At 70.9% G+C, this 55,660-nt stretch carries 54 protein-coding genes and 15 tRNA genes; 23 read left to right on the top strand and 46 right to left on the bottom strand.

Annotated features, from left to right (window positions below):
• Positions 1-59: 59 nt before the first annotated feature.
• The 8 genes from CLV67_RS11420 to CLV67_RS11385 form a co-directional block, all read right to left on the bottom strand.
• Entirely contained in the window at positions 60-623 is a 564-nt protein-coding gene (locus CLV67_RS11420; protein ID WP_106317287.1) for a hypothetical protein, read from the bottom strand.
• Between the two features lie 117 nt (positions 624-740).
• A complete protein-coding gene (locus CLV67_RS11415; protein ID WP_106317285.1) occupies positions 741-1,349 on the bottom strand; it encodes a response regulator transcription factor in 609 nt (202 codons plus the stop codon).
• Positions 1,350-1,465: 116 nt separating this feature from the next.
• Positions 1,466-2,476: a hypothetical protein gene (locus CLV67_RS11410; RefSeq protein ID WP_106317283.1), complete on the bottom strand. Its 1,011-nt coding sequence runs from the start codon at positions 2,474-2,476 to the stop codon at positions 1,466-1,468.
• 39 nt (positions 2,477-2,515) lie between these two features.
• Entirely contained in the window at positions 2,516-3,484 is a 969-nt protein-coding gene (locus tag CLV67_RS11405; protein WP_106317281.1) for a serine hydrolase domain-containing protein, read from the bottom strand.
• A gap of 14 nt (positions 3,485-3,498) precedes the next feature.
• Positions 3,499-4,323: an LLM class F420-dependent oxidoreductase gene (locus CLV67_RS11400; protein WP_106317279.1), complete on the bottom strand. Its 825-nt coding sequence runs from the start codon at positions 4,321-4,323 to the stop codon at positions 3,499-3,501.
• Between the two features lie 124 nt (positions 4,324-4,447).
• Entirely contained in the window at positions 4,448-5,803 is a 1,356-nt protein-coding gene (locus CLV67_RS11395) for a HEAT repeat domain-containing protein (RefSeq protein WP_170153809.1), read from the bottom strand.
• 47 nt (positions 5,804-5,850) lie between these two features.
• On the bottom strand, positions 5,851-7,707 hold the full coding sequence (locus CLV67_RS54560; RefSeq protein WP_106317275.1) for a DUF6596 domain-containing protein: 1,857 nt from the start codon (positions 7,705-7,707) through the stop codon (positions 5,851-5,853).
• On the bottom strand, positions 7,704-8,027 hold the full coding sequence (locus CLV67_RS11385) for a YciI family protein (RefSeq protein WP_106317273.1): 324 nt from the start codon (positions 8,025-8,027) through the stop codon (positions 7,704-7,706). The genes CLV67_RS54560 and CLV67_RS11385 overlap by 4 nt, the downstream gene beginning before the upstream one ends.
• A 107-nt stretch (positions 8,028-8,134) precedes the next feature.
• On the opposite strand from CLV67_RS11385, the gene CLV67_RS11380 reads away from it, so the two are divergent.
• From CLV67_RS11380 to CLV67_RS11370, 4 genes are all read left to right on the top strand, one after another.
• Positions 8,135-8,749, top strand: coding sequence for a DUF998 domain-containing protein (locus tag CLV67_RS11380; protein WP_106317271.1), 615 nt, complete (start codon positions 8,135-8,137; stop codon positions 8,747-8,749).
• 73 nt (positions 8,750-8,822) lie between these two features.
• Positions 8,823-8,960, top strand: coding sequence for a hypothetical protein (locus CLV67_RS51820; RefSeq protein ID WP_170153808.1), 138 nt, complete (start codon positions 8,823-8,825; stop codon positions 8,958-8,960).
• Between the two features lie 617 nt (positions 8,961-9,577).
• On the top strand, positions 9,578-9,796 hold the full coding sequence (locus CLV67_RS11375) for a hypothetical protein (RefSeq protein ID WP_203736883.1): 219 nt from the start codon (positions 9,578-9,580) through the stop codon (positions 9,794-9,796).
• 43 nt (positions 9,797-9,839) lie between these two features.
• Positions 9,840-10,742, top strand: a complete 903-nt coding sequence (locus tag CLV67_RS11370; protein WP_106317269.1) for a pyridoxamine 5'-phosphate oxidase family protein — start codon at positions 9,840-9,842, stop codon at positions 10,740-10,742.
• A 458-nt stretch (positions 10,743-11,200) separates the two neighbouring features.
• On the opposite strand, the gene CLV67_RS11365 is transcribed toward CLV67_RS11370, so the two are convergent.
• The 3 genes from CLV67_RS11365 to CLV67_RS11355 form a co-directional block, all read right to left on the bottom strand.
• Positions 11,201-11,767 carry a TetR/AcrR family transcriptional regulator gene (locus CLV67_RS11365; RefSeq protein WP_106317267.1) on the bottom strand — a complete coding sequence of 189 codons (567 nt, stop codon included), beginning with the start codon at positions 11,765-11,767 and terminating at the stop codon, positions 11,201-11,203.
• Positions 11,768-11,874: 107 nt separating this feature from the next.
• On the bottom strand, positions 11,875-12,267 hold the full coding sequence (locus CLV67_RS11360; RefSeq protein ID WP_146169054.1) for a hypothetical protein: 393 nt from the start codon (positions 12,265-12,267) through the stop codon (positions 11,875-11,877).
• Positions 12,268-12,406: 139 nt separating this feature from the next.
• The gene (locus CLV67_RS11355) at positions 12,407-12,856 is read right to left on the bottom strand and encodes a MarR family winged helix-turn-helix transcriptional regulator (RefSeq protein ID WP_146169053.1); all 450 of its coding nucleotides are present in this window, start codon (positions 12,854-12,856) and stop codon (positions 12,407-12,409) included.
• 69 nt (positions 12,857-12,925) lie between these two features.
• Here CLV67_RS11355 and CLV67_RS11350 point away from each other — a divergent pair, with 69 nt between their 5' ends.
• The 3 genes from CLV67_RS11350 to CLV67_RS11340 all read left to right on the top strand — a co-directional run bounded on the left by CLV67_RS11350 (position 12,926) and on the right by CLV67_RS11340 (position 15,066).
• The gene (locus tag CLV67_RS11350) at positions 12,926-13,669 is read left to right on the top strand and encodes a hypothetical protein (protein ID WP_106317261.1); all 744 of its coding nucleotides are present in this window, start codon (positions 12,926-12,928) and stop codon (positions 13,667-13,669) included.
• Between the two features lie 350 nt (positions 13,670-14,019).
• Positions 14,020-14,460 carry a hypothetical protein gene (locus CLV67_RS11345; protein WP_146169052.1) on the top strand — a complete coding sequence of 147 codons (441 nt, stop codon included), beginning with the start codon at positions 14,020-14,022 and terminating at the stop codon, positions 14,458-14,460.
• Between the two features lie 27 nt (positions 14,461-14,487).
• Positions 14,488-15,066, top strand: a complete 579-nt coding sequence (locus tag CLV67_RS11340) for a hypothetical protein (protein WP_106317258.1) — start codon at positions 14,488-14,490, stop codon at positions 15,064-15,066.
• A 584-nt stretch (positions 15,067-15,650) separates the two neighbouring features.
• On the opposite strand, the gene trxA is transcribed toward CLV67_RS11340, so the two are convergent.
• Genes trxA through CLV67_RS11325 form a run of 3 tightly spaced genes read right to left on the bottom strand, consistent with a single transcriptional unit; the run spans position 15,651 to position 17,831 of the window.
• Positions 15,651-16,079, bottom strand: coding sequence for a thioredoxin (trxA, locus tag CLV67_RS11335; RefSeq protein WP_106317257.1), 429 nt, complete (start codon positions 16,077-16,079; stop codon positions 15,651-15,653).
• Between the two features lie 34 nt (positions 16,080-16,113).
• The gene (locus CLV67_RS11330) at positions 16,114-17,253 is read right to left on the bottom strand and encodes a GDSL-type esterase/lipase family protein (protein ID WP_106317256.1); all 1,140 of its coding nucleotides are present in this window, start codon (positions 17,251-17,253) and stop codon (positions 16,114-16,116) included.
• Complete coding sequence (locus CLV67_RS11325) at positions 17,253-17,831, bottom strand: TetR/AcrR family transcriptional regulator (RefSeq protein WP_106317254.1); 579 nt, start codon at positions 17,829-17,831, stop codon at positions 17,253-17,255. Before CLV67_RS11325 ends, CLV67_RS11330 begins: the two co-directional genes overlap by 1 nt.
• Positions 17,832-18,176: 345 nt before the next feature.
• Between CLV67_RS11325 and CLV67_RS11320 the strand changes: the two genes are divergently transcribed.
• Both CLV67_RS11320 and CLV67_RS11315 read left to right on the top strand, forming a co-directional pair.
• Positions 18,177-18,500 (top strand): hypothetical protein, encoded by a 324-nt coding sequence (locus tag CLV67_RS11320; RefSeq protein ID WP_203737900.1) that lies wholly within the window; start codon positions 18,177-18,179, stop codon positions 18,498-18,500.
• A 67-nt stretch (positions 18,501-18,567) separates the two neighbouring features.
• Complete coding sequence (locus CLV67_RS11315; protein ID WP_106317252.1) at positions 18,568-19,059, top strand: hypothetical protein; 492 nt, start codon at positions 18,568-18,570, stop codon at positions 19,057-19,059.
• 348 nt (positions 19,060-19,407) lie between these two features.
• On the opposite strand, the gene CLV67_RS11310 is transcribed toward CLV67_RS11315, so the two are convergent.
• Genes CLV67_RS11310 through CLV67_RS11280 form a run of 6 tightly spaced genes read right to left on the bottom strand, consistent with a single transcriptional unit; the run spans position 19,408 to position 26,675 of the window.
• Positions 19,408-19,935, bottom strand: a complete 528-nt coding sequence (locus tag CLV67_RS11310) for an RNA polymerase sigma factor (protein ID WP_106317250.1) — start codon at positions 19,933-19,935, stop codon at positions 19,408-19,410.
• Positions 19,932-21,353 (bottom strand): dynamin family protein, encoded by a 1,422-nt coding sequence (locus CLV67_RS51815; protein WP_170153807.1) that lies wholly within the window; start codon positions 21,351-21,353, stop codon positions 19,932-19,934. Before CLV67_RS51815 ends, CLV67_RS11310 begins: the two co-directional genes overlap by 4 nt.
• The gene (locus CLV67_RS11295; RefSeq protein WP_106317246.1) at positions 21,350-23,617 is read right to left on the bottom strand and encodes an Hsp70 family protein; all 2,268 of its coding nucleotides are present in this window, start codon (positions 23,615-23,617) and stop codon (positions 21,350-21,352) included. The genes CLV67_RS51815 and CLV67_RS11295 overlap by 4 nt, the downstream gene beginning before the upstream one ends.
• Positions 23,618-23,911, bottom strand: coding sequence for a hypothetical protein (locus CLV67_RS11290; protein ID WP_106317244.1), 294 nt, complete (start codon positions 23,909-23,911; stop codon positions 23,618-23,620).
• Complete coding sequence (locus CLV67_RS11285; protein WP_106317242.1) at positions 23,908-24,813, bottom strand: C39 family peptidase; 906 nt, start codon at positions 24,811-24,813, stop codon at positions 23,908-23,910. Before CLV67_RS11285 ends, CLV67_RS11290 begins: the two co-directional genes overlap by 4 nt.
• A gap of 14 nt (positions 24,814-24,827) precedes the next feature.
• Entirely contained in the window at positions 24,828-26,675 is a 1,848-nt protein-coding gene (locus CLV67_RS11280) for a dynamin family protein (RefSeq protein ID WP_106317240.1), read from the bottom strand.
• Between the two features lie 110 nt (positions 26,676-26,785).
• Between CLV67_RS11280 and CLV67_RS11275 the strand changes: the two genes are divergently transcribed.
• Positions 26,786-28,633, top strand: coding sequence for a DUF362 domain-containing protein (locus tag CLV67_RS11275; protein WP_106317238.1), 1,848 nt, complete (start codon positions 26,786-26,788; stop codon positions 28,631-28,633).
• Positions 28,634-28,801: 168 nt separating this feature from the next.
• A complete protein-coding gene (locus CLV67_RS11270) occupies positions 28,802-32,155 on the top strand; it encodes a 3-keto-alpha-glucoside-1,2-lyase-like domain-containing protein (protein WP_106317236.1) in 3,354 nt (1,117 codons plus the stop codon).
• Positions 32,156-32,184: 29 nt separating this feature from the next.
• Here CLV67_RS11270 and CLV67_RS11265 read toward each other — a convergent pair whose 3' ends face one another.
• Positions 32,185-32,832 carry a DUF4232 domain-containing protein gene (locus CLV67_RS11265; RefSeq protein WP_106317234.1) on the bottom strand — a complete coding sequence of 216 codons (648 nt, stop codon included), beginning with the start codon at positions 32,830-32,832 and terminating at the stop codon, positions 32,185-32,187.
• A gap of 224 nt (positions 32,833-33,056) precedes the next feature.
• Here CLV67_RS11265 and CLV67_RS11260 point away from each other — a divergent pair, with 224 nt between their 5' ends.
• Both CLV67_RS11260 and CLV67_RS11255 read left to right on the top strand, forming a co-directional pair.
• Entirely contained in the window at positions 33,057-36,017 is a 2,961-nt protein-coding gene (locus CLV67_RS11260; RefSeq protein ID WP_106317232.1) for a 3-keto-alpha-glucoside-1,2-lyase-like domain-containing protein, read from the top strand.
• Between the two features lie 155 nt (positions 36,018-36,172).
• Entirely contained in the window at positions 36,173-36,511 is a 339-nt protein-coding gene (locus tag CLV67_RS11255; RefSeq protein ID WP_106317230.1) for a DUF6223 family protein, read from the top strand.
• Between the two features lie 64 nt (positions 36,512-36,575).
• Here the strand turns inward: CLV67_RS11255 and CLV67_RS11250 are convergent, their stop codons facing one another.
• On the bottom strand, positions 36,576-37,010 hold the full coding sequence (locus tag CLV67_RS11250; RefSeq protein ID WP_239166982.1) for an anthrone oxygenase family protein: 435 nt from the start codon (positions 37,008-37,010) through the stop codon (positions 36,576-36,578).
• 100 nt (positions 37,011-37,110) lie between these two features.
• On the opposite strand from CLV67_RS11250, the gene CLV67_RS11245 reads away from it, so the two are divergent.
• Both CLV67_RS11245 and CLV67_RS51810 read left to right on the top strand, forming a co-directional pair.
• A complete protein-coding gene (locus CLV67_RS11245) occupies positions 37,111-37,689 on the top strand; it encodes a TetR/AcrR family transcriptional regulator (protein WP_106317226.1) in 579 nt (192 codons plus the stop codon).
• Between the two features lie 60 nt (positions 37,690-37,749).
• Positions 37,750-37,920, top strand: a complete 171-nt coding sequence (locus CLV67_RS51810) for a hypothetical protein (RefSeq protein WP_170153806.1) — start codon at positions 37,750-37,752, stop codon at positions 37,918-37,920.
• A gap of 39 nt (positions 37,921-37,959) precedes the next feature.
• On the opposite strand, the gene CLV67_RS51805 is transcribed toward CLV67_RS51810, so the two are convergent.
• From CLV67_RS51805 to CLV67_RS11180, 16 genes are all read right to left on the bottom strand, one after another.
• Positions 37,960-38,036, bottom strand: a tRNA-Cys gene (locus CLV67_RS51805).
• A gap of 12 nt (positions 38,037-38,048) precedes the next feature.
• Positions 38,049-38,129 (bottom strand) — tRNA-Tyr (locus tag CLV67_RS11240).
• Positions 38,130-38,134: 5 nt separating this feature from the next.
• A tRNA-His gene (locus CLV67_RS11235) sits at positions 38,135-38,208 on the bottom strand.
• A gap of 51 nt (positions 38,209-38,259) precedes the next feature.
• Positions 38,260-38,332: transfer RNA gene (locus tag CLV67_RS11230), tRNA-Val, on the bottom strand.
• Between the two features lie 33 nt (positions 38,333-38,365).
• Positions 38,366-38,438: transfer RNA gene (locus CLV67_RS11225), tRNA-Asn, on the bottom strand.
• A gap of 10 nt (positions 38,439-38,448) precedes the next feature.
• Positions 38,449-38,522, bottom strand: a tRNA-Glu gene (locus CLV67_RS11220).
• A gap of 20 nt (positions 38,523-38,542) precedes the next feature.
• A tRNA-Lys gene (locus CLV67_RS11215) sits at positions 38,543-38,615 on the bottom strand.
• A gap of 6 nt (positions 38,616-38,621) precedes the next feature.
• Positions 38,622-38,695 (bottom strand) — tRNA-Arg (locus CLV67_RS11210).
• A 5-nt stretch (positions 38,696-38,700) separates the two neighbouring features.
• Positions 38,701-38,788 (bottom strand) — tRNA-Ser (locus CLV67_RS51800).
• A gap of 4 nt (positions 38,789-38,792) precedes the next feature.
• Positions 38,793-38,866: transfer RNA gene (locus CLV67_RS11205), tRNA-Ile, on the bottom strand.
• Between the two features lie 5 nt (positions 38,867-38,871).
• Positions 38,872-38,944 (bottom strand) — tRNA-Asp (locus tag CLV67_RS11200).
• A 5-nt stretch (positions 38,945-38,949) separates the two neighbouring features.
• Positions 38,950-39,024 (bottom strand) — tRNA-Ala (locus CLV67_RS11195).
• A 14-nt stretch (positions 39,025-39,038) separates the two neighbouring features.
• Positions 39,039-39,111, bottom strand: a tRNA-Thr gene (locus CLV67_RS51795).
• Between the two features lie 6 nt (positions 39,112-39,117).
• Positions 39,118-39,189 (bottom strand) — tRNA-Gln (locus tag CLV67_RS11190).
• A gap of 72 nt (positions 39,190-39,261) precedes the next feature.
• Positions 39,262-39,335: transfer RNA gene (locus tag CLV67_RS11185), tRNA-Trp, on the bottom strand.
• 418 nt (positions 39,336-39,753) lie between these two features.
• Positions 39,754-40,521 carry an NAD(P)H-binding protein gene (locus tag CLV67_RS11180; RefSeq protein ID WP_170153805.1) on the bottom strand — a complete coding sequence of 256 codons (768 nt, stop codon included), beginning with the start codon at positions 40,519-40,521 and terminating at the stop codon, positions 39,754-39,756.
• Positions 40,522-40,597: 76 nt separating this feature from the next.
• On the opposite strand from CLV67_RS11180, the gene CLV67_RS11175 reads away from it, so the two are divergent.
• Complete coding sequence (locus tag CLV67_RS11175; RefSeq protein WP_239166981.1) at positions 40,598-40,987, top strand: winged helix-turn-helix transcriptional regulator; 390 nt, start codon at positions 40,598-40,600, stop codon at positions 40,985-40,987.
• Positions 40,988-41,227: 240 nt separating this feature from the next.
• Here CLV67_RS11175 and CLV67_RS11170 read toward each other — a convergent pair whose 3' ends face one another.
• Positions 41,228-42,013, bottom strand: coding sequence for a class I SAM-dependent methyltransferase (locus tag CLV67_RS11170; protein WP_106317220.1), 786 nt, complete (start codon positions 42,011-42,013; stop codon positions 41,228-41,230).
• A 138-nt stretch (positions 42,014-42,151) separates the two neighbouring features.
• Between CLV67_RS11170 and CLV67_RS11165 the strand changes: the two genes are divergently transcribed.
• Positions 42,152-42,832: a lytic polysaccharide monooxygenase auxiliary activity family 9 protein gene (locus CLV67_RS11165; protein WP_203737897.1), complete on the top strand. Its 681-nt coding sequence runs from the start codon at positions 42,152-42,154 to the stop codon at positions 42,830-42,832.
• A 58-nt stretch (positions 42,833-42,890) separates the two neighbouring features.
• Entirely contained in the window at positions 42,891-43,448 is a 558-nt protein-coding gene (locus CLV67_RS11160) for a hypothetical protein (protein ID WP_106318138.1), read from the top strand.
• Positions 43,449-43,464: 16 nt separating this feature from the next.
• Here the strand turns inward: CLV67_RS11160 and CLV67_RS11155 are convergent, their stop codons facing one another.
• The 4 genes from CLV67_RS11155 to CLV67_RS11140 all read right to left on the bottom strand — a co-directional run bounded on the left by CLV67_RS11155 (position 43,465) and on the right by CLV67_RS11140 (position 47,370).
• Positions 43,465-44,097: a response regulator gene (locus CLV67_RS11155; RefSeq protein ID WP_106317216.1), complete on the bottom strand. Its 633-nt coding sequence runs from the start codon at positions 44,095-44,097 to the stop codon at positions 43,465-43,467.
• Positions 44,098-44,275: 178 nt separating this feature from the next.
• A complete protein-coding gene (locus tag CLV67_RS11150; protein ID WP_106317214.1) occupies positions 44,276-45,433 on the bottom strand; it encodes a sensor histidine kinase in 1,158 nt (385 codons plus the stop codon).
• Positions 45,430-46,617 carry a DUF418 domain-containing protein gene (locus CLV67_RS11145; RefSeq protein WP_106317212.1) on the bottom strand — a complete coding sequence of 396 codons (1,188 nt, stop codon included), beginning with the start codon at positions 46,615-46,617 and terminating at the stop codon, positions 45,430-45,432. The genes CLV67_RS11150 and CLV67_RS11145 overlap by 4 nt, the downstream gene beginning before the upstream one ends.
• 114 nt (positions 46,618-46,731) lie before the next feature.
• Positions 46,732-47,370, bottom strand: coding sequence for a GOLPH3/VPS74 family protein (locus CLV67_RS11140; RefSeq protein WP_106317210.1), 639 nt, complete (start codon positions 47,368-47,370; stop codon positions 46,732-46,734).
• A 201-nt stretch (positions 47,371-47,571) separates the two neighbouring features.
• Here CLV67_RS11140 and CLV67_RS11135 point away from each other — a divergent pair, with 201 nt between their 5' ends.
• A complete protein-coding gene (locus CLV67_RS11135) occupies positions 47,572-48,108 on the top strand; it encodes a hypothetical protein (protein WP_106317208.1) in 537 nt (178 codons plus the stop codon).
• 6 nt (positions 48,109-48,114) lie between these two features.
• On the opposite strand, the gene CLV67_RS11130 is transcribed toward CLV67_RS11135, so the two are convergent.
• The gene (locus CLV67_RS11130; protein WP_239166980.1) at positions 48,115-49,290 is read right to left on the bottom strand and encodes a sensor histidine kinase; all 1,176 of its coding nucleotides are present in this window, start codon (positions 49,288-49,290) and stop codon (positions 48,115-48,117) included.
• Between the two features lie 113 nt (positions 49,291-49,403).
• On the opposite strand from CLV67_RS11130, the gene CLV67_RS11125 reads away from it, so the two are divergent.
• Complete coding sequence (locus CLV67_RS11125; protein ID WP_106317206.1) at positions 49,404-50,054, top strand: TetR/AcrR family transcriptional regulator; 651 nt, start codon at positions 49,404-49,406, stop codon at positions 50,052-50,054.
• A 195-nt stretch (positions 50,055-50,249) separates the two neighbouring features.
• Positions 50,250-52,052 (top strand): flavin-containing monooxygenase, encoded by a 1,803-nt coding sequence (locus CLV67_RS11120; RefSeq protein ID WP_106317204.1) that lies wholly within the window; start codon positions 50,250-50,252, stop codon positions 52,050-52,052.
• A gap of 39 nt (positions 52,053-52,091) precedes the next feature.
• On the opposite strand, the gene CLV67_RS11115 is transcribed toward CLV67_RS11120, so the two are convergent.
• Positions 52,092-52,721, bottom strand: a complete 630-nt coding sequence (locus CLV67_RS11115) for a lipoprotein (RefSeq protein WP_146169049.1) — start codon at positions 52,719-52,721, stop codon at positions 52,092-52,094.
• Between the two features lie 71 nt (positions 52,722-52,792).
• Here CLV67_RS11115 and CLV67_RS11110 point away from each other — a divergent pair, with 71 nt between their 5' ends.
• Entirely contained in the window at positions 52,793-53,701 is a 909-nt protein-coding gene (locus CLV67_RS11110) for a helix-turn-helix domain-containing protein (protein WP_106317200.1), read from the top strand.
• On the opposite strand, the gene CLV67_RS11105 is transcribed toward CLV67_RS11110, so the two are convergent.
• Entirely contained in the window at positions 53,673-54,089 is a 417-nt protein-coding gene (locus CLV67_RS11105) for an SRPBCC family protein (RefSeq protein WP_106317198.1), read from the bottom strand. The two genes, CLV67_RS11110 and CLV67_RS11105, sit on opposite strands and share 29 nt — an antisense overlap.
• Before the next feature lie 91 nt (positions 54,090-54,180).
• Here CLV67_RS11105 and CLV67_RS11100 point away from each other — a divergent pair, with 91 nt between their 5' ends.
• Complete coding sequence (locus tag CLV67_RS11100) at positions 54,181-54,975, top strand: endonuclease/exonuclease/phosphatase family protein (RefSeq protein ID WP_106317196.1); 795 nt, start codon at positions 54,181-54,183, stop codon at positions 54,973-54,975.
• Positions 54,976-55,660 lie beyond the last annotated feature (685 nt).

The following is a 55,660-nucleotide window of genomic DNA, read 5'->3' as shown; positions in this document are numbered from 1 at the left end:
TGGACACGACCGCCGGGCAGGGGCGGCCGTGTCCACGGTCGATCAGGTGCGGGCGCGGATCAGGCGCGTCCGAGCAGCGCCAGCAGCAGGTTGAGAAGTGCGGCCAGTGCGTCGGCGCTGGGGAACGGGTCGAGCAGGCCGGCGATCGCGCACAGCAGGTTGCCGACCAGGTTGCCGGCCCCGGACACCGCGTTGATCACGAGGTGGACCTGGTTCAGGTCGACCACGAGCCCGAGCAGGTCCAGGTGCAGCGGGCCGAGGGTGAGGTCCAGGATCCGGCAGGTCGCCTGAGCGACGGCCGCGGGCGTGGTGACGGTCTCCTCGACGGTGCCGACCGTGGCGCCGGTCGAGTCGGTGAGCGTTCCGGTCAGTGTTCCGGTGGCCACCACGTCACCGTCGCGGGCCGCGAAGGCGGTCGGCGTGAAGCTGCCCGCGAACGAGCCGGTGCCGCCCGCCGCATCGGTGAAGGTGCCGGTGATCGGCGCGCTCGGCACGGCGGCCGCGGCGGGCGGCGCGACCGTGCGGGTCTGTGGGGCGGCGGCGGCGCCGGTGCCGGTGGCGGCCAGCCCCAGCGCCGCGAGCAGCATGACGACGATCATCGAGAGCCGTTGGCGGTGTGTCACGGTTCCTCCCTGGTTCACATCCGGTTCCGGGTTACACCGACAAGCCTCGATGTGTTCCGGCGCCCGCCACAGTGAGTTCTGTCATCGGTCCGGGGTGCCCCCTGTCATGTCGGCCGGTCATGCGAGCCAGCCCGCGTCCTCGGCGACCCGGACCGCTTCGAGGCGGTTGCGGGTTCCGGTCTTGCGCAGGATCACCGACAGGTAGTTGCGGACGGTTCCGGCCGTCAGGTGCAGCGTGGCGGCGACCTCCGCGGAGGGCATCCCGGAGCCGGCGACCCGCAGCACGTCGGCCTCGCGCGCCGACAGCGGGCTGCGGCCCGCGGCGACCATGGCCACGGCCAGGCGGGCGTCGATGACCCGTTCGCCCCGCGACAGCCGGCGGATGGCCCGGATCAACTCCCGGGGCGCGGCCTGGGTGCCGATCACGCCGCGGACGTGGCCGTCCAGCGCGCGGGTGACCCGTCCCGGAGCGTCCGGGCCGGCCAGCACCAGCGTCGCGCAGCCGGGATGCTCCGCGCCGAGGCGGGCGAGCAGTTGCAGGCCGTCACCGGCCAGCAGTGCGATGTCGACGACCGCCACGTCCGGCGGGACGGCGCGGGCCATGCCGAGCGCCTCGTGAAGGCGGCCCAGTTCGGCGACGACGGTCAGGTCCTCTTCCAGTGACAGGGTCGCGGCGAGGGCGCCGCGCAGCAGATTCATCGGTTCGACGAGCAGAATGCGGATCACGAAGGCCTCCCAGCCAGGGTTTCCGTGCGGGGGACGCCGGCATCCGAGCAGGAGGCCGGCGGGAGGAGGCGCCACCGGGTCGAGTCACCGGCGCCGCCCGATTCCGGGCCGCGTGATCAGCTGGGAGGACCGCAATACCGGACGGATCGCCCGGTGACGTGCACATTCGTGGAAGGCGGGACAGTGGCGGCCGACAGTCCGGGCCACCACGACGAGGGGCCGGCACTCATCGGCGACGCGCCGCCGGAGCTCTGCGACGGGCCCGCGGCGGCACACTGACCGTCCGAGGGCGGTGGCGAGGCGGGACCGGGCCCGTCCTCGTTCGCGCGAGGTTCGACCGCCGCGTCGACCGCCGCCGGCCTCTTCACTGCCGGTGACCCGCCGGGAGTCGCCTGCGGCTTCACGACCGGTGACCCGGCGGGAGCCGCCCGCGGCTTCACGACAGGTGAGCCGACGGGAGCCGCCGGGGGCGAGGCTTGGGCGGCGCCCACGACAACCGAAGCCCGAGCCGGCAGAACGGCAAGATCAGAACCACCCGCCGGTACGCCGGAAGCAGTCACGGGCAACGTGGCCACCATCGCCGGCGCCGTCCGGCCGGCCGCGTGCCGTACCGCCGCGGTGGTCTCTCGCAGGGCCTCCCGCGACCGGACCGCAAGCGTCTCCACCGCCGTGGTGGCCTCTCGCAGCACGACCCGCGGCCGGACCGCACGCGTCTCCACCACCGGCAGGGCGACACGCGGCTTCACGATCTTCAGCGGCGCCGCCGTCCGTATCTCCGGCTTCGCCACCCGCACCGGAACGGCCTTCCGAATCGCCGCCTTCTCGATCCGCACCGGCGGCTTCCTGACGGCCGGATTGCCGATCCGCACCGGCTTCCTGACGGCCGGCGTCTCCGCCGGCACCGGAATGGACCTCCGGCCGGTGGTCGAGGCCTTCGCGGCTCGCGGGACGGCGGCGATCTCTCCGGTGCCGACGGACGGCTTCGGGATCGCGGCCGGATTCCCCTCGTCGGCGCGGGCGGCGTGGTCGAACATGCTCAGGGCCAGGTAGGCGCCGGCGAACAGTCCGATCATCAGCAGAAGCTGGACGATGCGCCGTCCCGCCGTCGCCGACGTGGTCCCGCGCACGCTCCACCTCCCACCGAACTTCAGGCCATCGAAGGGTTTCTACCCACTATCCGAGGTCCGACACCGGCGGCCGGCCAGTTCGAAGAGGACGCGCAGCGTGTCGCCGCAGTCCTCGGCGTTCGTCATCACGGCCACGGCCGTGCCCGACCCGGGCCAGGCGAACGAGAGGCAGTTGTAGCCGGTGTTCTGCCCGGTGTGCCCGAAACACCCCTCGCCGAGCTCGGTGCCGAGCCCGAACCCACCGGGGACCTGCGGCGTCAGCATCTGCACGGCCAGCTCCGGTGCGAGCAGGGCGGATTCACCCGCGGCCGCACGGAGGATCTCGCACTCCAGCCGGACCAGGTCGGCCGGCGTGCTCCACAGACCGGCACCGGCCAGCTCCGGCTGCGTGTGCCAGCCGCCCGGTATCGGGACACCACCGGACTGGCCGCGGGCGGCGCGTTCGCGATGGACGTACGGGAAACCCTGGTCGAAGCTGCTGTCCACCATGCCCACCGGTTCCAGCACGAGCGCCGCCATCAGCTCCTCGAACGGGGTCCCGGTCACGTCTCTGAGAAGCTGCTCGAGGACGGCGTAGTGGCTGCCGGAGTACCGGAACTCGGTGCCCGGAGGCAGCTCCCGCCGGACCGGTGGCGTGTTGGCCGGCGGCTCACCCCGGAGGATCTGAGCCATCGAGGGTACGGGTGCGCCCGCCGCGTATCCGGGGAACCAGTTGCTGGTCAGGCCCGCGGTGTGGGCGAGCAGCTGCCGCACGGTCACCGTGCCGTCTCCCGGAAGCCGCCAGGAGCCGAGGTACGTGTTGACGTCCGCGTCGAGGTCGAGTACCCGGTCGGCGACCAGCCGCAGCGTCCCGAACGCGGTGACGTGCTTGCTGATCGAGCACGCCGGAAAGAGCAGGTCGTCGCCGTCGGTCCAGACGTCGCCGCCGGGCCGGCCGGCCGCGACCCCGGCAGCGGAGATCCGATCGTCGCCCTGGACCAGGTTCCGCCAGTCCTGTTCGAAGCCCATGACGGTCGAGTGGATCAGACCTGGCCGACCAGCTTCTCCCCGACCGAGGCGATCACGCCGTCGACCTCGTCGTCGTCGATGCCCTCCAGTTCGATGATCAGCCGGTCGACGCCCGCGTCGGCGTACCGGCGGACCGTGTCGAGGTCCGGCACCTCCGACGGCGTGAGCGTGATCTCCAGCTCGCCCAGCCCGGCCGGCCGCTGCCCGCCACGGGCGGTCTCGGCCAGGGTGCGCACCGACTGCGCGGTCTCGTCGGGGGACAGACCCCAGCCGTACCAGCCACTCCCCTGCCGGACGGCCCGGCGGTACGCGGCGGGCGAGTGGCCCCCGACCACGATCGGCGGGTGCGGGCGCTGGACCGGTGACGGGTGCTGGACGACACCGTCGTACGACACGAACCGGCCGGTGAACGACGGCGCGGAGCCCCACAACGCCCGCATCACGGCCAGGTATTCGTCGGTGCGGGCACCCCGCTCGGACAGCGTCACACCCATGGCGTTGAGTTCCGGCTCGACGTAACCCGCGCCGACGGCGACCGTCAGCCGGCCACCGGACAGCACGTCCAATGAGGTCAGCTGCTTGGCCAGCAGCACCGGCTGACGCTGCGGGAGCACGATGAGCCCGACTCCGAGGCGGACCCGGCTGGTCACGGCCGCGAGATAGGTCAGCGCGATCATGGCTTCCAGGCGGGGCGGGTTGCCCTCTCCGGCCGGGAGTGCGATGTGGTCGCCGACCCACAGCGACTCGAAACCCGCCTCCTCGGCCAGCCGGGCGCGCCGGGCCAGCACCTCGGGATCGACGTTGCGGTCACGGTGCAGCCCGTACAGCCCGAAATCCATCCGGTCACAGTACGCCTGAAATCATGGCGCGGTGAGCCACCGCTGCGGACCATCTGCCGGCTCTGACCGGGCGGCTCGTGCGTGAGGTCGCGGAGGCCGTGTCCGGCGATCCGGTCGATCCGACTCAGATCGCCAGCGCACCCGCGACACTCGGCCGGCCGGTCCCGCAGGTGGTCAGGGCGAGCAGCCCACGGCCGGTGACGGTGATGTCCGGGCCGAGCCGGCCCGGGTCGACGGAGAGCCGGGCCGCGACGTCGGTGGCATGGGCATGATCAGGGATGTCGTACGTGCGCCGCGCCCACTGACTCCGATCGGCGAGCGACACCCCGAACCCGTCGATGGCGAGCTGTTCATAGAGGACGGCCGGGCGCCCGGTCCGGGGCACGAAGTCGTCGTAGTAGCGGATCGCCGGCTCGTCGGCGGCCGGCGGCTCATCGTCGTCGTCCGGCGGTTCCCTCTCGAAGATGTCGTACTGGTCGATGACCGTTCCGCCCTCCGCCAGGCACCAGGCGGTCCAGCCGTCACCACAGCTCGCGCCGTACCAGTGGGCGACTCCGAACCGCCCGCTCAACCGGGCGCAGTGATCGCGTACCGCCTCCCGGAACGCCGCCTCGTCGTCGATGTGCGCCACCGACGGAACGGTGCCGAAGACCAGCGTCCAGCCGTTCAGCGCCGGTGTGACGTACATGCGCGAGCAGCGACCGTGCCCGCCGACGTCCCCGTTGTGGTGGTCGCTGGTCCAGGCGGAGGCGCCGAGCCGCATCGTCACCGGCCGCGCTTCGGTCAGCGCGAACGCGTCCAGCACCGCCTGCTGTCCCATGGCCGACGGCACGGCGTACCAGGACCCGCACAGATGCATCGGCTCAGGGGTCTCCCCCGGTGACCTGACCTCGATGAGCCGGGCGACCGCTCGCTGGTCGGCGGCGTCCAGAGCGTCCCACCCACCGATGTCCGCGAGCGCCGTCAACGCCGCCCGGCGGGCGCGTCCGGAACCCCGCCGCACCGCGCGCAGTCCCGGAATGGCCGCCGGGCCGATCGCACCACAGGCCCAGCGCACGCTCTCGCGTACCTCGGCGTCGGGGTCTTCGAAAAGCGCGACGAGGTCGGGCAGAAACGGCTCCGCCCGCGCCTTCAACCGCTGCAGTGCGTGCACAGCGCCCAAACGCACCGCGGGACTGTGATGGCGCAGCGCCGACCGGTAGATCGCCGTGTCCGGCACGTCGAGGCCGGCGAAGGCGGACCGGCATCGGCGAGCCACCTCCGGCGTCGGCGCCGCGGCGAGGGCGTCGACCAGCGGCGCGAACGCCGCCACACCGATCCGCCGCAGCACAGCGGTGAGCCGATACCAGGCAATGGCCGAGGACTCGTCACACAGTTCGACCAGCACCGGGCCGACCGCCGGCGCACCGGCCTCGACCAGCGTCCGCTCGGCCTCCGGCTCGTCGACCGCGAGCCGCTCCAGCAGCACGTCGAAATCCACACCCCATGATCGCTCGCCCGGGCCGTTGGCGCGGGGCGGGGCCGCGTTCATGCCTGACGCAGGCGGCCGAGGGTGTGGCCGGTGGCGCGTTTGCACAGGTAGGCGGCCCGCTCGTAGGAGAGGCGACGCCGGCCGGTCTCCGGGCAGAGGTCGGCGGGCGCGGGAGGGCGGCCGGGGCCGGGCCGCCGGTCGGAGAGGAAGAGCGGGCCGCGGGTACGGCCGGCGATCAACTCCGGGAGCAGGCCGGCCGTACCGGAGCGCCAGACGATCGTCGCGCCGCGGGCGCTGCGGTCGTCGAGGTCCAGATCCTCGACGTTGAGGGCGAGCACCGCCCCGGCCTTGGCGGCCGACTCCCGCAGCAGGATCCAGAGCACGCGTTCACGAAGCGCCGGCGGAGCGTCGGTCTCGGGCGGAGGGCTGCGGTCCGCGATGCCTGCGGGTACCGGGCGGGGCTGGAGATCGGCGGCGAGCGACGGTTCACCGGACCAGCCGGCGAAGGAGCGGATCGCGGCCACGTGACGGTTCCAGGTGCGCGGCGCCACGTCAGGCCAGCTCAGGGTGAAGATCTCGGCGAGCCGGGCGGCGGTCAGGCCGGCCAGAGGGGTGCGGTCACCGGCGAGGTGGGTGATGCGGTTCAGGGTCTGGCCGTACGCGCGGGCGGTGGCCGGGCGCAGCGGGGCGAGGAACTCGGCCACCGCCGGGCCGAGCAGGCGGCCGTGTTCCTCGGGCACGTCGAGGGCGGCCGCACGGCGCAGCAGGAAGTCGCGCTCGGCGGTGTTGCGGGCCAGGGTCGCCGCCCGTTCCAGTTCCCGCCGGGCCTCGATCGGGCGGCCGAGGCGGATCAGCAGGTCGCCGCGGACTCCGGGCAGCAGGTGGTAGGCGGCCATCTGCGGGTCGGCGCGCAGTTCGTCGAGCAGGTCGAGGCCGGCTCGGGGGCCGTACGCGAACGCGACCGCCACCGCACGGTTCAGCCGGACGACCGGGGTCGGGAGCAGGCGCTCCAGAGCCTGGTAAAGCGTGCTTATCCGTACCCAATCGGTCTCTTCGGCGGTATGGCAGACCGCGATCGCCGCCTGCAACACGTAGGGGCCGGTCGGACCGCCCGCCTCCCGGGCGCGCAACATCGCCGCGAAGCCGCGCCGGATGAGCAGCTGGTCCCACCGGCCACGATTCTGCTCGTGCAACGGGATCGGCTCGCCGGACGGACCGGTGCGCGCCGCCGACCGGGACTGCTGGATCTCCATGAGCGCCACGAGACCGTGCACCTCGGCCTCGCCAGGGGCGAGCACGGCGAGCATCCGGCCGAGCCGCAGAGCCTCCAGGCAGAGGTCGGCGCGGATCAGGTCGGCGCCCGAGGTGGCCGCATAACCCTCATTGAAGATCAGATACACGACTTCGAGTACGGACGACAGCTGCGCGGACGGCTCATAGGCGACGTTCGCCTCGGCGAGGGTGCGCTTGGCCCCGGCGATGCGGTGCGCGATCACCTGCTCGCCGACCAGGAAGGCGCGGGCGATCTCGGCGGGGCTCAGACCGGCGACGACACGCAGGGTGAGCGCCAACCGGGCCTCTGTCGGGAGCACCGGATGACACGACGTGAACATCAGGCGCAGGACGTCGTCCTCGGTCGGTTCAGGCAGCCGGGCCAGGTCGGGGGCGAGCCGATCCTGCGTGCGGGACCGCCGGATGTGGTCCACGGCCCGGCGCTTGGCGGTGGTGGTGAGCCACGCGCCGGGGTTGTCCGGGATGCCGGACGCCGGCCACTGTTCGAGGGCGGCGACCAGGGCGTCCTGTGCCAGTTCCTCGGCCAGGCCGACGTCGTGCACCAGCCGCAGGAGCCCGGCGACGATGCGCGCGGACTCCTGCTTCCAGACGGCGCCGACCGTGGCCGAGAGGTCGGTCACGGACCGTAGACCTGGTGGATCATGCTCTCGCCGTCACCGACGATCTTGCGGAAGCGGCGGCCGAGCTCGATCGCCTCCTCCTTCGAGCGGACCTCGATCAGGGCGAACCCGCCGATCGCCTCCTTGGCCTCGGTGAACGGCCCGTCGGTCACGGTGATCTCGTCGCCGGCCGAGGTCATCCTGAAGCCGGCCGGATCCAGACCGCCGGTCGCGAGCAGGACACCGGAGGCGGTCAGCTCCTCGACGAACGCGGCCATGTCGGCGTAGAGCTTCGCGTCCGGTTCGGCTCCGCCGGCCTTCTGCATCATCAGGTAACGCATGGTGTTTCTCCGTTTCGTCGTGCCTGCTTCCGCCCCGGCGTCGAGCGAGTCGATGTGACAGGTAATCCAAGCATTACCTGTCACATCGACGGAACCGACGTCGGGGCATGAAGATGAAGAACGACACCGCACCCGCCGCCGGAACTCACTCGATCACGTCGCCGCGCGTGGCACTGGCCGTCGCCGGGCCGCTCTGGGCGGCGGTGTCGCTCGCCCAGGCCGCCACCCGCGACGGCTTCGACCTGATGCGGCACCCGCTCAGCCTGCTCAGCACCGGCGCGCTCGGCGGGGTGCAGATCGCCAACTTCGTGGTGGCCGGTGTGCTCATGGTGGTGGGCGCCGGCAGCCTGGCCGGGACGTGGGCGCCCCGTCTGGCCCGGATCGCCGGCTTCGGCATGATCGCGGCCGGGCTGCTGGTGATGGACCCGGGCGGCGGCTTCCCGGCGGGCCACGACGAGGTGCCGGCGACGATGAGCTGGCACGCGCTCGGCCACATGGCGGCCGGGACGGTGTCGTTCACGGCGCTGATCGCCGCCTGCTACGTGCTGGCGAAGCAGGCGGCGACGCGCGCCTCGGCCGTCGCCGCGGCGCTCTCGGGAACAGCCCTGCTGGCCGGCTGGCTGTGGGCGATGTCCGGCGGTACGGCCGGCACGCTGACCCTGGCGGTCGGCGCCATCGCGGCGATGCTCTTCCTCTCGTGGACCGCTCTGCGCTCACGCTGAGCCGTCGTGGACCGCCCCGCGCCGGGTGCCTGCTTCTTGAGGCGGCGGCTTCCGGCATGCCAATCCTCGGAACGTGCTGCCCTGCCTGGCCGAAGCCGCGGACTCGCGGTATCCCGCCGAGGACTTCGTCAGCAGGGTCCGGCAGGAGCGCGACCGCATGGCCGGCCGCGTCGAAGCCCGGAGCAGGAATCCGCATGCCATCGACGCCTGACTGGACGCCGTCGCCAGGAGCTAGGGAGCCTTCGTAGTCAGGGTCCAGCCCGCCGGCCGCGGCGCCGGGTTCGGGTGGCTGTTGATCGACCGGCGGTGGCTGGCGAACCCTTCCCGGCGCCTTTTGATCGACCGGCGGTAGCTGGCGAACCCTTCCCGGCGCCTTTTGATCGACCGGCGGCGGCTGGCGAACCCTTCCCGGCGCCTTTTGATCGACCGGCCGTGGCCGGTGACCCCTTCCCCGCGCGGGAGGCAGCCGTATCCCGGTGCCCGACCCGTAGAACGGACGTAGTTGATCGTCCAGCACCGGAACGTGGCGGTATGGGCCGTGAGCCGTAGCCCAGGCCGGTATCACCGAGCCGGCGGCGGGCTCACACGTAGCTGCTGCGCGTGACCCTGACGTCGCGGTGGCGACGGCAGGCGTCCACAGATCCGCAGTGTGGGAGCGCACCGTCGTTGCCGGCGACGTCAGGCGCACACGCGAAGCCCGGCGTGGTGCGGACGGCGCAGTGCAGGAGAAAAGTGTCCCGCCCTGTGAGCGGGGCCACGCCGGACCTTTATTTTACAAAACGTTCGGTAATATACGAACGTCCCCAACGAGTGCGAAGGGAGAACGCGATGTCCGAGACGAAGACCGCCGTGGTGATCCTGTCCGACCCGACCCCGGATACGGAGGAGTCGCTGGCCCGGGTGTTCAACGCGCTCGCCGCCGCCTGGGAGTACGGCCGGAACGGTGAGGCGCTGGTGCTGCTCCAGGGAGCCGGCACACGCCGGCCGGAGAGGCTGCGGGACACCACCCACCCGGCACCTCCGGGGTGGCGAGCCTGCGGGAGCTGAGCCGGCAGGGCTACCAGATCATCACGTTCAGAGGGGAGCCACCATGTCCCGTTCCGCGGTATTCCACTGGGGAGAGCTGCAGGCCCAGGCCAGAGCCGGTCTCAGCGAGCAGGCATCGGCCGTCTCGCGCCTGGTTCGACCACTGCTCCCGGACGGCGCCGACGATTTCCTCGCCCATCAGAATCTGCTGGCGGTCGGCGCACAGGCCGACGACGGCAGGCTCTGGGCGTCGCTGTTCGCCGGACCGCCGGGCTTCGTCACCGCCCCTGACGACGAGTCGGTGCGCGTACTGGCCCGGCTCGCCGGCGACGATCCGGTCGCACCGATGACCCGGCGTGCCGGCAAACTGGCCCTGCTCGCCATCGACCTGCAGACGCGCATCCGGCTGCGGATGAACGGCACGTCCACGCCACTGCGGGAGGGGCTCCTGCTCACCATCGAGCAGAGCTTCCCCAACTGCCCGAAGTACATCCAGAAGCGCAGCGTGGCCGGTCTGCAGGCGGCAGAGGGCAAAGGATCAGGAACGGACAATGTCGTACGGGTGGACGCGCTGGAAGAAGCGTTGAGCGGGCTGGTCGCGCGCGCCGACACGTTCTTCGTCGCGTCGGCGTCCGAGGACGGCGACCCCGACGTCTCGCATCGCGGCGGAAACCCCGGTTTCGTCGAGGTGTTGTCGCCGACCCGGCTGCGGTGGCCCGACTACGTGGGCAACAGCATGCTGATGACGCTGGGCAACATCACCGAGAACCCACGCACGGGACTGATCTTCGTGGACTGGGCGACCGGGACGACACTGCAGATGACGGGCCGTGCCGAGGTGCGGTGGACCGGAGGCTCGCGATCGGTGGAGTTCGACCTCGACGAGGCTGTCCTCCGGCCGTACGCGCTGCTGATGAACTGGTCGGCGCCGACGCCGTCCCGGTTCAACCCGCCCCTGCCGGCCTAGACACCTTTCACAGTCGGGGTTCCCTGCCCGTCAGCCGCATCCGTCTGAGCCGTCGGTGGCGCCCGGTCGGCTGACGGCCCGGCGTTACCGTCGTGGGCTCCGGGGCCGCGGGGGTCGGTTACCGCCGCGACCCGGTGCTGGACGATCAACTAGGGCCGTTTTCGGCGCCGGGCTCCGGGATATCGCTGCCTCCAGCCCGGTAAAGGGTTCACCGCCCACGGCTGGGCGGTCAAGCGGCCCGGGGAAGGGTTCACCGGCCACGGCTGAGCGACCAACGGCCCGGTAAAGGGTTCACCGCCCACGGCTGGGCGATCAAGCGGCCCGGGGAAGGGTTCACCGGCCACGGCTGAGCGACCAACAGCCCGGGGAAGGGTTCGCCGCCCACGGCTGGGCGATCAGGCGGTCCGGGACAGGATTGTCCTCACCAGCCCCAACCAGACCCTGACCGTAAAGGGTGTCTAGTCCGAACCGGTCAGCAGGGTCCGCGGGAGCCCTGCAAGGGCCAGCTGGAACTCGGCCGGATCCTCCAGCACCCGCGCGACGACCAGCGCACCTTCGATGCTGACCAGCGCGGTTCTGGCCCGGCGATCAGCGTCCCGCGGCGTGGCTCCGGCTCGCCGGGCGACATCGGCCATGGCCGCCAGCCAGACGGTCGCCAGACGGGCGGCCCGGGCCCGGATGTCGTCCGGCGCGCCGCGCAGGGTCATCGTGTCCAGGACACAGCCGAGGCGGCCGTCGTCGTAGAAGCGCCCGACCCGCCGGGCCATCTCCTCGACGGCCCCCGAGAGATCGTCTTCCGAGTTCAGCGGCTCGAGGATCGCGCCGAACGCCCGCTCCACCGAGTCGAGGACCGCCGCGGCCATGCCCGGCTTCCCGTCCGGAAACCGGTGATAGAGGCTCGCGCGGTGCAGGCCCGACGCCGACGACAGGTCGGTGAGGGAGGCACCCGCGTACCCGGAGCGCCGGAAGACCTCGGTGAGGCGCTTCAGCAGCGCGTCCTCGTCAATGCTCGGCGCTCGTCCCATGGCCCGATATTACCGAACATCCGGTAAACAAAAGAAACAGCGTCACGAGCCGCCCGCATCGTCGCCTATCGAACGCGACCGGCCGAGGCGCTGTCAGCGGCCTCGCCTCAGATCCAGGCCTCCCAGCTGTCACCGCAGAACTTGCCACCGCTGACCTTGATGCAGGCCCGTGCGATGTAGCGGGTGCCCGAACTCATCCCCGTCGGCAGGGGGCCCTGATGGCCCACAATGCAGCCCCAGCCGGCACTTTTGATCAACGACCCACCGGTGGTACGCAACTCGAGCGAAGTGCCGGTGCAGTTGCCCGGCAGCCGGTTGAAGTACGCGTCGGGCAGCGCGGTGCTGCCCTGGTTGCTGATGCACGATGTCAACGAGAACTCGCCGCTGGACCAGGTGCGGCACCCACCACCGGCTGCGTGCGCGGTGGCCGGGACGGCGACCGCGGCCACCGTCATCGCCGTGGCCAGTGCGAAGCCTTGAACAACAGTACGGACAGTCATTGGCAACCCCCGTTCGCCTCAGAATCCGGAACGTACACATAGAGGTAGATCAATTCAAGGGCGTCCGGCACTCCGCCACATGGGCCCGCGCCGCCGGGATCGGGGCGGGCGGACCGTCGCCGCGCCGTGATGCACCGGGTCAGCGGGCGTGCCTGCGGTGCAGCGCAGCAAGCTGCGCCAGGATCTCGGCCACCAGCCGGCGCTGATCCGACGTGAGGGCGGCCGCGGCGCGGTCGATGTCGCCGGCCAGCGGTTGCAGCTCGGTGACCAGGCGCTGCATGGCCTGAGGTGTGACGGTGACCGTCTGGCGGCGCCGGTCGGACGGGTGCGGCCGGCGCTGGACGTGGCCGCCTTGCTCCAGCCGGTCCACCAGGCCGGTCGCGGCCCCGGACGTGAGCCCGAGCAGACGCCCGAGCTCGACCGGGCCCAGCGGCTCCTCGGACACGGCCAGGTGCTTGAGAGCCAGGTAGTCGCCGGCCGACAGGCCCATCCGCCGGGCCACGGCGGCGTCCATCTCGGCGGCCGCGACGGCGAGGTGGTGCATCGTCCATGCCAGATCGGCGGGGGTTTCCGGTGAGGAGGGTGTCACGCGTTCCAGCGTACGGTAGCTTGGTTTCTAAGCTACTCATTTGGTGAGGCGCTCAAGTTTGAGGTGCCCATGTCTCAGGACTTCCACGACCGCCTCCGGTCGCTCGTGCTCGCCGGGAGCTGCGTGGCCTTCGTCGCCACCCCCACCCTCGGGGCGCTGATCGGTGAGGGCGAGCAGACCCGGCGGTACGACACGGTGATCACTCCCCCGGACTACGCCTTCGCGGTGTGGGGGCCGATCTTCGCCGGCTGCCTGGCGTCCACCGTCGTCCAGTGCCTGCCGGGTGGACGGTCCGATCCGGTCAGCCGCCGGGCCGGATGGCCGCTGATCGGGGCGTACGCGGTGAACACCGCCTGGTCGCTCGCCGCGCAGCGGGACCGATTCGAGCTCACGCCATACCTGCTTCCGGTGGCCACCGCCTGCGCCGCCGTGGCCCACATCCGGCTCCAGGGAACCCGTCCGCGCACCGGCTGGGCCTCGGCCACCCCGGCCAGCACCGGACTGTTACTGGGCTGGACCGCCCTGGCCAGCACGGTCAACATCGCCGCCGGAGCCGTCGCGGCCGGGACCGACAGGACGGCCCCACGCACGGTGACCGCTTCGGCGATCGGCCTGCTCGCTGCCTCCGCCGCGGTGGCCGCGGGCGTCGCGGTCAGCCGCCGAGGCGGTACGACGCTGGCGCTCGCCTCGGCCTGGGGCCTGCTGACGACCGCGGCCACGCGGGGCAGACCGCGCAGCATCCGGCTGGCCGCCGCCGCGGGCGCCACCGCGATCGCCGCGGCCCGATCCTTCGCGGCGCGAACGCGACCGTGATCTTCCGGGCCGGGTCAGCGCCGCGAGGCCGCCAGCGCCCGGTTCCCGTTCGCCCCGGCCCGCCGCGTGACGGCCGCAACCGCGCGCCCCGTCCCCGTCCCCGCACATGTCCGTCTCCACGGCACAGGTCCGGGGACCTCACGAAGCGAGGCTGCAGAATTTCTGGATGCTTTCTGTAGCCGTTCTGTCACGGTCGTGCAAATGGCGGCGACTGACTGCTCAGCGCCCCTCGAGCACTACAGAAATCGACAGAATGAAGCGGCTCGCCATCGGCACGGAATAGCACCGCAAATGATCCACCGAATTTAGGTATTGATCGACATTGACGCCTTGTTGAGGGGTGTCTTACCGTGGTGGCCGACATCGTGCGCACGACGACCATTCGGATGCGACACCTCTACTCGGAGGATGATGTGAAGAACGGGGCGAACCGGCTTCGGGCCGGGGGAATGATTCGACGATCAGCAGCGATGGCGGCCGTCTCCGCGGGCGCATTCGTCGGGGCGATTCTGATCGCGCCGACAGCGGCGCAGGCACACGAACAGACGGTCTTCCTGGACCGTGCCGGCTGCGGCTATTACGGCTGGAGCAACCACGGTCAGGCCGAGACGGCTCGCTACAGCGGCAGCTGTTCGGGCCACGCCTGGCTGCGGGTGAACTGGAACGGCAATCTCAGCAGCTGGACGCATGGGCTGCCCAGCGTGCGCTTCACCGCACCGGGCCTCAGCGGCATCGCCTACAGCCAGCACAAGTCGTGTGAAACCTGCTCGGTCTCCACGATCCTGCACTAGGCGGAAATGATGCGGCCACTCCGGCGGATGCTCGTGGCCGGGATGTTGCTGCTGGGACTGGCCGGCTGCGCCGAGCCGGACCGCAAGGTCGACGGCGAGGTGCCGACCGCCCAGTCCCAGCAGTACCTGAGCCAGCACGAGCGCGCCGAAGGGCTCGCGGCCCAGCAACGCCTTCTGGCCGATCGGGTGGCGAGCCGCCAGGATTACGAGGCAAGCGTGGACGGATTGCAGCGCTGCCTTTCCACGCACGGAATCTCTCTGGTCAACGAAGGCTGGAATCCTGTCGACCAGACTTCGATGATGCTGTGGTATCGAGCACCCGGCAAGCCGGACGAGTACGTCGCCGGATATGGCGATGACTGCCAATCAGCATATCTTTCGGCCGTGGCCGATGAGTACCGGAAATCCACCGAATCCATCATGGCACCCGAACTCATGACGTTGACGCGAAATTGTCTGACGGCAAAAGGTATCGAGGTGCGCGGCACCGAGAAAGGCATGCCCGACCTGCTGGCGTCGAGTGACCGGCACGAGTCGGTGACGACCTGTGTGGAGAGCGGCGTCAACAAGCTCTATCCGGGAATTCCGGTACCGGTGGGCTGGTAGACACCGGCCACCGGACGCGGACGACCGTGCCGGGTCCGACGGCGGCGCCTCCAAGATCGCCCACTTCGCCACACACCCGCCACCCGCCACACACCCGCCACCCGCCACACACCCGCCACCCGCCAACCGGCACCCGGGGGCCCGCCACCCGCCAACCAGCACCCGCGGGCCCGCCACCCGCCGCCCTCAAGCCGCGGGGCACACGCCCGGCCTTCGCGTGTGCTCCCGACGTCGCCGGCAACAACGGTGAGGTCACCCACTACGGAGCTGTGGACGCCTGCCGTCGTCATCGCGACGGCAGGGTCGCACGCAACGGCTGCGTGTGACCTCGCCGCCGCAAGACCGACCCCCTCCACGGCGGCACTGTCCGGGGCACAGTGCGCCGCTCGATGAGCGTCACGGATCGTGGGGGCCAGGGGCCAAGGGCCAAGGGGCAAGGGCCAAGGCCAAGCGCAAGGGCCAAGGCCAAGCGCAAGGGCCAAGGCCAAGCGCAAGGGCCAAGATTCAGGGGTTCAGGGGTTCAGGGGCTCAGAGGCTCAGAGGCTCAGAGGCTCAGAGGCTCAGAGGCTCAGAGGCTCAGAGGCTCAGAGGCTCAGGGCCTGCTCGACCCAGCGCCGCAACACCGCCGCCGGGGCGGCGCCCGACTGTCGCGCTTCGACCTCGCCGCCCTTCATCACCAGGAGGGTCGGCACCGCCTGGACCGCGAAGCGCCGTGACAGCACGGGCGCCCGGTCCACGTCGACCTTGACCAGCTTCACGCGTCCGGCCAGGTCGCGGGCCACCTGCTCCAGGGCTGGACCGACCATGCGGCACGGCATGCACCACGCAGCCCACAGGTCGACGACGACCGGCAGAGGTGACTGCTCGACGATCCCGGCGAAGGTGACGTCGTCCGCGACGGTGATCCACGGCAACGGCTTGCGGCATTTCCCGCACACTGGCGTGCCGGTCGCGATCGGGCGGATCCGGTTGCGCTGCCCGCAGCCGACGCAGGCGACGATGTCGCTCACCATGACTCCAGGATGGCATCGATGTCGTCCGGCGGGGTCATCGGGTGAACGGGCCGCCGCCGGTGAAGGCGTAGTCGGCGAAGCGGGTGCCGATCCGCTGGTGCGCTTCCGGGCCCGGGTGCAGGGCGTCCGGAAGCGGCAGCTCTTCGGCGTCGTCCGGCCCGTACAGCGAAGTGCCCTCCAGGAAGTGAAGGTTCTTGTCACTCGCCCGCCGGTCGGCCAGCGAGCGCAGCTCCCGCCTGATCACCCGCAGCGTCAAGCGGCCCAGCGCCTCGTCACCCGGCGTCCCGGTGGCGACGAAACGCACCTGACCGGTGCCGATCGAGGCGGGGTCGATCGCGCCGGGGCCGGGCGTGTCCTCATGGATGCCGCAGAACAACGGCGAGATCAGGATCAGCGGTACGTCCGGATGGCCGTCACGGATCGTGTCGAGGAAGCCGTGGACGGCGGGCACGAAGGTGCGTACCCGCATCCCGTCGAGGTTCACGACGTTGATGCCGAGCTTGACGCTGATGTAGTCGGCCGGAGCGTCACGGATCACGCGGGCCAGGAACGGGTCGACCTGCGCGCTGCCGCCGAGGCCGAGGTTGCGCAGGTCGACACCGGCGCGGCGGGCCGCCACGGCCGGCCAGATCTCGCTGGGCGCCAGGGCGTTGGAACCGTGGCTGATCGAGCTGCCGTGATGCACCCACAGCGGCCGCTCGGTGTCGTCCGCCTCGATCGGGGCGTCGGCCCGCAGGTCGACCAGTTCGAGGCTCTCGTTGTGCGGCAGCCAGATCTCGATCCGATGATCACCATCGGACAGGCCGGACACCGTGGTGGTGTGCGGTTCGCCGGCGTGGAAGCTCGTGCCGCCGCTCGCCAGGTCCACCTCGACGCGGTCGCCGCCGCCGAGTTCGTCGCGGACGGTCAGCTCGCCGTCGACGTAGACGTCGATGCGGCCGCGCGGGCGGTCGACGCCCGGGTACGCGATCCGCGTCGGGTGGGTCACCAGGTCGAATCGGCTCGCCGTGGTCCGGAACACCAGGCGGACGCCGGACGGCTGGCCCTCCATCGACAGCAGCTGCCCGTCGGGGAACTGGTCGCGGACCCACGCGGGTAACCGGTGTGGCCGCAGGCCACGTGCGGTGACCTCGGTCTCGGCGGCGCCGCGGATCAGTTCGCGCAGGACGTACATCAGGATTTCCCTTCGGTCGGCCAGGATCGGAAGACGGTGTCGAGTGCCTCCAGGGCGCGCTGCCAGGACACCTCGGTGGCGGGTTCGCGGTGGGCGAAGGCGCCGTTCGCCTCCAGCGCCAGGAAGCCGTTGACTGTGGCGCCGAGCAGCCGGGTGGCGTGCACGAGCTCAGCCTCGGGCAGCTCGTAGCCGCGGAGCATCGCCAGGGTCAGCGCGGCCACACGGCCGGCCGGTTCCGAAGCGACGGTCGCCGCCGTGGCGGGGCGCTGCAGAGCGGTCCAGCGGCCGGGACATCGCCGGGCATAGTCACGGTGCGTCCCGGCGAAGGCGGTGAGCGCGTCCCGCCCGGAGCGGCCGCCGATGGCCACGGCGATCGCGTCGGCGAGTTCGGCGAGGGCGAGCTGGTGGACGCCCTCGAGCAGCGCGGACCGGTCGCGCACGTGGGAGTAGAGGCTCGCGGTCTGCACACCGAGATGGCGGGCCAGAGCGGACAGGGCGAGCTCGTCGAATCCGCTCCGGTCGGCCAGGTCCGCGGCCGCCGTGATGACGGCCGCCGAGGTCAGGTTGGCGCGTGGCATGCACCCAGCCTACAACCTGTAGCGCAAAACCTAAAGCCTTTAGGTTTGAAACAGGACCTCGCCGTCAGGTGTCGCGGCCAGTGGCGCAACGAAGCAGGACGACACTGAAGGCCAGAATCCATGCGAGCCACAGCAGCCAGCCCACCAGACCGGCCGCCGCCAGCGGATTGACGTCACCGATGCCGCGCAGGTCGTGGCGGAGGCGAACAGAAGAAGGGCGGCCAGCAAACCGACACCGGCATGCCAATCGCCGGGGCGGTGTAGGACCGCATCAACCGATCGGTTGGCGGGAGGACTCGTCCACCGTTGGATGAAACGGCCTCGCGGCGCGACGACGATAGTGGCATGACCGAGATGAGCACACGCCGCGGCAGCAACTTCCTCTCGTACAAATCGAATGGCTCGATCCTCAGTGTCTGCTCGACGGACTCCGTCCTGTCGATCGGGTCGGTCGGGTCCATCCTGTCCGTCGGCTCGTTCGGCTCCGTGCTGTCGGTCGGGTCGGTCGCCTCGTTCGGGTCGGTCCTGTCGGTCGGCTCGTTCGGGTCGCTGTTCGCCGTCGGCGCGTTCGGGGCAGTGCTGACCGCCGGATCGTTCGCGGCTGGTCTGGGTGCTGCGGTCGCCGTCGCTGTCGCGGTTCTCCTGATCGGCCGAGCCGTCCGAAATTGATCGGTGGCGTCGGGAACATCGCGGCGCCTCCCCGCCTCTCACCACCAACGACGAGGCAGGGGGAGACATGAACGAGTACCTGGACGGCAACGGCGACGGCTACTTCGAGACCGTGGCCGCCGACCGCAACGCCGACGGCGTGGCGGACATGCTGTCGACCGACGCCGATCTGGACGGCATGATCGACGGCGTGGGCCTCGACCAGGACGGCAACGGCATCCTGGACGTGGCTCTCAGCGACCGTGACGGGGACGGCGTCTTCGAGACCGCCGGCGTCGACACCGACCAGAACGGCCTGATCGACGGCGTCACGGTCGACGACACCGGCGACGGTGTGTACGACAGAATGGTGATCGACGCGAACGAGAACGGCGTCGACGACGCGGCCGAAGGTCTGACCACGGTGGTCGGCGGCGCGGCGACGTTCAACGGGCCCACCGGTCTGATCATCGAGATCGCGGACCAGACCGGCCAGATCACCGGCGGCACACCGGACAGTGACGGGGACACGTTCGCCGACGACCGGGACGCCGCGCCGTACGACCCGAGCCGCGCGTGATCATCCACGACCCCGCGCGTCACCTGGCCGCGGCCACCGTCGTTCCATGGCCCGGCCTGCTCAGCGGCAGCCTCGGTGCCGGCTGGGCGGTCAGCCCGCTGCATACGACCGGTTCGGTGCCGGCCACGGCGGCCCGCTACGAGCGTTCGTGGCGGGCGCCGGCGCTGGTCAAGCGGATGGCGTGGCCGTGCTGGCCGGGTGGCCCGCCGGACCGCTATGACACGGTCGCGGGCACCGGCTGGTCATTGGCAACGGCGGGGACGACCACCTCCTCACGAGGACGCGGCGCTGGGCGTCACGCTCGACGAGCTGCTGCCGGCGTTGAGGGTCGACGCGGACTGACCGTGATCAGCCGGATTCCGGGCGCAGCAGTGCGGCCATCGCGGCGCGCGCCCGGTACAGGCGGCTCTTGACCGTCTGCACGCCCACGCCCTGGTGCGCGGCGATCTCCTCGTAGCTGAGATCGCCGTACTCACGCAGCACCAGGGCGCTGCGGAACGGCTCCGGCACCTGCTCCAGCGCCGCCTGCACCCGGTCGCGCTCGGCGTGCTCGCCGGCATGATCGTCGACGACCATCAGGTAGTCGTGGGCCTCCGGGTCGAGCGGCGTGTCCCGGCGGCGCCGCACGATGCCGAGGGCAGCGTTGGCGGCGATCCGGTACAGCCACGTGCTGAACCGGGCCTCCTGCCGGAAGCTGCCGATGTGCTGCCAGGCGGCCATCAGCGCGTCCTGCATGGCGTCTTCGGCGTCGGCGTGGTTACCGGTCAGCCTCAGGCAGATGGCCCACACCCGGGTACGGCACTCGCCGGCCAGCGTGGCGAACGCGGTGCTGTCACCGGCGCGGGCCCGCTCGACGAGTTCCCGGTACGTGCTCACGAAGCGGCTCGCCGGGCGATCAGCTGGTACGAGCGGGCGAGCACCCGTCCGGCCTCCACTTCGGCGGGCATCAGGGCGAACGCGGCCCGCGACTGCGCGGCCGCGCCTGCCTCGCGTGCCGCGGCGGCGATCTGCCCCGGTGTCGCGTCGCCGGGCAATCCGAGCCGGGCGGCGTCGGTCGTGTCGGCGCTGACCCGTTCCAGCGCGATCCGCAACGGCGACGCGGGCGCCTCGGCGACCAGAGATCTGAGGGCACGGAGCTCGCGTACGGGATGGAGCTCCGGATCCAGCCGTGCCTCCTCGATCAGCGCGAGGGCCGCGTCGGCGCCGGCACGCTGTGCCGCACGGGTCAGCACCGTCAGCGCCCGGACGGCCTTCAGCGCGTGAGCGCGGTTGAGCAGGCCGCGGCGCAGCAGATGTTCGACCCGGCCGATCCCGGACACCGACTCCATCCAGCCCACCAGCCGGTGTGCTCCGGCACGGGCCTCTTCACGTCCCCGGTGCACGCCGTAGTTGCCCAGCAGCGGATACAACCGCTCGAGGGCGCCGGCGTCGACCCCGTCCGGCAGCGGCAGGCGGTGGCGCAGGCGCAACCGCTGTTCGGGCACGTCCGCAGCGGCGGCGAGGGTACGGGCGTCCTGCTCGCGGATGCGGCCGGTGCGGGCGGTCTCGGCGAGCAGTCCCGACACGGCGACGACGGCCGACACATCGGTGGCACGGGCGGCGGCCAGCCGTGCGGCCTGGGCGTCCGCGGCGTCGAACGGGTCATCCACCCCGGCGCCGTCGAACAGGTCGGCCTGTGACAGCACGCCGATCGCGTTGACGGCGCCGGCGCCCAGCTCACCGGTCGCGGCGCGGAACTGCTGCAGGAAGGCGACCTCGTCGTGACGTTCGGCCTCGCGGAACACGAACAGCACCGCATCCGCCTGCCCCGTCTCCGCGTCCGCGGCGCCGAGCACCGCCTCACGGGTCGCGGCCTCGTTGCCGGCGGTCAGCGTGGCCAGGCCGGGAGTGTCGATGACGATGTGTTCGCGCAGCGCGCCCGCCTGCAGGTGCACCACGATCCGGGCGATGCCGGCCGGCGGCGGCAGCAGATGCTCCGGCAGCCGTCCGTCCACCAGCGCGAGGTCGCGATGGGTGCCGTCACGCATCTGGAGTTCGGCACGTTCCGGAGCGCCGTACCGGTACCAGGTGACGACCCGGGTGCACTCGCCGGCCGAGGTGGGCGCGATCCGGCGGCCGACCAGGGCGTTGACCAGCGTGGACTTGCCTGCTTTGACCCGGCCGACGACCGCGAGCCGCAGGGGCTCGGACAGTCCCTGCCGGATCCCGGCGGCAGCCTCGCGGCCGGTGTCGTCGAGCAGCGGCGCGATCTGCTCGCACAGGCGGCCGATTCGGGCCGGGACCGGGTGTGTCAACGCCGCCCCAGGTGGTTGCGGATCCGGCTGGCCACGTCGGTCGGACTGGGACCGCGCAGGTGCAGCTCGGCGGCCGGCGGCGGGCAGGTGGCGCCCGGCCGGAAACTGGTGCTGACCACGATCCGGCGCTGGGCGTTGGCCCACGAGACCCGGATCGACACGCTGACCACCACGTCCGCGGTGAGGATGACGGGGAACCCGCTCCACGCCGGGCCCGTGGTCGTGGCTGCGGCCATGTGCCCCGGCAACGGCAGCACCACGGCGGGCGGCCGGTCGGCCTGTGCCGGGTAGAACAGCAGCTCGCTCTTGAACCCGAGCATGCCCTCCCCCATCACCTCGACCGGCTGGCGCCAGACGAACGCCAGGTCTCCCAGCTGCTCCATCACCTGCTGGGACGGGTCGGGCGGAACAGCGGCGGCCACGGCGTCCAGGCCCACTCCGGGCGGGCCGCCGGCGTAGATCGCGGCGAGGTAGCGCAGGTAGGGCTTCTGTTGAGCACTGGGATGCTGCGGGCGCGGGCGGGTCCGGGCCGCCGGGGCGGCCGCCGTCGGCTCGACGCTGTCCGGCGCCAGACAGATCTTGTCGGGTTCGTCGAGGTCGCCGCTGTGGTAGCCGTCCGGGTGGTACGACTCGGTCGCCGCCCATCGCTTCCAGTCCGGAGTGCCGAAGATCTGCTGCCGCTCCTCCGGCGTTGCCGTGCACCAGGTGCGCAGCATCCGATGGGCCCATCCCCCTCCCGGGGCGTGTTCGTCGTCCCAGGCGCGCCGGGCGGCAGCGCCGCGGAACGCCCCGGTCCAGGCCGTGGAGTCACCGAGGAACACCCGGATCGGCAACGGCGTACCCGTCTCCGGCTTCTTCGGGATGTCGAGAACCGCGTTCGCACGGCGCAGCCGGCGCAGCAGCTCCGGCTCGGCGATGGCCCGTTCCAGCAGATCAGGAACGCACATCAGAGCCACCAGCGTCGGCACGTCGTCGATGATCGCTGGCCCGTCCCTGCTGGTCGCCAGCGCGGCGGCCAGTTCCGGGTTGGCCGTCAGCAGACGTTGCGCGGCCGCGGTGAGGTCGTCGGTCACGTCCGGTGCGGGCTGCACCGGGACGACGGCAGGTTTCGGCGTGGCAGGTTTCGGCGTGGCAGGTTCCGGGACGGCGGTCTGCTTCCGAACGGCCTTCCCGGCAGCCGGAGCCGGCGGGGCGGCCGGCACGGCACGGTGCGCACCCAGCGCCACGACCAGCTTGGGGTCACCGAGGGTGGCGAACGGCCGCCCCAACAGGGCGATCAATTCCCGCTGTACGGCGCGCAGGTACGACGATCCACCGGTGAGATACAGCGTGTGCAGGTCCGCGGCACCCACGCCCGCCCGCGTCAGCGTCTGCGTCATCAGGTCGGCGGCCCGCCGCACGTACGGCCCGATCAGCTCGTCGAACTCGGCGGCGGTGATCGTCACGATCTCCTCGTCGTCACCGGCCACCACCGGGATGCCGGCGTGCTCGTGCTCGCTCAGCTCGTGCTTGGCCTCCCGTACCTCATGGCGCAGAGCCTGCACCGCGCGGACGTTGACCGGATCGCTCAGGACCTCGGCCAGGTCACCGCGGTCGCGTTCGGCGAGCCGCCGCAGCACCGCCGTCAGCAGCAGGTGGTCGAACACGTCGCCGCCGAGCTGGTCGGCGCCGGCCGACGCGAGCACCCGCAAGGCGCCGCCCTCGGCGCGCAGCAACGCCACGTCGCAGGTCCCGCCGCCGAAGTCGAACACCGCGACGGCCCGGCCGTCCGGCAGCGGTGCCGTGTGTGCGTAGTGGGCGACGGCCGCGACCGGCTCCGGCACCAGCCGGATCACGTCGTCGGCGAACCCCGCTGCGAGGGCGGCGGCCCGCAGAGCGGTACGGCGTGGCTGCGCCCACTCCTCCGGATGCGTCAGCAGCACCGAGTCGGGCCGCTCGTCGCCGCCGACCCGGAACGCGCGGGCCGCCACTGCCCGCAGCACCGCGGCGACCAGGGTCACGACCGGCACGTCGCGCCCGCCGAGGAACACGGTGTCCTGCCCGATCAGCCGCTTCGGGGATCGCTCGAAGCCGTCCGGATGCTGCCGTACCGACCGGATCGCCTTTGATCCCACCCAGATGTCATCGGGCGTGACGAGGACCGCGGACGGCATCTGCTCGGCCTGGTCCGACAGCCGGATCGCCGCCGGGTCGCCGTCGCCCCGGCGGCAGGCGGCGGCGGTGTTGGAGGTGCCGAAGTCGATCGACAGGGTCCAGCCGGGCATTCAGTACATCTCCGGTTCGGGCCCCGATGACCAGGGATCGGCGGACGGTGGATCGTGCGCGTCATCGTGGTCGTCGCTGACGTCCCCGGTCAACCCGCCGTCCGGGTGGGCCCACTCGTCCGTGTCGTCGCCGGTCAGACCGTCGGGGCTCTCGTACTCCGCCGGGCCGGGCACCAGTCCCGCGGCGGCGATCGGGGCCGCGTCGGGGTCCAGGGCACGGGCGAGCACCGCCGCCCACACCTCCGGCGGAGGTGCGGGCGGCTCGCCGAGCACCGGCCCGTGCGGATCGGTCACAGGCGGCGCGCCAGGACGGCGCCACCGGCCAGCAGCACGGGCAGGACCACGTACGGCCGTTCCACCAGCCACGACACGACGGTCTCGACCTGTCCGGCGCCCGGCACGGCGGACGGCAGGGCGTGGGCGGGCATCATCGCCGGCACGATGTCGATGAGCGGCTCGTCCAGCGCAGCCGGGAAGTCCGGCGCGCCGGGCGGCTGGTCGCACACCAGCGCCGTGTTGCCGCCGTCCGCCCAGGCGTCGGTCAGCACGTCCAGCGGCACCTCCATCATGTTGCCGCCGGGCGTACCCGGATCGGACAGAATGGCCACGCCCCTGGCGGTGTCGATGCCGGTGAGCACGACCGCGTGGTCGGCCGCGGCCTGGTCCTCGGTGCCGTACCAGATCTCGTCGCTGTCGACCGCCAGCATCACCCGCCGGCCCTCGGCCAGGTAGCCGACCAGCGTGTCGACGCCGATGCCCACCTCGATGGAGGCCGGCACACCCGCGTCCTCCAGGAGTGCGTGTGCCCCGTCGACGCCCATGCTGGGAACGCCGTCGGGGCCGACCGTGAACAGGTTCAGCGCGTTGGCGCGGGCCACGAACGCCGACTCGTCGGCGTGGTGGACACCGGTGTACTCCGACACGATCTGGGCGATGCTCGACGGCACGCAGTAGCCGTTGGCCGCCTGGTTGAACCAGTGCTCGGCGTCGCCGACCGGGTCGCCGACGAGCTGTCCGCCGTTCACCAGCGCCACCCCGCCGACCGGGGCGGGCGTGTCGAAGAACGGCAGCATGCCTTCGGGTTCCGGCAGGTCGAACCCGATGTCCGGCAGCAGGTTGTCGACGCCGGGCAGGTCGAGGGGCGCCTCGGGCAGGAACGGCTGCAGCGCGTCCGTCCAGTCGTCGTGGTCCGTCATGGCGTCTCCCGAGGTCAGGTGGTGGGTCGTTGCGGGTCTGATGCGCCGGTGGCCGTGGATGTTCCCGGCTTCGTCAGAATCGTGATCTGCCTCTCGACGAGGTCGCGCTGCGCGGTGACGGCGGCCAGTTCACGGTCGACGGCGGCGGCCCGCTCGGCGCGTTGATCGGCCGCCGTCCGCGTGGTGCGCCCGGCGGCCGCGATGACCGCCTCCAAGCGTTCGGCCTCGGCCGTCAGGTGTTCCTGGACACCGATCACGAGCTCCGGACGGCACTCGCGGATCGCGGCGTCGACCGCCCCGATCAGGTCGGCGCGCAGCGTGGCGACCGCTTCGGTGAGCGCGGCGTCCAGCCGCTGGCGGCCGAGTCGCAGCCGGCGCGCGCCGAGGTTGATCAGGAACCAGGCGCCGCCGAACACCAGCCCGAACGGTCCCATCATGGAACCGGCCAGGCCCATCCGGTCGGCGAGGCCCGCGCCCATCAGCGCCGAGCCCGCCAGGGCGGGATCCAACCCGCCGCCGGCCATGTCGGGCCGGCGGCGCGCCCGCGAGGCCGGTTCGAGGGCGTCCAGTTCGGTGGTCGCCGGGCGCAGGACCTCGACGGCCGCGTCGGCGCTGCCGAACAGGTCCGCCGCCAGCGTCACGAGGTCGTCGCGCAGCCGCCCGCCGGCATGGGCCGCGATCAGGCGTAGTTCGCTGTCGAGTTCGGCGAGCAGCTGGGTCGCGCCGGACTCGGTGGTGCCCTGCCACTCCCGGCTGATCCGCAGCCGCCACCGGTCACGTGCCTCGTCGAGCAGGCGGCCGATCTCTCCGGCCGTGGACTGGCGCAACCGGCCGAGGTCGCGTTCCAGATCCAGCCGCCACCGCCGGTCACGGGTACGCAGCCCGGCGAGCGCCTCGCGTTCGGCGCGGACGGGATCGCCGTCGCCGTCCGTGCCGGTCAGGGCACGGCGCTGCCCGTCGAGGTGGACGGCCAGGCGGTCCAGGCCGGTGGCGGCGGTGCGCAGCACGTTGGCCAGGCCCGCGGCGCGGCCGTCGGCGATCCGCTGGTGGAGCGCGCCGGCCAGCGCGGCGATGTTCGACTCGTGTTCCAGCAGCGTGCGGATCTCGGCGTCGTCACTGGTGGCGGCCTCGCGGGCGAGCGTCGAGGAGACGGCCAGCATCGGCGCTTCGGCGAACCGCGGGGCGTGCCGTCGCAGCAGGGCCCGGTTCTCCGCCATGACCTGCCGCCCGCCGTCGGGGTAGCGGTCGGCCTTGGTGACGGCGAGGACGACCGTCTCCACACCTTCGGCCGCCTCGGTGAGGAACCGCAGCTCCGGCGCGGTCAGCACCTGGCCCGCGTCGATGACCATCAGCAGGCCGCCCGCCCGGGCCGCCATCCACCGGGCCAGCCGGGTGTGCGCCGACTCGAGGCCACCGAAGCCGGGCGTGTCGACCAGGGTCACGCCGGGCAGCCAGCGGCCGGTTGCCGCCACTTCGACGTGTGCCGACGGCTCGTCGGTGGCGGCACACAGAACGGCCCACGCCTGCTCACGGGACGTACGGCTTCTCGTTCCCCGGTCCGTGAGGGCCCAGGCGCCGTCCGGCAGGTCGGCGGCCGGCGGCACCACGCGCAGGAACGCCGCGGTCACCTCGGCCACGCCGACCGGGGAGACGTCGCTTCCGGTCAGGGCGTTGACCAGCGAACTCTTGCCGCGCTTGACCTCGCCGACGACCACGACGGCGCTCTGACCGGCGGCGGCCTCGCGCAGCCCGTCGCGTACCCGATCGGCGTATTCGTCCAGGCCGTGCCGCCGCAGCAGATCGCCGGTGCCGAAGATCGCGCGGTGCTGCTCCCGGGTGACCGTGAGACGGGGTGACGCCATGCACACCTCCCTGATCTCGGGGCCACCGGTCCGTGGGACGTTAGATGCTGCCACGACCGGCTGCCACCGCCGGTCGGGCAGGACTGGATGGGCGTGAAGATAATCGGCTGATGATCGAGAAGGACGCCGCGACCGGAATCATCGCCGAGACGGAGCTGATGCTCGCGGCGTGGCGGACTCCCCCGGGCGGCGATCCCGCTCTGGAACGGCTGCGGCTGATGATGCTGGCCCTGGAACGCGAACAGATCGTCTCGAAGGCGTACGACGAGGCGTTCATCGCCGAGCGGGTGGCGGTTCTGCCGGTCCCCGACGAGGTCCGGGCGCTGGCCCGGCACGCCCTGGTGTGGGCGTGGAAGGACGAGGAGCTGCACACCGTCTACATTCGCGGCCGGCTGCTGGCGGCCCGCCGCCGCCGGGTGCGCATCTACGCCCGTCAGTTCGCCGGCGCGGTCGGTGGCTGGGTGTCGGCGACGCGGCACCACCGGCGGTTCACCCGCTCGTGGCTGGGCTGGCCCATCGCCACGGCCGTGCTGCTGGCCGGTCGCCTGAGCGGGCAGGTGTCACGGAACCTGGCCGCCGAGCTGTCGTACCGGAGTTTCGCCCGGTACTGCGCGCTCAACGAGGCTCTCGAGCGCAGCGCGGAGCTGTGTTACGAGCGGCTCATCGAGCTGGCGGCCGACCCTGCCGAGCAGCGGCAGTTCGAACGGATCCGCGGCGACGAGCAGCGGCACCGGGAGATGTTCGCGGTGCTGGCCCGCTCGTTCGGCGCCACGGACCGCCTGACGCCGGGCACGACCGTGGCGGGCGTCGTCGCCGATCTGGGCGCGGTGAGTCCCTGGTTCCTGCCGGGCGAGCACCGGGACGGATCCGCGAGGCGGTCCCGGCCCGCCGCGGCCGGTCCGGTCTGGGTGGCGGAGTCCGCCGGGGTGCCGGACGACCTGGAGGCGACCCTGTTCCGGCTGCTCGACGACGCGGGGCTCGGCGCGATGGTCCGGGCCAGGCCCGGCCGCGTCGCCATCCGTACCGCCTTCATCCTGGGGTATTCACGCGCCGACCGGTCGAACGTCGTCTCTCCGGAGTTGATCCGGTCGATCGCCCGGTATGTGCGGCGGTACGGGGCGACCGACGTCGCCGTGCTGGAAGCGCCGTCGGTGTACGAGCGGGTGTATGCGAATCGCTCGGTGCACGAGGTCGCCGAGTATTTCGGGTTCGGCACCCATGAAGAGTCCGGTGCGGAGGAGTACCGGATCGTCGACGTGCACACCGATCAGCGGCCGCTGACCTTCGACCGGGGCATCTCCCAGTCGACGGCGAGCGCCACCTGGCTGGACGCGGAGGTGCGCATCGTCGTGCCGAAGCTGCGGACCGACCCGCGGCAGGGCGGCCATCTGTCGCTGAACTCGCTGGTCGGCACCGGCATGCGCACGGAGCAGACCGTCTATGCCGACCGGGAGCTCGACCACGAGAGCGCCATCATGATGCTGCTGGACGCGTGCCCGCCGGACTTCGCGGTCGTCGACGCCTGGGGCCCGGTGGCGACCGGCCTGTTCGGTGTGATGGGCTGCGACCGGCCGGTGACACTGCATCGGTTGTACGCCGGGCCCGACCCGGTCAGCGTCGACTGGCAGGTGCTGGCCGACATGGGCGTACCCGATCCGGACGGCGTCCGGCTGCTGCGCCGGGCCCGGCACTGGTTCGGCCGTGACCTGCGGCCCGTGACGGTGCACGGAGATGCCGGCCCGATCGTCGCCGACCTGCGCCTTCCGGGCCGGTTCGGCCCGCGGCGGATGCTCGCGTGGATGGCGTCCCCGATCTACGTCCACGCCAGCCGGTCCGGGGAGGTGTTCGTGCCGGCGATGGACACCGACGCGTTCCCGCCGTTGCGCCGGGCGGGGGCCGGCACCCGGTTCGTGCGGTGGGCGACACAGCGAGTTTTCGGGCTGCGTCCACCTTCATGACACATCGATGAACTTTGTCAAGCAACAATCCTTGCAATTCCAACGTGGAGGCACAACTTTCGCACGTACCGATGAAAGTTCTGAAAGCGCTCTCCGAAGATCTGGACTGTTGCACGAAAGGAGTCCTACGGTGACGTCCGCCACATCACCTCCCCCTCAGGAGAACGGATGCTCAAGCGGCTGCTGGCCCTCGGCCTCGCACTGACCACCGCAGGACTTGTCGTCTCCCTACCCGCCCAGGCGGCGCCACCACCGCAGGAACCGGGTGTCACGCTGCGGATATTCGACGTCCAGACCCCTTTGGACAAGCTCTGCACCCTGAAACCCGCACAGACCCCGAACATCGACAAGCTGATGCCGACGGTCAACTGGACCGGCGGCGACTTCGGCATCGAGGACAACTTCGTCGCGCAGGTGCTCGGCAACGTCACCGTCCCGGCAGCCGGCGCCTACACGTTCCGGCTGACCAGCGACGACGGCTCCCGCCTCAGTGTCGCCGACACCCTGGTGATCAACCACGACGGCCTGCACGGAGCGACGGCCAAGGAGGGTGCGATCACCCTGGCCGCCGGCATTCACCCGCTGCGCATCGACTACTTCGAGCGTGGCGGCGGGCAGCAGCTCACCCTGGAGTGGCGCGCCCCGGGCGCCTCCGCCTTCACGGTCGTCCCGAACTCCGCGCTGAGCACCGATTCCGGCGTCGTCCGGGTGACGGCTCCCGGCCGCAAGGAGTGCGAGAGCGCCGGTGACAGCCCCGGCGACGGCCTGCCGCTGACCTCGGTGCATCCCGACTACACCCTGACCAGCCTGCGTCCCGGCAGCTTCCAGCCCAAGGTCACCGGCATGGACTGGTTCCCCGACGGCCGTCTCGCGGTCCTGACCTGGGGCGGGTCGGACGACTCGGGCACCTCGTCGGCGGGCGAGGTCTACATCCTCGGCAACGCGACCGGCAGCACGAGCCCCGGCAACGTGACGACCAAGAAGGTCGCGGGCGGCCTCAAGGAGCCGATGGGCCTCAAGATCGTCGACGGCGTGATCTACGTGTCGGAGAAGACGAAGCTCACCCGGCTCGTCGACACCACCGGTGACGGGGTGACCGACCAGTACCAGACCGTCGCGACCTGGCCGTACGGCGGGAACTTCCACGAGTTCGCGTTCGGCCTGCTCTACCAGGCGCCGAACTTCTACCTCAACCTGTCGGTGTCGATCAACTACGGCGGCAACACGACCAACCCGCAGCCCGCCGCCAACCGGGGCACGACCATCAAGGTCAACAAGGACACGGGCGCGGTCTCGTACGTCGCCGGCGGTCTGCGCACCCCGCACGGCATCGGCTGGGGCCCGGAGGACGGCCTGTTCGTCACCGACAACCAGGGTGGCTGGCTGCCGTCGTCGAAACTGCTGCACATCAAGCAGGACCGGTTCTTCAACCACTACATGACCCCGGCCGGGCCGTTCGACTCCAAGCCCGTCACGGCGCCGGTGCTGTGGATGCCGCAGAACGAGATCGCCAACTCCCCCAGCACGCCGGTGCTGGTCAAGGAAGGCGTGTTCGCCGGGCAGATGCTGATCGGCGACGTCACCTACGGCGGTGTCCAGCGCGCCTACCTGGAGAAGGTCAACGGCGAGTACCAGGGCGCGCTTTTCCGGCTCACCCAGGGTCTCGAGGCGGGCGTGTCGGAGCTCAGCATCGGACCCGACGGCGCGATCTACGCCGGTGGCCTCGGTGCCGGCGGCAACTGGGGGCAGACCGGCAAGCTCAGCTACGGCCTGCAGAAGCTCACCCCGAAGGGCACGACCACATTCGACATCCTGGCCATGCGCGCCAAGAACGGCGGGTTCGAGCTCGAGTACACCAAGCCGCTGTCCACCGAGACGGCCAACGCCCTGGCCGCCCGCTACCGGGTGAAGCAATGGCGCTACCAGCCCACCGCGTCCTACGGCGGTCCCAAGATCGACGAGCAGGCGCTGAACGTCACCTCGGCGACCCTGTCCACCGACCGCAAGAAGGTCACGCTCGCCATCGACGGCCTCAAGGCAGGGCATGTGGTGTACGTCCGATCACCGCGCCCCTTCTCCGCCGACACCGGCGAGACGCTCTGGAGCACCGAGGCGTGGTACACCCTGAACTCGCTGACCAGCGGCCCGCCGCCGACCGGTAACACCTACCAGGCGGAGGACGCCGGCCTCGCCGGTGGCGCCGGCGTGGCCACCGAGCACGCCGGATACACCGGCAGCGGCTTCGTGGCCGGTTACGGCACACAGGGCGCGACCACCACGTTCACCGTCAACGTCGCCGCGGCCGGCACCTACGACGTGGCACTGCGCTACGCCAACGGCCCCAACCCGTTCACCGGGACCAAGAAGATCAGCGTGTACGCCAACGGGGCCAAGGTGGGACAGACCAGTCTCGCCGACACGGGCGCCTGGGCGAACTGGACCACGAAGACCGAGAGCATCCCGCTCAACGCCGGCGCGAACACCATCGCGTACCGCTACGACGCGGGCGACGACGGCAACGTCAACCTGGACGCCATCACGATCAGCGGCGGCGCCGGGCCGATCACCGGCAGCAGCGGCAAGTGCCTCGACATCAGCAACAGCAGCACCGCCGACGGCGCCAAGATCCAGCTGTACACGTGCAACAACAGCAACGCTCAGAAGTGGAGCCGGGTCGGCACCTCGTTCCGCGCTCTCGGCAAGTGCCTGGACATCGACAACGGCGGCACGGCCAACGGCACCAAGGTCCAGCTGTGGACGTGCAACAACTCGGCGGCCCAGATCTGGCAGCCGCAGTCCAACGGATCGATCCTGAACCCGCAGTCCGGCAAGGTGCTGGACGTCCTCAACGGCAGCACCGCCGACGGCACCCAGATCCACATCTGGGAGTACGTGGGCGCCGCCAGCCAGCACTGGGTGCTGGGCGGCGGGTCCGGCGTGGTCGTGCTGTTCGACGGCGACGACCTGCAGTCCTGGCAGAAGACCGACGGCAGTGCCGCGAGCTGGCCGCTGTCCGGCGGGTCGATGGAGGTCCTCGGCGGTGACATCAAGACGAGGCAGACCTTCACCGACTTCAAGCTGCACGTCGAGTACCTGCAGCCGAACCTGCCGTCGAACGTGACCGGTCAGCAGCGCGGTAACAGCGGCATCTATCTGCAGGACCGCTACGAGCTCCAGGTCCTCGACTCGTACGGCGACACGACGCTCGCCAACGACGAGGCCGGGAGCATCTACCTGAAGAAGGCGCCCGACAGCAACGTCGCGCGGGCGCCGGAAACCTGGCAGACGTACGACATCACGTTCCGGGCGGCCCGTTTCAACAGCGCGGGCGCCAAGACCGAGAACGCTCGCGTGACGGTCGTCTGGAACGGCACCACCGTCCACAACAACGTGGCGATCGACGGACCCACCGGAGGCGGCGCGGCGGAGAGCGCCACGCCGGGCCCGATCCGTCTGCAGGACCACGGCGACGCGGGCGCGAACGTGCGGTATCGCAACATCCGGATCGAGCCGCTCGGCTGACCTGCACCAAGCACTGCACGATCAGGGCGTCACCAGGCGGTGACGCCCTGATTGCTGGGCTGGAAGGTACCGACCTTCAACGCCTTCATGGTGATGCCGCTCTTCTCCGCCGCCGGGAAGCCCTCCAGCTCGGCGACCGCACCCTTGCCGGAGCCGTCCAGCGACCAGCGGATGGTGTTGCCGACGGCACAACTCGCGTCGGCCTTGCCGCACTGGGTCCACTTGATGCCGGCGAAGGCCGACCCACCCGCCTTGATCTCGACGGTGTCGGCGGGACCGGGCTCGTTCACCTTCTCGGTGGGCACGTCGACCGCCTCGTCGGCGGCGTTGTGCAGAGCGATCGTCATCCAGCCCTTGACCGTGCAGTTCTTCGCGCCGGTGTTGGTGACGACCACCATGCCCTTCTCGTCCTTCTCGCCGGTGCCCTGCGCGGCGATGGTGACCTCGAGGTCGCCCACGGCGCAGGCGGCCTTGGCGGTCCCAGCCGCGGGCTTGGTGGTGCCGGTGGCGGGCTTGGTGGTGCCGGTGGCGGGCTTGGTCGTGCCGGTGGTGGAGGTCGCCGCCGGGGTGGACGTGCCCGGCGCCGACGTGGTGCCACCCGGCGTAGGCTCACCGCACGCGGTCAGGGCGGTCAGCAGAGCCAGCGCCGGAACGGCCGCCTTGAACGGGTTGCGCATCTGATTCTCCGTGATTCCTCGATCTTGGACGACCGAAGATTACGCACCGCCCGGCCGGCGACGAGATCCACGGCGGACACCGCGGCACGATCCCGGGAGCCGATGGGACTTTTGGTTGTTCAGCAAAGAAGTTTCGACTGTGGACGTCGAAAGATCTGGACGTCTCGATCAAACTACTTCAGGATGTTCACAACCTGGAATCACCCCCGTAATCGGGAGCGCTGATGAGAAGTCTGTCCGTGGTCGCTTCGCTGATAACCACCCTCGCCGTCACCGCGGCGCCACCACCGGCGTTCGCCGCCGATCCGCCGCCGCAGGAACCGGGGGTGACCCTCCGGACGTACGACATCGGAGTGCCACTCAACCGGGTCTGCGAACTCAAACCCGGGCAGACGCCCAACGTGGACAAACTCATGCCCACGATCGACTGGTCGACCGACGAGCAGTTCGGCCTGCAGTCCAACTACGTCACGCACGCGCTCGCCAACCTCACCACGACGGTGGCCGGCTCCTACACGTTCCGGCTGATCAGCGACGACGGCTCCAAGCTGTTCATCGGCGACAAGCTGGTCATCGACCACGACGGGCTGCACGGCGCCGACCCCAAGGAAGGCACGATCGACCTCGCCGCGGGCGTTCACCCGCTGCGTGCCGAGCACTTCGACCGCGAGGGCGGCCAGGAGCTGCGGCTGGCCTGGAAGACACCGGGCTCCGGCGACTTCGTGACCGTGCCGACCAGCGCGCTGAGCACCGACGCGGGCGTGGTCCGGGTGACCGCGCCGGGTCGCAAGGAGTGCGTTGCCGGCACCGACACCCCCGGCGACGGGCTGCCACTGACCGCGGTCAACCCCGGGTACACCCTCACCGACCTGCGCCCGCCGGGCTTCGAGCCACAGGTCAGCGGCATCGCGTGGCGGCCCGACAAGAAGATGGTCATCACCACCTGGGGCGGCACCGACAAGGTCGACGGCAAGGTCTACCTGGTCGAGAACGTGGTCGGGAAGACCGGCCCGGGCAGCGTGAAGTACAAGGAGATCGCCTCCGGCCTCAAGGAGCCGATGGGCGTCGCCGTGGTCGACGGCATGGTCTACGTGTCGCAGAAGCACGAGCTCACCGAACTTCGCGACACCAACGGCGACCAGGTCCTCGACACCCGCCGCACGGTGGCGGTCTGGCCGTTCGGCGGCAACTTCCACGAGTTCGCGTTCGGACTGCTCTACCGCGACGGCAACTTCTATCTCAACCTGTCGGTGTCGATCAACCTGGGCGGCGCGACCACCGACCCGCAGCCCGTCGGCGGGCGTGGAACGCACATCGTGGTCAACCGCAAGTCCGGCAAGGTCACCCAGATCGCGGGGGGCCTGCGTACCCCGAACGGCATCGGGTGGGGGCCGGACAACTCCATCTACGTCACCGACAACCAGGGCGGCTGGCTGCCCTCCTCGAAACTGATCAAGATCGAGGAAGACGCCTTCTACAACCACTACACCAACCCCGACGGTGCGTACGACGCGCAGCGCGTGACCAAGCCGGTGCTGTGGCTGCCGCAGAACCAGATCGGCAACTCCCCCAGCACGCCCGTGCTGCTGAACTCCGGCACGTACCGCGACCAGTTCCTGATCGGTGACGTCACCTACGGTGGCCTGCAGCGGGCGGCCCTCGAGACCGTCAACGGCGTCGAGCAGGGCGCCGTGTTCCGGCACACGCAGGGCCTCGAGGCCGGTGTCAACCGCGTGTCGATCGGCCCGGACGGCGCGATCTACGTCGGCGGGCTCGGTGCGGACGGCAACTGGGGCCAGAACGGCAAACTGCGGTTCGGCCTGCAGAAACTCACCCCCAACGGCACCAGCGTCTTCGACATGAAGACCATGAAGGCCACCAGCGACGGGTTCAAGATCGAGTACACCGAGCCGCTGGCCGACGCGACCGTGGCGAAGCTGCCCACGGCGTACCAGCTCGAGCAGTGGCGTTATGTCCCGACCGCGCAGTACGGCGGCCCCGAGGTCGACAGCGAGAACCTGACGGTGACCGCCGCGAAGGTCTCCTCCGACCGCAAGACCGTCACGCTGACCGTTCCCGGTCTGCGCCGCGACCGGGTCGTGCACCTGCGCTCTCCGCGCCCGTTCGCCTCCCGCGACGGTGAGACGCTGTGGAGCACCGAGGCCTGGTACACGATGAACGAGCTGCCCGGAAAGAAGGCGCAGCAGGTGTTCTACGAGGCCGAGGAGGGCAACCGGGAGGGCGGCGCGTCGATCGCGACCGACCACGCCGGCTTCTCCGGCATCGGGTTCACCGCCGGGTTCGGCAACCTCAACGCCTCCACCACGATGCACGTCGACGTCGACAAGACCGGCGAGTACGCGGTCGGGCTGCGCTACTCCAACGGCCCCAACCCGTTCAGCGGCACCAAGACGGTCAGCGTCCACGTCAACGGCCGCAAGATCAAGCAGGTGGCGTTGCCGTCCACGGTGACCTGGAAGGAGTGGGCCACCGTCACCGAGACGCTCAGCCTGCGCAAGGGCGCCAACACCATCACGTACCGCGTCGACGCCCTCGACACCGGCCACGTCAACCTCGACATGATCAGCGTCCGCGAGCCCGGCAAGCGCATCACGCTCTTCGACGGCAAGAGCCTGGACAACTGGCTGCACACCGACGGCCGCCGCCCGCAGTGGCCGCTGGTCGCCGGCGGTGCCACCGAGGTCTGCTGCGGTGACCTGCGCACGAAGGACGCGTACGGCGACTACAAGCTGCACGTCGAGTTCAAGGTCCCGCTGCTGCCGCCGGACGTGACCGGCCAGAACCGCGGCAACAGTGGCGTCTACCAGCAGGAACGCTACGAGCTGCAGATCCTCGACTCGTTCGGTGACACCACGCCGGCCAACAACGAGGCGGGCGCCATCTACACCGTCAAGGCACCGGACGTGAACGCCGCGACCGCACCGGAGACGTGGCAGACGTACGACATCACGTTCCGGGCCGCCCGCTACGGCGCTGACGGCGCCAAGACCGAGAACGCCCGCATCACGGTGATCTGGAACGGTCAGAAGGTCCACGACAACCTCGAGATCCCGAACGGAACCGGCGGCAACATCCCGGAGGGCCCGGCCACCGGCGCCATCCGCCTGCAGGACCACGGCAACAAGGTCCAGTACCGCAACATCTGGATCGAACCGGCCGCCTGACGGTTCACGCTCCCGCGAACGCCGGCTACCACGTCCGTGGTAGCCGGCGTCTGCATCTGTGGCAGCGGGAAGTGTCCACGCCAGCACGATGCCCGCGGTACCACGCACGGCCAGGATGGGTGGCGTCCGATCCCGGCCGTCACAAGGGAGCCACCATGCTCGACCTCCACCACCTCGCCGAGTCCGCCGTCACCACCTCGACCATGACCGCCGACCGCGCGGTGGCCACCACGGCGGCCGTCGTCGCCCTGGCCGGCGCCGTCACCGGCGCCGTGGCGCTGCTGCGGCCCACCGGCGGCAGGCCACGCGGCCCGCTGATCGCCCTGAGCGCGGGAATTCTCGGCGTGGCCGCCGGCGTCTGGGTCCTGGCCACCGCGGACGGCGGCCCGGGCACCGGCAACGGCGTGGTCGGCGGGTACGCGGGCATCGCGTTCGGGCTGATCGCCGTCGTGCTCGGCGCACTGGCGCTCACTCGCGCCCGTTCCCGTACCTGACCCCTTGGTTCTCCACACCGCTCCGATGCCGGGGCCGAAGGGATCCGCCGGGCCCCCCGAACCGTCATAGCGCCCCGGCCAGCAGCGCCAACGCGGCGATGATGATCGCGACGCGGACGTAGTGCAGCCGGTCCCAGCGGTTTCCCTGCTGCTTCCAGTCGGCGGGCCGGTTGTCCGGGGTCCACGTCTTGCTCCGGTTGTTGATCGGCACGAGCAGCAACACCGACATGATCACGCTGACGATCAGCAGCACGCCGGCCGTGACGGTCAGCCCGTTGCCGGACCGCTGCCACCCGGCAACGGCCCAGATCGCGACCAGGACGAGCGAGCCGATGTACCAGAACGGCATCACGGCGCCGAGCATCCGGCCTCCGTGGGCGCGGCCGAGCTGGCCACTGTCGCCGGGCAGCGCGGCGAGGATCGGGTTGACGACGAAGGCGACAGCGAACTCCACCCCCACCATCACGCCGACGACCACGATGGTGAGGACCTGAAGCATGTCGAGCACGATGACTCCTCCAAGAATCTAGCGTCGCTAGGAATTGAGCCAACGCTAGCTCTGGCACCGCTCGCTTGTCTAGCAGTGCTAGGATTTCGGCATGTCGGTACAGGAACGCAAGCAACGCGAACGAGCGGAGCGCGAGCGCCTCATCGTGGCGACCGCCCGTGAGCTGGCCGAGCAACAGGGCTGGGACGCGGTCACGACCCGCCGGCTCGCTGAACGCATCGAGTACAGCCAGCCCGTGCTCTACAGCCACTTCCGCGGCAAACGCGAGATCATCGGCGCGGTCGCCCTCGACGGCGCCGCCGAGATGGCGGCCGCACTACGGGCCGCGACCGCCGCCGAGGACGGGCCACACGCCCGGGTCACCGCCCTCGCCCGCACCTACCTCGACTTCGCCGCCCGCAACCCGGCCGTCTACGACGCCATGTTCGAGCTCGACGGCGGCCTGGCCTTCGCGCACGAGGACACCCCGCAGCCGCTCAAGGACGGGTTCGCCGCCCTGCTCGAGACTCTCGATCAGGTCGCCGGGGACGGCGTCCACCCGGGACTGTTCACCGAGGTCTTCTGGGCTGCCCTGCACGGCCTGGCCACTCTGACCCGAGCCGGACGGCTGCCACCGGAGGACACCGGCACGCGGGTGGCGCTGCTGGTCGACCGGCTCGCGGTGGCCTGACACGCCCGGGCGTGATGTCCGAACCGGGCGGAGAAGCGGCCGATCCTGGATAATCGGATCATGGCACAACCGGATCTCGACCCCGAACAGTATCCGCCGATCGACCCGCGCGAGCCGGTCCCCGACGACCCGGGCGAACTGCTGCCCGACGGCCCCGGCGAACTCCCCGAGGCCCCCGTCGAGCCGATGCCCGACGACGGCGACGAGGGCGGCGTACGCGAACCGGCGTGACCGGCCCCGGGTGCAACTCACAGTGGATGACATGTGCCGAGGCCTCGCCCGGAGTCGAACCGGATTCTGTTACCCGCTTTGCAGGCGGGCCGCTCCGCCGGGAACGCCACGAGGCCCAGAGGCATGAGTGCGGGCGGAGGGATTCGAACCCCCTGAGCGATGCACCTGGTTTACAGCCAGGCCCGACTCTCCAACGTCGGCGCGCCCGCATGAGGGTGACTGGCCGGACTCGAACCGTGCCGCCTCCGGATCCACAGTCCGGCGCTCTGCCAACTGAGCTTCAGCCACCAAGGCCGGTCTCCCCCGAGAAGACCGGAAGGTCCCGCGTGAGCGGGATCGTGCCCGTGCCGGGACTCGAACCCGGGATTGCCGGTGTGTAGGACCGGAGCTCTTGCCGCTGAGCTACACGGGCATGCGCCTCAAGGTGCGGCGCGACGTACAGCTGCTCCGACGGATGGACTCGAACCATCACCGGACGGCTTAACAGGCCGTTGCCCTGCCGATTGGGCGACGTCGGATCGTGAAACGCAGCGCGGACGGGACTCGAACCCGCAACCTCCCGGGTGAAAGCCGGGTGACTCTACCTGTTCGTCCACCGCGCCAAGGGTGGTGCCACATGCCGTACGCCGTCGGGGGCTCGAACCCCGGACCCTCCGCTTAAAAGGCGGCAGCTCTACCCACTGAGCTAACGGCGCGAACCGACCCCTGGGCGGGACTCGAACCCGCACCCGTCGCCTTAGAAGGGCGCTGCTCGATCCGGTTGAGCTACCAGGGGAGATGCGGAGGAGGACGGGGTCGAACCGCCACGGGCTGATGCCCCAACCGTTTTCGAGACGGTGGCCGGCGCCGGCTGTCGGCTGGCTCCTCCGAAGTCTCGCCGGGTGGGGTCGAACCACCGGCCTTCGCCTTATCAGGGCGACGCTCTGGACCACTGAGCTACGGCGAGAGAAGCGTCGACGACGAGACTTGAACTCGCGGCCTACCGCGTGACAGGCGGTTGCTCTACCTACTGAGCTACGTCGACGTGCGTGGACCCGGTCGGATTCGAACCGACAAACCTTCGCTGTGCAAAAGCGCTGCTCTACCAGTTGGAGCTACGAGCCCTTCGATGTTCCGCGAGCCAGCGGGGCGACTCGAACGCCCTACCTGCCGTTTACGAGACGGCTGCACCACCTGTCGTGCTGCGCTGGCATGGTGCTGGGGGTGCAGGATTCGAACCCGCGTCTCCGAGGCCAAAGCTCGGCGGCCTGCCGATTGGCCGAACCCCCATCGTCGTGAAATACATGCCATCCACTGTTGAGTTGAGAGAGAACAATTCCGCTGAACGCATTCAGGGAAACGCACGGGCGGCAGGATTCGAACCTGCAACCTTCGGTTTTGGAGACCGGTGCTCTATGCCGTTGAGCTACACCCGTAAGAATTTCGGGAACGAAAAAGCCGCCCGTTCCCCAGACTGCCGAGGCGGGCGGCGAAGGCGCATGAGATGCTGCGCTAGCCGCTCCACCGCTCCTGGTCACGATAGGATTCGTGGGCTCGGATGTGGTGTTTCACCGTCACGACGGATATGGCGGATCCACACCACGACGCCCACGACGGGTCGATCGCGCAGTTGGAATTCCACGACATGACGGTTCAACTCCCTTCGAGCTTCCGGTAGCGATGAGGCCGTAGCCAGAATGTCTTGTCCCGGCCAGTTCGTCAACGCATTAGTGAGGCGATTTTCGGTCGGCCTCACCGGCGTTGAGATCACTCTGCCCGATCGACGGACATCGCGCGACTCATTTACGGGACTGTTTTCAGCGGACCACGGACGGCTCGGGCCCCGGACATCCGCTACGCCGGGGCACCGGCGTAGACACCGTCCCGGATCGCCTGACCGAGTGCGACCAGTGCCGCCACGAGTGCGGGCGGCGCGCCAGTAGACAGCAGGTGCTCGCCGTACTCCCGATCGTCGAGAAGAACCGGCTCGATCGTCCGGCCGAGCCGCTCGCTGAGGAGCGCCGCGACCGCGGCCGCGTTCAGCACCCGTGGCCCGTGGACCTCGACGACACCCCGCGCCGGCTGCAGCAGCGCCTCGGCCGCGACCCGCGCACAACGGTCCCGGCTGACGTACGCCACTCCCCCACCACCGGCGTTGCTGACGTACCGCCCGGTCGCCGCCGCCGCGGCCAGCAGACCGTCGAGCCCTTCCAGGTACAGGTTGTTGCGCAGTGACGTCCACGGCACACCGCTCGCCCGCAGTGCCGCCTCACTCGCGCGGTGTGCCGCGTTGAGCATGTCCGGTGGCCCGTCGCACCCGGCCAGCGAGGTGTACACCAGGTGCCCGGCACCGGCCTCGGCGGCCGCGGCGATCGCCGCCGCATGCTGGGCCGCCCGCCGCTCGTTGTCGCGCTGATCGGTGCTCACCACCAGCACGGCCCCGGCGCCGGCGAACGCTTCCGGGCCGATGTCGTCGAAATCGGCGGGACGGACCTCCACACCTGGCGGTACGGCCTCCGGCCGCCTCGTCACCACGATGACGTCGGCCCGCCCGCGCAGCTGCCGCACGACGGCCGATCCGAGCGCCCCGGCCCCACCGGTGACCGCAATTCGTTTGCTCACGCCGCCCATCGTCGGCGAGCATCCGGGCAGCCGGAAGAAGGCACTATTTCCTGCCCCAGGCACACGGGAGTAACCATTGGACCTCGCACTACTGCTGCCACCCGGCATGACGGTGACACCGGCGATGAAACAGCAGTGCCCGCTGCGCGACACCCTCGACCGGATCGGCGACCGCTGGACGGTGATCGTGGTGGTGCTGCTGTTGCCCGGGCCGCGCCGCTTCACCGAACTGATGCGCGCCGCCGAGGGCGTCAGCCAGCGGATGCTGACACACACGCTCCGCGGCCTGGAACGCGACGGCCTTCTGACCAGGACGGTCCACGCCACCGTCCCGCCGAAGGTCGAGTACGAGCTGACCCCGCCCGGCCGCGCACTGGCCGGCCCGCTGACCGAGCTGCTGCACTGGTCGGTCCGGCATCAGGAGTCGGTGCTCGAAGCCCGCAGGACCTTCGACGATGGTCACTGAGCGGCGGAATCGCCCAGACCGGGAACCCCAGTCATGAGCGGATGGTCCCGGGCCCGACAGCGGCGCGCTCATACCGCCCCGCTTCGCCACCCCACCCGCCGCCCGCGGACCCCACGCAACCCCGGGCCGCCCAACCACCACGACCGGCGGTTCCCGCCCACCGCCGCCACCCGACCGCAAACCGCGCGGGCTCCCGGGCGATGGCGGCCGGGACACGGCTGCAATGCGGTGGGCGGCCGCTCAGGAGTGATCGGCCACCACCAGATTCAGGGTCGTGGTCAGGGTGAAGGGCTCAGGCAGCACGGTGGCCAGATCGGCGATGGCCGCGTCCCGTCGCTCCGGTGGGATGCGGCGGACGACGGCCCGGCCCCCGTGGGAGCCGACCCAGTCGAGGAAGTGGCGGTGGTCGCGGAAGGCGCTGGCCACGGTGCATTCGCTGAGGCGTGTGCGCGCGAAACCGGCGTTCTCGGCGGCCGCACGCAGGGTGTCCGCGTTCTCGAAGATCGTTCCCTGTCCCGTCGGCGGGGGTGGGGGCGGGCCGTCGGCGTGCCCGGCGAGCACCTTCATGGCGCGGGGGAAGGCCGGGTCGTACGAGGCGGCGGCGCTGAACGCCAGTCGCCCGCCCGGCCGTAGCAGCCGCAGGTACGTCTCCAGGGCGGCCTGCGGCTCGGGCAGGAAGAAGAGCACCATCCCGGCGGTGATCACGTCGAACGAGGCAGCGGGGAAGTCCGGGTGCTGCGCGTCGCCGAGTTCGACGGTCACGTGGTGCAGGCCGGCGGCGGCCGTACGGGTCAGTTCGACCATGCGAGGCGCCAGGTCGATGCCGGTGACGTGCCCGTCCGGGCCGGCGGCCGCTGCGGCGGGGAACAGCACCGCCCCGCGCCCACAGCCTACGTCGAGCACCCGGTCGCCGGGTGCCACGGCGGCGGCCCCGGCCAGCGCCTCGCCGAACGGCGTGAAGAAGTCGACGCCGACGTTGTCGTAGTCGTCGGCCGCCTCGTTGAAGATCTCGGTCTGCCCCGTCATGGCCCCGATCCTGCCCGATGCCGCCGGCCGACTGAAAACCTGCTTGATAGACATCGGTTGATATCCCGACACATTGGTGTAATGCTTGCGCCGGGAGCGCTCCCATTCCCCGATCCGCCGAACAATGGAGGAGGTACCGTGCCCCCACACGAGTCCCGTCAATCCGGCCGGCACACTCGCGCAACCATTCGCCGGCCCGTCCAGGCTCTCGTCGTACTGCTGGCCATGGTGGCCGCGACGTTGCCCTGGACCGGCACCGCCCAGGCCCACGGCACGATCATCAACCCGGCGACCCGGGCGTACCAGTGCTGGAAGACCTGGGGCAGTCAGCACACGAATCCGGCCATGCAGACGCAGGATCCGATGTGCTACCAGGCGTTCCAGGCCAACCCGGACACCATGTGGAACTGGATGAGTGCCTTGCGCGACGGCCTCGGTGCCCAGTTCCAGGCCAAGACCCCGGACGGTCAGCTGTGCAGTAACGGGCTCGCCCGTAACAACAGCCTGAACCGGGCCGGAGCCTGGAAGACCACCAACATCACCCGCAACTTCACCGTGCAGCTGTACGACCAGGCGAGCCACGGCGCGGACTACTTCCGTGTCTACGTGAGCAAGCAGGGGTTCAACCCGGCCACCCAGACCCTCGGCTGGGGCAACCTCGACTTCATCACGCAGACCGGACGGTACGCGCCGGCGCAGAACATCTCGTTCAACGTCTCGACCTCGGGTTACACCGGGCACCACATTCTCTTCGTCATCTGGCAGGCCTCGCACCTCGACCAGGCCTACATGTGGTGCAGCGACGTGGTCTTCAGCTGATCGGCACGCCCGCCCGGGACGCTGTCCGGCGTCCCGGGCGGGAACGTGAGAGGTGATCATGAGAATCCTCAGAAGTTCCCGTTACGTGTGGGCCGCCGTGGTCCTGCTGGTGACGGCGGGTGTCGCGATAGTGCTGGCCGATCCGGACGGCTCGACGGCGGACCCGGCGGACCTGCGGGCGCAGATCGAGCGCCGGATGCGGACCACGCTCGAGCAGGTCAGTCCCGAGCAGCACAACCACGGCGGCCATCAGATCCCCACGACGGGCGGCGCGGAGCCGTCGGTGGTCTGCGGTGTGCGCGTCTACGGCTACGAGCCCGCCGAGGTCAAAACCTTGGCCGGCGTCCGTACGGTCTACGGCTTCCACCTGTGCGGAGTGGCCGAGCCGCAGCGCCCCTGGGACGTGGCGGTCAAACTGGCCGGCCCGGTCATCGTGGACATGGCGGTCTCCCCGCCGGGCATCCAGGTCGTCGAGGCGACCGCCGAGACGAAGTACATCGACCGCCTGCACGAGATGTTCCCGCCCCGCTACGCCGACCTGGCCATGAAGGAGGCCCTGGCCGACACGGAACTGAAAGACCTGCGCCGCCGCTACAACGACGCGGCCGGCCTCTGACCCGGACACCGGCGAGCTACAGCAGGCCTCGGCGGTGGGCGGCCGAGACGGCGGCGGCGCGGTCGGGGACCTCCAGCTTGGCGTAGATGTGCAGCAGGTGTGTCTTGACGGTGGCCTCGGTGATGAACAGGGCCGCGGCTGCCTCCCGGTTGGTGCGGCCCTGCGCGATCAGTGCCAGCACCTCGCGTTCGCGGGCGCTGAGCTTCGCCGCGGGGCCGGGGCTCCGCGGGCGGACCCGGGCCAGCAGCAGGGCGGCGACCGAGGGAGACAGAACGGTCTGTCCGCGGGCGGCGGCACGGACGGCCCGGAACAGCTCCTCGCGCGGCGCGTCCTTGAGCAGGTAACCGATGGCGCCGGCCTCCACCGCGGGCAGCACGTCGGAGTCTGTGTCGTGCGTGGTCAGCACCAGGATGCGGGTCTGCGGGACGCGCTCCAGCAGCAGGCGGATCAGGGCGCCTCCGCTCGGCTCGGGCATCCGCAGATCGGTCAGCACCACGTCGGGCCGGGTCGCCTCGACGACGGTCAGGGCCTCCGCTCCCCCGGCCGCCTCGCCGACGATCTCGAAGTCGCTCTGCGTGCCGAGCATGCCACGCAGCCCGTCCCGTACGACCGGATGATCGTCCACGATGACCAGCCGCAGCCCGCTCACGAGCCGGCCCCGCGGATCTGGTGAGGTTCGGCCGCTCCGCCCCCCGCAACCTCACCAGATCGGCAGAAGAGGGCGACGGCCGCAACCTCGCGGGACCGGCGGAGGAGGGTGACCGCCGCAACCTCACAAGGTCGGCGGCGGAGGACTGCGGCGGGGGGACGCGGTGGCGCGAGTGAGGTCATGAGCCGGCTCCGATCAGGGGGACGGTGACGCTGACGGCGGTCCCGGCGCCGGGTGACGACTCGACCGAGACGGAACCGGACAGGGCGGCCACCCGCTGGCGCAACGCCGTCAGGCCGAAACCGGTGGACGGTGGCGGTGACGGGAGGCCGCGGCCGTCGTCGTGGACGTCCAGCACGATCACATCCTCCATGTACGACAGTGTCACGTGAGCCTGCCCCGCGGACGCGTGGCGGCGCACGTTGGACAGCGTCTCCTGGGCGGCCCGCAGCAGCGTGACCTCGACCTCGGAGTGGACGGGGACGGGCTCGCCGGTCATCGTGTAGCGCGCCGGTATCCCGTACAACCTGGTCCAGGTCTTGACGGTCTGCTCGATCGCCTCGCTCAGCCGGGCGTCCTGCAGAGGGCCGGGCCGTAGTGCCTCGATGGACCGGCGCACCTCGTCGAGGCTGGTGCGCGCCAGAGTGCGGGCCGCGTCGAGCCGGGCACGCGCCTCGCCGGGCACGCCGCCGACGGCCTCCAGCTGGGTGACGATGCCGGTGAGCCCCTGCGCGACGGTGTCGTGGATCTCGCGGGCCATCCGGGCGCGTTCCTCGGCGATGCCGGCCTGTTTCGCGAGGCGGGCGTTCTCGGCGGAGACTGCCAGGAGTTCGCGGTTGATCTCGCGGCGGCGGACCGCCTCGCGTTCCATGGTGCGGATCATCGCGCCGAACAGGGCGGCGGCCGGCGTGGCCACGCCCAGGCTGATCAGGGCACTGTCCGGGTCGAAGCCGCTCGCGACGAGGCCGGGCAGGTTGGCGGCGACCAGCCCGGCGTAGGCGAGCCTGCCACCGAGGGACACGAACGCGAGCACGTAGCAGGCGGGGACGAACAGCTGGAAAGCGTCGCTGCGCACCATCAGGACCGTGGCGAGGGCGAGCACGCCCGCGTAGTAGCCGGCGTTGATCCACGGCCGGTGTTCCGGCCACTGCGGATGCGCGAGCACGAACCACCAGTGCCAGACGCCGAGCCCGGCGGCGACGGCCACGGTGACCAGGCGGTCCCCGGGAGCGGCGTCGCCGAGCAGGCAGACGACGGTGGCGACGGCCAGCAGCGGGTACGGCGACAGCGCCCACGCACGGTTCCAGCGCCCGAGCTGTTCATCCACGACCGTCACCGGCTCATCATCGCCGACCGGTAGGTGAGCCGGCGCAGCACGACCTCGGCCGGTCCGCGCACGTTCCGGCGGCGCATCGCGTCGGCGATCAGCACCGAGACCAGCCAGGTGGCCACCGCGAGTGCGGCGGTCGCGGCGGTGCCGAGGGACGAGCCGAGACCGAGGGCGTACGGCAGAGGCGTCAGCAGGACGACGAAGACGACCGACTGGAACAGGTAGAAGGTGAGTGACCGCTCCCCCGTCGCGGCGAGCGCCCGCGCCACCGGTCCGGGCCGGTCGCCGATCCGCAGGGCGGCCAGCGCGATCAGGGCCGCGTAGCCGAGCCCGCCGGCGATCCCGGTGACCGCGTGCAACGCCGACAGTCCCCAGAGGATGAGCGGTCCGGCCGGTTCCCAGAAGTGCCCGACCGCCAGCCCGGCCGGCAGGCCGCCGGCGACGGCCACGACCATTCCGATCACCGCGGTACGGACCAGCAGCGGCCGGTGCGCGGCCGGGTCGGTGAGGATGCCGCGGCGGGCCGCCCACGTGCCGGCCAGCACCGCGCTGCCGACACCGACGAGCCCGACCGGGGTCATCAGCCACTCGACCGGCCGCAGGGCCAGCGCGGCCAGCGGGCCGGCGGTCTCGAACGACCAGAAGAAGGAACGGCCGCCGTCGGACGGCATCGTGTAGGCGGCACCCTGCAGGACCGCGACCACGACGAGCCACAGGCCGGCGGCGGCGAGCAGCGTGCGGTCGCGGACTCGGGTCAGGGCGATCAGGAGGAAACCGGTGACGCCGTAGAGGGCGAGGATGTCGCCGGGGAACAGCAGCAACGCGTGCGCGAAGCCGAACACGATCAGCCACCGGCTGCGCCGCCGGAGCAGGCTCTTCGCCTCCGGTTCGGTGAGGCCGGCGGCGCGCTGGCGTTGAAGGATCTGGACGACGCCGTAGGCGAACAGGGCGGCGAACATGGGGTACGCGCGGGCGTCCACCAGGGTCACGGTGAGGACGCTGACGATCCGGTCGGGCAGGCCGGACTCGACGATGTGCTGGCGCACCCCGTACGGGCGGTCGTGCAGGTAGACGACCGAGTTGGCCAGGGCGATGAGGGCGAGCATCAGCCCGCGGGCGAGATCGGGGGTCAGTGCCCGGTCGCGGGCGCCGACCGGTCCGGCGGTGGCGGGGAACTCTGTGGTGGACATGGTTACAGCCTGTGGCGGCGGGCGTGCCGGAGAATCGACCGATCCACCGGCTCCGGGCGTCCACCGCCGCCCGCCCCGGGTCCACCGATCAGTGGATGTGCGCCACCCGCGTGATCAGCCGGGGACCACGGTGAGGGCCGCGGCAGCGGCGGCTCGAGCGTGCGCGACGAGGTGGCCGAGCGGCTGGGGCAGACGGCGGCGGAACTGGTCGGACAGGCGGGCGCGATCGCGTGGGTTGCAGGTGTCCAGGACGTACTCGTCGAGGCCGGTGGCGAGGATGAGACCGGCCAGCATCAGGTCCGGGAGGTCGAGATCCTCGTTGTACGACAGGCGAGTGCGGATCCGGGCGGCCGGCTCGCCGGGGCTCTTGGGGTCGGCGAAGACGAGCGAGGTGGTCGAGGTGAGCAGGCGGCGCCTGGTCTCCAGGCGCATCCGGTCCGTGGCGACCAGCCGCTGCTCGACGAGCTCGGCGGCGGAGCCGTTCGCCAGATGGGCCGTCCACTGGGCGAGGCCGTGCGGGCCGGGTGCGGCCGTCATCCGCCGGAGCAGGGCGCTGGTGGCCGGGTCGCCGGTGGGCCGCGGGTCGGCGACGTGCAGGTGGTCGCCGTCGAGGTGCAGGCGGCGCCAGAACATCAGCTCACCGATCAGGGCGGCGCCGAGGCCGATGCCGAGCGCGCGGCCGGACAGCAGTGTCCTTCCGCCGATGCCGTCGTGCGCGGCCAGGTAGAACTCGTCGGCGGGCGGCGAGGTCATGCGGCTCACCCCCAGGGATCGACATCCGTGTCTCCGGCCGCGACCGTACCGCGTCATGGTTGCGCCCAGGTTGCGTGACGTTGAGAGGGGGGTGAGCGTCGGCGCGGAAATCGCGTCGTAGGGTGACAGACGGCCTCACGTGCGGCACGGACGTGTCGATACGGCAAGAGGATCACGTGGTCGCATCGGAGCGGAGGTCGGATGGACGAGTACGGAACGGATTCCGATGGGGTCGGAGCGGCTCCGTCGGTGGCCCGCCTGCTGCTGGAACTGCGCAGCCGGGTGGACATCGACATGAAGACCGTGGGGCGGGCGTTGCAGGTGCGCCCCAAGGGCGTCAACACGATCGCCGTGAAGATCCACCCGGGTGGCGTGGACGTGGCGGTGGCGCCCGAGACGGCCAACGACGTGGCGCTCGGCATGTCCGGCGCGTACGTGATGGACCCGGACGACCCGGACTGTTTCGTGTCGCTGCCGGCGGACTACATCGACGAGAACTACGACGCGCTGCTGGTGGCGTCCGCCGACGCGGTGCAGCTGCGGGCGGCGGGCAAGCCGGCTCCGGTGAAGCGGGCCCGTACGGCCGCCGCGCCGCGCGCCTCGTCGGCGGGCGGCACGCGGACCGCGAGCGCGGCGAAGGCGGTCAAGCCGGCGCCCCGGCCCGAGCCGCCGCGGTGCCCGAAGTGCCGGCAGTACGAGTTGCTGGCCAGCGGGGAGTGCCCGTCCGGCTGGTGCTGACGGCGGTCACGGTTGTCCGGGTGGTGGCGGGAAGGTGATCACCATCGCCACGCCCGGATCGCGGGCCTCGGCGGCCGCATGGCCGCCGTGGGCCACGGCCAGCTGCCGGACGATCCACAGGCCGAGGCCGACACCCTGCTCGCCGCCGACGGCGAACTGGCCGAACAGGCGCGGGCGCAGCTCGTCGGGGATGCCGGGCCCGTGGTCGCGCACCTCGAGGCGGTCGCCGGTCGTGTCGCGCGTGAACTTCACGATCACCGGCGGTCTGCCGTACCGGAGCGCGTTGGTGATCAGGTTCAGCAGGATCTGCTCGAAGCGCTGCTTGTCGACGTGCACGGTCAGGCTCTCATCGACCTCGGCACGCACGTCGGCGTCCTCGTGCACGTAGGACAGCGCGTCCTTGACCAGGGCGTGTGCCGGGTGGTCGGCCCGGTCGAGCTTGAGATGCCCGGCGCTGTCGATGCGGGAGAGGTCCAGCAGGCCGTCCGCCAGGCGTGCGATGCGCGCGGCCTGGCGCATGCCGGCTCCGATCATCTTGACGTGCGGTCCGGTCGCGGTCTCCTGCAGTTCTTCGAAAACCAGTCGTACGGTGGCCAGCGGCGCCCGGACGTCGTGCGCCAGCGTGTTGATCATCGCGGCTCGCCACTGCTCGATCCGGGACAGCCGTTCCCGGTCGTCGCGCAGGTGGCGGGCCTGCGCCTCGATCAGGAACGCGACGGCGAGCGCGATCGGCATCAGCACGAAGGCGCTGCCGAGCACCAGCGGATGCTGGCCGGTCAGGACGAGCGGCACCAGGTAGGCGAGGGTCGCCGGGATCGCGTAGGCGGCCAGGATCCAGCGCGGGAAGTGCAGCGCCGCCCAGGCGTAGATCAGCACCAGGAACGGCCCGGTGCCGGCCGCGACACCGCCGAACGACCAGGTGGACAGACCGAGGACGGCGAAGCCGGTGAGACCGAGGACGGCCGGCCCGTACCGGCCGAGCCGCCGCCACGGCAGCAGCAGCGCGATCAGGCCGAGGCTGAAGTCGCAGGCCGCGACCAGCAGCAGCCGGCTGATGTGGGTGGGGTCGTTGGAGATGCCGACCAGCGCGAGCAGGCCGGCGACCACGATGAGGACACCGAACTGCCGGGCCGCGGCCCGCGGCCCGGTTCCCAGCAAGCGGAAGGGTCCGGTTTGCGCCACTCTGTCATCATATCGCGATACCCATGAGTGATCGGGCGACTCCGGTGACCCAGCCGGGCCAGGCCTGGTCCTATTCTTGCGGTCTTCCCCCACGGCACCCACGGAGTTCGACGATGAGCCCCCGAGCAGATGCCGCCGCCGGCGCGGGCGGCCGGCGGCAACGGACCGAGCAGTCGGAGCAGACCCGCACCCTGATGCTCGCGGCCGCCGAGCGGCTGTTCGCCGAGCACGGCGTGCAGGCGGTGTCCAACCGGCAGATCGGTGAGGCGGCGGGGCAGGGCAACAACGCCGCCGTCGCCTATCACTTCGGCACCAAGACCGATCTGGTACGGGCCATCATCCGGCGTCATTCGGTGCGGACCGAGCAGATCCGGCGGCGTCTGCTCGTCGCGCACAGCGGCAGTGGGGACCTGCGCGACTGGGTGGCCTGCGTGGTGCTGCCGATCACCGAACATCTGACGGCGCTGGGGCACCCGAGCTGGTACGCGCGGTTCTCGGCGCAGCTGATCACCGAGCCGGGGCTGCTGGAGGTGGCGGCCGAGGAGTTCCAGGACGCGACCGGGCTGCTCGCCGTCATGGACGGGCTGCAGCGCTGCCTGCCGGATCTGCCGGAGGACGTACGCGAGGAGCGCATCCACATGGCTCACACGCTGCTGGTGCATTTCTGCGCACAGCGGGAGCGCGATCCTTCGCCGGCGTGGGACGCGGTGGCGGCCGGACTCATCGACGCGATGGTCGGGCTGTTCATAGCACCGGTTACGTGACGATCGCTTTCTGTGGATATCGCGCGCGTAGATCGTACGAAATAGGGGTTTTAAGCAGTAGGCGCGGATCGCCGCGCCGGACCACCACATGAATTTTTCGGTCAACGGGGCTGTCGGATGCGCTTTTGGTAAGACAAGTGCTTTAAATTGTGCCCTCGGATCACACGATCGGATGAACCCCGCGAAAGGGCCCGCATGTCCCCCACATCCCCTAGGCCGTTCCCGCATCGCATCAAGCCCGCGGATCTCGACGCGTTGCGTGAGCGATACAAGGTGGAACGGGACCGGCGCATCCGCCCGGACGGCGCGACCCAGTACCGGCGGGCCGCCGGCGAGTTCGGTTACTACGCGAAGGACCCCTACACCCCTTTCCAGGAGCGCGAGGCCAAGACCGACCGGGTCGAGGCGACCGTGATCGGCGGCGGCTTCGGCGGGCTGCTCAGCGGCGCGAAGCTGCGGCAGGCCGGCGTCCAGCAGATCCGGATGGTCGACGAGGGCGGCGACTTCGGCGGCACGTGGTACTGGAACCGGTACCCGGGCATCCACTGCGACATCGAGGCGACGGTCTACATGCCGCTGCTCGAGGAGGTCGGGTACGTCCCGAAGTGGCGCTACGCCCCCGGCGAGGAGATCAGGCAGCACTGCATCGCGATCGCGAAGCGCTTCGACCTGTACGCCGACACCCTGTTCCACACCCGGATCACCAGCCTGACCTGGGACGAGGAGAACGCCGAGTGGCAGGTCACCACCGACCGCGGCGACTCCTACCGCTCCCGCTACGTGGTGATCTCATCGGGCACCCTGACCCAGCCGAAGCTGCCCGGCATCCCCGGCATCGAGGACTACCGGGGTCACACGTTCCACACCAGCCGGTGGGACTACGAGTACACCGGCGGTGACCAGTCCGGCGGCCTGACCGGGCTGAACGGCAAGAAGGTGGCCGTCGTCGGCACCGGCGCCACCGGCATCCAGGTCATCCCGCACCTGGCCGAGGCCGCCGAGAGGCTGTACGTCTTCCAGCGCACCCCGTCGTCGGTCGACGTCCGCGACAACCGGCCCACCGATCCCGAGTGGGCGGCGTCGCTGCGGCCGGGCTGGCAGCGGGAGCGGATGGAGAACTTCCTCACCATCGTGACCGGCGGGTACGCCGACGAGGACCTGATCGACGACCGGTGGACGTCGACGGCGAAGCTGCAGCGGCAGATGCTCACCGGCAGCGTCGACACGAACATCTCGGCCGAGGAGCGCGAGTACCTCGACGAGATGGCCGACTTCCGCAAGATGGACGAGATCCGCGAGCGCATCGACGCCATCGTCGAGGACCCGGCCGTCGCCGAGGTGCTCAAGCCCTGGTACCGGTACATGTGCAAGCGGCCCACGTTCAGCGACTTCTACCTGCAGACGTTCAACCGGCCCAACGTGACCCTGGTCGATACGGCCGACCACGGCGGCATCACCCGGATGACGCCGACCGGTGTGGTCGTCGGCGACACCGAGTACGAGGTCGACGTCGTCATCTTCGCCACGGGCTTCGAGGTCGGCATCTCCGGCGTGCTGTCCGGCACCCTGCCGGTCACCGGCCGCGACGGGGCACCACTGCTCGGGCACTGGGCGCGCGGGCCGCGTACGCTGCACGGCTTCTACAGCCACGGCTTCCCGAACCTGTTCCACCTCGGATCGCTGCAGAACGCGGCCGCCGTCAACTTCGTGCACGTGCTGCTGGAGCAGGCCACCCACATCGGGGCGGTCGTCGCCGAGGCGAACAAGCGCGGCGCCCGTTACATCGAGCCGACCTCCGAGGCCGAGGACGGCTGGGCGGCGACGATCTTCCAGACCGCGCCGAACAACTTCAACTTCCAGTCCGAGTGCACGCCCGGCTATTACAACGGTGAGGGCAACCCCCGGCCCGTGAACTTCATGTACGGGCCGGGGCCGGTCGCCTTCCACGAGCTGCTGCGCACGTGGCGTGCCGAGAGCATCGACACGGTCCTGCGGTGATTCCTTCCTACGGGGGTGGCTGGGCCGCCCCCGTAGGACTCACGCCGCCAGCTTGACCGTCTGCTTGGCCAGCTCGTAGGCCGGCAGCATGCCCTCCCGCTCGCCCTCGTCGAGCGGCGCCAGCCTCACCACGACCGCACCGGCCTTGGTGTTCAGGGCGAACGCCGTGTATTTGGTGCGCTGGTCAGCCACCTGGCTGTAGGCCTCCCAGGTGACCTCGGCGGCCTGCGCCCCGGCGATCTGCACATCCGTGTAGGTCTCGCCGGAGATCTCCTTGCCCGTGCCGTCCGCCTTGACGAACGCCGCCAGGTGCTCGCGCGGCAGCCCGCTCAGCCCGTCGGCCACGTGCACCCGGATGAAGCCGATGCTGCCGGCCGGCTTCGCGTCGATCTCGCAGACGACGGTGAAGTCGCCGACCTTCGCGAGACCGGCCAGTTCACCGAGTGTCTTGGCGTCCACCGCGGTGGCCTTCCAATCGGCGGCCGCGTCGAAGGACAACGGCATCTCGCACGGGGTGCCGTCGGCGCCGATCGACTCGCCCTTCTCCGCCGCGGGGGCGGTTTCGATGGCGCTGCTCGCCGGCGCACCGGTCGGCGCCTGGATCTTGTCCGACGCGCAGCCGTTGAGGGTGAGGACGACGGCGAGCCCGAGGGCCGCAGAGAAGTTCATGATCTTCACGAAGCGGGGAGCTTACACGCGGGGCTTGACCTTCCAGTGGCTGGAAGCCTCAGGATTGCGGCGTGGACGACGACCGGCTCACCATCGGGCAACTCGCACAGCGCACCGGCATCGACACACGGACGCTGCGGTTCTGGTCGGACGACGGAGTCATCCCGCCGGCCGGGCGTTCGGCGAGCGGCTACCGCCTCTACGACGCCGCGGCCGTGGCCCGGGTCGAGCTCGTGCGCACGCTGCGGGAGCTGGGCCTCGGGCTCGGCGACATCCGCCGGGTGATCGACGGCCGGGCCACGGTCGCGGCCGTGGCTCAGGCTCACGTGGCGGCGCTCGACGCGCGGATCCGTGCCCTCAAGGTGAGCCGGGCCGTGCTGTCCACCGTATCGAGACGTGGTTCCACCGCTGAGGAGACAGCCCTGATGAACAGGTTGGCGCGGCTTTCGGCCGCCGAGCGCACACAGATCATCGACGAGTTCAAGGCAGAGGTGTTCGACGGCCTCGACATCGGGCCGGACCGGCGCGACAAGGTGCGGGAGCTGCGCATCGACCTGCCCGACGATCCCACCCCCGACCAGGTGGACGCCTGGATCGAGCTGGCGGAACTGTTGCAGGATCCGGGCTTCCGCACCCGCATGCGGGCCTTCCTGGAGCTGAACACCCCGATTCCCGGCCGGGACAACCCGCCCTCGGCCCGGATCTGGTGGGCGCGTCAGGTCGTGAACACCGTTGCGGAGGCCAGGGAGCGCGGCGTCCAGCCGGGCGATCCCGCCGCGGCCGAGGTGCTGCGCGACATGTTCGGCTCCGCTGATCCGGCCGTTGTCCTGGCCGGTCTGGTGGCCGGGATCGAGGCGGGCGCGGAACGCTACCGCGGGCTCGTCGCCCGGGTGCGCGGCCAGTACGGTTCACCGGACGCCACCGAGGAGCTGCACTGGCTGGCGGCCGCGCTCACCGAGGCTCCGGCGAGCCTTCGATGACGTTCTTGATCTCGACGATGCCGCGCTCGGTGCGGGCCCGGACGGCCGGTGCCATGGCGTGCGGCAGGACATCGGTCAGCCAGACGAGACGGCTCCGCCGCGGCCCTTCGCCGAAGACCTGAAAACTTGCCTGATGGTACGTGAGCGGCAGCTTCTGCCCCTCGACGACCGCATACGCCAGGCGGCGGTCGTCGTGGTCGACGGAGATGATCAGCTCCCGGATCTGCGAGCCGTCCGGCATCGTCAGGATCCGCTCGTCGTCCTCGATCCGGGCGTCCAGGACGCGCCCGGGCAGCAGCCGCCGGTGCACGGCGCCGACGTCGGCGACCGCCTCCCACACCCGCTCGGCGGGCACCTCGATGACGGTCTCCACGCGGACGGTCGCCACCCTCGGCCCCTCTCCCGTCCGGGTTGGACAACGCCGGACCCGGGCAGCGTACCGGGGCCGTTTAAGATCATGCCGGACGACGGGGGTGCCGATGAGAATCGTGAGCGTCAACGCCTGGGGTGGCGCGCTGTCCGACCGGCTTCTCGACTGGCTGCCCGCCTGCGGCGCCGACGTTCTCTGCCTGCAGGAGGTGACGCGGACGCCGGGCCTGGCCGGCTGGACGCGTTTCTCCGACGGCGAACGGACCCTGCCGCAGCGGGCCGGCCTCCTTGACGACGTACGCGGTGTGCTCCCCCGCCACCAGCCGATCTTCGTGGCGAGCGACTCCGGCCCGGTGCACGACGACGCCGGCACCCGCCACCGCCAGGACTTCGGCGTGGCCACCTTCGTCGCCGAGCGGCTGCCGGTCTGCGGCGTCGAGTCGGCCTTCGTGCACGGCGGATTCACCGATCACGACGAGTGGGCGATCGCGGACCGGCCCCGGGTCGCTCTGGCCGTGCACACCGTCGACCGGGCCGGCGGCCGGTCGGTGTGGGTCGTGCAGGTGCACGGCCTGCGCGACCCCGCCGGCAAGGGTGACACCCCGGCACGGCGCCGGCAGGCATTGCGGCTCGCGGAGCTCGTACGCCGGATCCGTGGTCCTCAAGATCTTGTGGTCCTGTGCGGTGATCTCAATCTGCTGCCGGGCAGCGAGACGTTCGGCATCCTGGCCGAAGCCGGTCTCACCGACCTGGTCGGGAATGCCGACACGCGCACGTCGCACTACGGCAAGCCGGTCCGCCACGCGAGCTACCTGCTGGTCTCCGACGTGGCCGCGGTCAAGGAGTTCACGGTCCTGACCGCGCCGGAGGTCTCCGACCACCGCGCCCTGCTCCTGGAGATCTAGACACCTTTTGCGCTCAAGGTCTGGTTGGGTTTGGTGGGGACAGTCCTGTCCCGGGCCGGCTGATCGCCCAGCCGTGCCCGGCGAACCCTTCCCCAGACTGTTGATCACCCAGCCGTGGGCGGCGAACCCTTCCCCAGACCGCCTGATCACCCAGCCGTGGGCGGCGAACCCTTCCCCCGACTGTTGATCACCCAGCCGTGCCCGGCGAACCCTTCCCCCGACTGTTGATCACCCAGCCGTGCCCGGCGAACCCTTCCCCCGACTGTTGATCGCCCAGCCATGCCCGGCGAACCCTTCCCCAGACTGTTGATCGCCCAGCCATGCCCGGCGAACCCTTCCCCAGGCCGCTTGATCGCCCAGCCGTGGGCGGCGAATCCTTTACCGGGCCGGAGGCAGCGATATCCCGGAGCCCGGCGCCGAAAACGGCCGTAGTTGATCGTCCAGCACCGGGTCGCGGCGGTAACCGACCCCGCGATTCCGGAGCCCACGACGGTGACGCCAGGCCGTCAGCCGACCGAACGCCACCACGGCTCAAACGAATGCGGCTGACGGGCCGCGAACCCCGACTGTAAAAGCTCTCTAGATCTAGATGTTCTGCCCAGAGAGGTTGGGAACGCGGTTGGCGGGTGGTCCGCCGATGGCGGTGTGGTGGCGGTGGTGATTGTAGGTGTGCAGGAATCGGGGT

Origin of the sequence: Actinoplanes italicus (assembly GCF_003001815.1) — a bacterium.
Lineage (GTDB): Bacteria > Actinomycetota > Actinomycetes > Mycobacteriales > Micromonosporaceae > Actinoplanes > Actinoplanes italicus.
This window is presented reverse-complemented; position numbering and strand designations above follow the sequence as displayed.

Bases quoted from the DNA above. Each gene is read 5' to 3' on its own strand.
- CLV67_RS11115 (WP_146169049.1), bottom strand. From the start codon at position 52,721: ATGAACTTCTCTGCGGCCCTCGGGCTCGCCGTCGTCCTCACCCTCAAC.
- CLV67_RS11400 (WP_106317279.1), bottom strand. From the start codon at position 4,323: ATGGATTTCGGGCTGTACGGGCTGCACCGTGACCGCAACGTCGATCCC.
- CLV67_RS11260 (WP_106317232.1), top strand. From the start codon at position 33,057: ATGAGAAGTCTGTCCGTGGTCGCTTCGCTGATAACCACCCTCGCCGTC.
- CLV67_RS11340 (WP_106317258.1), top strand. From the start codon at position 14,488: ATGCTCGTGGCCGGGATGTTGCTGCTGGGACTGGCCGGCTGCGCCGAG.
- CLV67_RS11405 (WP_106317281.1), bottom strand. From the start codon at position 3,484: ATGGGCTTCGAACAGGACTGGCGGAACCTGGTCCAGGGCGACGATCGG.
- trxA (WP_106317257.1), bottom strand. From the start codon at position 16,079: ATGGTGAGCGACATCGTCGCCTGCGTCGGCTGCGGGCAGCGCAACCGG.
- CLV67_RS11295 (WP_106317246.1), bottom strand. From the start codon at position 23,617: ATGCCCGGCTGGACCCTGTCGATCGACTTCGGCACCTCCAACACCGCC.
- CLV67_RS11265 (WP_106317234.1), bottom strand. From the start codon at position 32,832: ATGCGCAACCCGTTCAAGGCGGCCGTTCCGGCGCTGGCTCTGCTGACC.
- CLV67_RS11170 (WP_106317220.1), bottom strand. From the start codon at position 42,013: ATGACGGGGCAGACCGAGATCTTCAACGAGGCGGCCGACGACTACGAC.
- CLV67_RS11370 (WP_106317269.1), top strand. From the start codon at position 9,840: ATGTCCCGTTCCGCGGTATTCCACTGGGGAGAGCTGCAGGCCCAGGCC.
- CLV67_RS11125 (WP_106317206.1), top strand. From the start codon at position 49,404: ATGAGCCCCCGAGCAGATGCCGCCGCCGGCGCGGGCGGCCGGCGGCAA.
- CLV67_RS11380 (WP_106317271.1), top strand. From the start codon at position 8,135: ATGAAGATGAAGAACGACACCGCACCCGCCGCCGGAACTCACTCGATC.
- CLV67_RS11255 (WP_106317230.1), top strand. From the start codon at position 36,173: ATGCTCGACCTCCACCACCTCGCCGAGTCCGCCGTCACCACCTCGACC.
- CLV67_RS11365 (WP_106317267.1), bottom strand. From the start codon at position 11,767: ATGGGACGAGCGCCGAGCATTGACGAGGACGCGCTGCTGAAGCGCCTC.
- CLV67_RS11250 (WP_239166982.1), bottom strand. From the start codon at position 37,010: ATGCTTCAGGTCCTCACCATCGTGGTCGTCGGCGTGATGGTGGGGGTG.
- CLV67_RS11325 (WP_106317254.1), bottom strand. From the start codon at position 17,831: ATGCCACGCGCCAACCTGACCTCGGCGGCCGTCATCACGGCGGCCGCG.
- CLV67_RS11320 (WP_203737900.1), top strand. From the start codon at position 18,177: ATGACCGAGATGAGCACACGCCGCGGCAGCAACTTCCTCTCGTACAAA.
- CLV67_RS11315 (WP_106317252.1), top strand. From the start codon at position 18,568: ATGAACGAGTACCTGGACGGCAACGGCGACGGCTACTTCGAGACCGTG.
- CLV67_RS11385 (WP_106317273.1), bottom strand. From the start codon at position 8,027: ATGCGTTACCTGATGATGCAGAAGGCCGGCGGAGCCGAACCGGACGCG.
- CLV67_RS11350 (WP_106317261.1), top strand. From the start codon at position 12,926: ATGTCTCAGGACTTCCACGACCGCCTCCGGTCGCTCGTGCTCGCCGGG.
- CLV67_RS11100 (WP_106317196.1), top strand. From the start codon at position 54,181: ATGAGAATCGTGAGCGTCAACGCCTGGGGTGGCGCGCTGTCCGACCGG.
- CLV67_RS11120 (WP_106317204.1), top strand. From the start codon at position 50,250: ATGTCCCCCACATCCCCTAGGCCGTTCCCGCATCGCATCAAGCCCGCG.
- CLV67_RS11245 (WP_106317226.1), top strand. From the start codon at position 37,111: ATGTCGGTACAGGAACGCAAGCAACGCGAACGAGCGGAGCGCGAGCGC.
- CLV67_RS11280 (WP_106317240.1), bottom strand. From the start codon at position 26,675: ATGGCGTCACCCCGTCTCACGGTCACCCGGGAGCAGCACCGCGCGATC.
- CLV67_RS11330 (WP_106317256.1), bottom strand. From the start codon at position 17,253: ATGTACGTCCTGCGCGAACTGATCCGCGGCGCCGCCGAGACCGAGGTC.
- CLV67_RS11160 (WP_106318138.1), top strand. From the start codon at position 42,891: ATGAGAATCCTCAGAAGTTCCCGTTACGTGTGGGCCGCCGTGGTCCTG.
- CLV67_RS11140 (WP_106317210.1), bottom strand. From the start codon at position 47,370: ATGACCTCGCCGCCCGCCGACGAGTTCTACCTGGCCGCGCACGACGGC.
- CLV67_RS51810 (WP_170153806.1), top strand. From the start codon at position 37,750: ATGGCACAACCGGATCTCGACCCCGAACAGTATCCGCCGATCGACCCG.
- CLV67_RS11135 (WP_106317208.1), top strand. From the start codon at position 47,572: ATGGACGAGTACGGAACGGATTCCGATGGGGTCGGAGCGGCTCCGTCG.
- CLV67_RS11360 (WP_146169054.1), bottom strand. From the start codon at position 12,267: ATGACTGTCCGTACTGTTGTTCAAGGCTTCGCACTGGCCACGGCGATG.
- CLV67_RS11285 (WP_106317242.1), bottom strand. From the start codon at position 24,813: ATGACGGACCACGACGACTGGACGGACGCGCTGCAGCCGTTCCTGCCC.
- CLV67_RS11270 (WP_106317236.1), top strand. From the start codon at position 28,802: ATGCTCAAGCGGCTGCTGGCCCTCGGCCTCGCACTGACCACCGCAGGA.
- CLV67_RS11275 (WP_106317238.1), top strand. From the start codon at position 26,786: ATGATCGAGAAGGACGCCGCGACCGGAATCATCGCCGAGACGGAGCTG.
- CLV67_RS11375 (WP_203736883.1), top strand. From the start codon at position 9,578: ATGTCCGAGACGAAGACCGCCGTGGTGATCCTGTCCGACCCGACCCCG.
- CLV67_RS11145 (WP_106317212.1), bottom strand. From the start codon at position 46,617: ATGTCCACCACAGAGTTCCCCGCCACCGCCGGACCGGTCGGCGCCCGC.